At 65.9% G+C, this 53,172-nt stretch carries 61 protein-coding genes and 3 pseudogenes (1 of these 64 cut by a window edge); 33 read left to right on the top strand and 31 right to left on the bottom strand.

Annotation, left to right across the window (positions count from 1 at the left end; all coding sequences use genetic code 11):
• Positions 1–58 carry the beginning of a chorismate mutase gene (locus N2K98_RS10130; RefSeq protein ID WP_255797537.1) on the bottom strand. 281 nt of this gene lie to the left of the window's left edge, so only the first 58 of its 339 coding nucleotides appear in the window; the start codon lies at positions 56–58; its stop codon lies off the left edge, out of view.
• 96 nt (positions 59–154) lie between these two features.
• Here N2K98_RS10130 and N2K98_RS10135 point away from each other — a divergent pair, with 96 nt between their 5' ends.
• Positions 155–592 (top strand): VOC family protein, encoded by a 438-nt coding sequence (locus tag N2K98_RS10135; protein ID WP_255797536.1) that lies wholly within the window; start codon positions 155–157, stop codon positions 590–592.
• Positions 593–599: 7 nt separating this feature from the next.
• Here the strand turns inward: N2K98_RS10135 and N2K98_RS10140 are convergent, their stop codons facing one another.
• The gene (locus tag N2K98_RS10140) at positions 600–1,388 is read right to left on the bottom strand and encodes an SOS response-associated peptidase (protein WP_255865728.1); all 789 of its coding nucleotides are present in this window, start codon (positions 1,386–1,388) and stop codon (positions 600–602) included.
• 134 nt (positions 1,389–1,522) lie between these two features.
• Here N2K98_RS10140 and N2K98_RS10145 point away from each other — a divergent pair, with 134 nt between their 5' ends.
• Positions 1,523–1,747: a mycoredoxin gene (locus N2K98_RS10145; RefSeq protein ID WP_227933722.1), complete on the top strand. Its 225-nt coding sequence runs from the start codon at positions 1,523–1,525 to the stop codon at positions 1,745–1,747.
• Positions 1,748–1,867: 120 nt separating this feature from the next.
• Entirely contained in the window at positions 1,868–2,377 is a 510-nt protein-coding gene (locus N2K98_RS10150; protein ID WP_255865729.1) for a hypothetical protein, read from the top strand.
• 31 nt (positions 2,378–2,408) lie between these two features.
• On the opposite strand, the gene N2K98_RS10155 is transcribed toward N2K98_RS10150, so the two are convergent.
• Positions 2,409–3,425, bottom strand: coding sequence for a zinc-dependent alcohol dehydrogenase family protein (locus N2K98_RS10155; RefSeq protein ID WP_255865730.1), 1,017 nt, complete (start codon positions 3,423–3,425; stop codon positions 2,409–2,411).
• Positions 3,426–3,636: 211 nt separating this feature from the next.
• On the opposite strand from N2K98_RS10155, the gene N2K98_RS10160 reads away from it, so the two are divergent.
• From N2K98_RS10160 to N2K98_RS10200, 9 genes are all read left to right on the top strand, one after another.
• Positions 3,637–4,722: an S-(hydroxymethyl)mycothiol dehydrogenase gene (locus N2K98_RS10160; RefSeq protein WP_227921218.1), complete on the top strand. Its 1,086-nt coding sequence runs from the start codon at positions 3,637–3,639 to the stop codon at positions 4,720–4,722.
• On the top strand, positions 4,722–5,363 hold the full coding sequence (locus N2K98_RS10165) for an MBL fold metallo-hydrolase (protein ID WP_229951738.1): 642 nt from the start codon (positions 4,722–4,724) through the stop codon (positions 5,361–5,363). The genes N2K98_RS10160 and N2K98_RS10165 overlap by 1 nt, the downstream gene beginning before the upstream one ends.
• Before the next feature lie 55 nt (positions 5,364–5,418).
• Positions 5,419–5,961: a hypothetical protein gene (locus tag N2K98_RS10170; RefSeq protein ID WP_255865731.1), complete on the top strand. Its 543-nt coding sequence runs from the start codon at positions 5,419–5,421 to the stop codon at positions 5,959–5,961.
• A 44-nt stretch (positions 5,962–6,005) separates the two neighbouring features.
• A complete protein-coding gene (locus tag N2K98_RS10175; RefSeq protein WP_255865732.1) occupies positions 6,006–6,452 on the top strand; it encodes a hypothetical protein in 447 nt (148 codons plus the stop codon).
• Between the two features lie 79 nt (positions 6,453–6,531).
• Entirely contained in the window at positions 6,532–7,110 is a 579-nt protein-coding gene (locus N2K98_RS10180) for a hypothetical protein (RefSeq protein WP_255797530.1), read from the top strand.
• 66 nt (positions 7,111–7,176) lie between these two features.
• Positions 7,177–7,995, top strand: a complete 819-nt coding sequence (locus N2K98_RS10185; protein ID WP_255797529.1) for a DUF427 domain-containing protein — start codon at positions 7,177–7,179, stop codon at positions 7,993–7,995.
• A gap of 350 nt (positions 7,996–8,345) precedes the next feature.
• Positions 8,346–8,621, top strand: a complete 276-nt coding sequence (locus N2K98_RS10190; protein WP_227921207.1) for a hypothetical protein — start codon at positions 8,346–8,348, stop codon at positions 8,619–8,621.
• Between the two features lie 21 nt (positions 8,622–8,642).
• Complete coding sequence (locus tag N2K98_RS10195) at positions 8,643–9,062, top strand: hypothetical protein (protein ID WP_255865733.1); 420 nt, start codon at positions 8,643–8,645, stop codon at positions 9,060–9,062.
• Between the two features lie 2 nt (positions 9,063–9,064).
• The gene (locus N2K98_RS10200) at positions 9,065–9,787 is read left to right on the top strand and encodes an SDR family oxidoreductase (protein WP_255865734.1); all 723 of its coding nucleotides are present in this window, start codon (positions 9,065–9,067) and stop codon (positions 9,785–9,787) included.
• Here the strand turns inward: N2K98_RS10200 and N2K98_RS10205 are convergent.
• The gene (locus N2K98_RS10205; RefSeq protein WP_255865735.1) at positions 9,760–10,494 is read right to left on the bottom strand and encodes an NADPH-dependent F420 reductase; all 735 of its coding nucleotides are present in this window, start codon (positions 10,492–10,494) and stop codon (positions 9,760–9,762) included. The genes N2K98_RS10200 and N2K98_RS10205 overlap by 28 nt on opposite strands.
• Before the next feature lie 4 nt (positions 10,495–10,498).
• Positions 10,499–11,371, bottom strand: coding sequence for a helix-turn-helix domain-containing protein (locus tag N2K98_RS10210; RefSeq protein ID WP_255865736.1), 873 nt, complete (start codon positions 11,369–11,371; stop codon positions 10,499–10,501).
• A 150-nt stretch (positions 11,372–11,521) separates the two neighbouring features.
• Here N2K98_RS10210 and N2K98_RS10215 point away from each other — a divergent pair, with 150 nt between their 5' ends.
• On the top strand, positions 11,522–12,205 hold the full coding sequence (locus N2K98_RS10215; protein WP_255797521.1) for an SDR family NAD(P)-dependent oxidoreductase: 684 nt from the start codon (positions 11,522–11,524) through the stop codon (positions 12,203–12,205).
• Between the two features lie 16 nt (positions 12,206–12,221).
• Positions 12,222–13,445, top strand: coding sequence for an MFS transporter (locus N2K98_RS10220; protein ID WP_255865737.1), 1,224 nt, complete (start codon positions 12,222–12,224; stop codon positions 13,443–13,445).
• Positions 13,446–13,516: 71 nt separating this feature from the next.
• Here N2K98_RS10220 and N2K98_RS10225 read toward each other — a convergent pair whose 3' ends face one another.
• The gene (locus N2K98_RS10225; protein WP_255865738.1) at positions 13,517–14,017 is read right to left on the bottom strand and encodes an NADPH-dependent F420 reductase; all 501 of its coding nucleotides are present in this window, start codon (positions 14,015–14,017) and stop codon (positions 13,517–13,519) included.
• Between the two features lie 408 nt (positions 14,018–14,425).
• Here N2K98_RS10225 and N2K98_RS10230 point away from each other — a divergent pair, with 408 nt between their 5' ends.
• Positions 14,426–16,057, top strand: coding sequence for a DHA2 family efflux MFS transporter permease subunit (locus N2K98_RS10230; protein ID WP_255865739.1), 1,632 nt, complete (start codon positions 14,426–14,428; stop codon positions 16,055–16,057).
• A gap of 23 nt (positions 16,058–16,080) precedes the next feature.
• On the opposite strand, the pseudogene N2K98_RS10235 reads toward N2K98_RS10230, so the two are convergent.
• Positions 16,081–16,266, bottom strand: a pseudogene (locus N2K98_RS10235) (MerR family DNA-binding transcriptional regulator); the annotation flags it as partial.
• A gap of 194 nt (positions 16,267–16,460) precedes the next feature.
• Here N2K98_RS10235 and N2K98_RS10240 point away from each other — a divergent pair.
• Positions 16,461–17,795: an NtaA/DmoA family FMN-dependent monooxygenase gene (locus N2K98_RS10240; protein ID WP_255865740.1), complete on the top strand. Its 1,335-nt coding sequence runs from the start codon at positions 16,461–16,463 to the stop codon at positions 17,793–17,795.
• Positions 17,796–18,177: 382 nt separating this feature from the next.
• On the opposite strand, the gene N2K98_RS10245 is transcribed toward N2K98_RS10240, so the two are convergent.
• Positions 18,178–18,984, bottom strand: a complete 807-nt coding sequence (locus N2K98_RS10245) for a PIG-L deacetylase family protein (RefSeq protein ID WP_255865741.1) — start codon at positions 18,982–18,984, stop codon at positions 18,178–18,180.
• A gap of 117 nt (positions 18,985–19,101) precedes the next feature.
• On the opposite strand from N2K98_RS10245, the gene N2K98_RS10250 reads away from it, so the two are divergent.
• On the top strand, positions 19,102–19,644 hold the full coding sequence (locus N2K98_RS10250) for a hypothetical protein (RefSeq protein WP_255865742.1): 543 nt from the start codon (positions 19,102–19,104) through the stop codon (positions 19,642–19,644).
• 56 nt (positions 19,645–19,700) lie between these two features.
• Entirely contained in the window at positions 19,701–21,143 is a 1,443-nt protein-coding gene (locus N2K98_RS10255) for a lipase maturation factor family protein (RefSeq protein WP_255865743.1), read from the top strand.
• On the opposite strand, the gene N2K98_RS10260 is transcribed toward N2K98_RS10255, so the two are convergent.
• From N2K98_RS10260 to N2K98_RS10270, 3 genes are all read right to left on the bottom strand, one after another.
• Positions 21,140–21,913: a pullulanase X25 domain-containing protein gene (locus N2K98_RS10260; RefSeq protein ID WP_255865744.1), complete on the bottom strand. Its 774-nt coding sequence runs from the start codon at positions 21,911–21,913 to the stop codon at positions 21,140–21,142. The genes N2K98_RS10255 and N2K98_RS10260 overlap by 4 nt on opposite strands.
• Positions 21,914–22,013: 100 nt before the next feature.
• Positions 22,014–22,754, bottom strand: a complete 741-nt coding sequence (locus N2K98_RS10265; RefSeq protein ID WP_255865745.1) for a lipoate--protein ligase family protein — start codon at positions 22,752–22,754, stop codon at positions 22,014–22,016.
• A gap of 3 nt (positions 22,755–22,757) precedes the next feature.
• On the bottom strand, positions 22,758–23,543 hold the full coding sequence (locus N2K98_RS10270) for a thioesterase family protein (protein ID WP_227921182.1): 786 nt from the start codon (positions 23,541–23,543) through the stop codon (positions 22,758–22,760).
• Positions 23,544–23,641: 98 nt separating this feature from the next.
• On the opposite strand from N2K98_RS10270, the gene N2K98_RS10275 reads away from it, so the two are divergent.
• Positions 23,642–24,616 carry an aldo/keto reductase gene (locus N2K98_RS10275; RefSeq protein ID WP_255865746.1) on the top strand — a complete coding sequence of 325 codons (975 nt, stop codon included), beginning with the start codon at positions 23,642–23,644 and terminating at the stop codon, positions 24,614–24,616.
• 21 nt (positions 24,617–24,637) lie between these two features.
• Here N2K98_RS10275 and N2K98_RS10280 read toward each other — a convergent pair whose 3' ends face one another.
• Entirely contained in the window at positions 24,638–25,342 is a 705-nt protein-coding gene (locus N2K98_RS10280) for an SOS response-associated peptidase (RefSeq protein ID WP_255865747.1), read from the bottom strand.
• Positions 25,343–25,439: 97 nt separating this feature from the next.
• Here N2K98_RS10280 and N2K98_RS10285 point away from each other — a divergent pair, with 97 nt between their 5' ends.
• A complete protein-coding gene (locus N2K98_RS10285) occupies positions 25,440–25,769 on the top strand; it encodes a hypothetical protein (RefSeq protein ID WP_255865748.1) in 330 nt (109 codons plus the stop codon).
• 2 nt (positions 25,770–25,771) lie between these two features.
• On the opposite strand, the gene N2K98_RS10290 is transcribed toward N2K98_RS10285, so the two are convergent.
• Genes N2K98_RS10290 through N2K98_RS10300 form a run of 3 tightly spaced genes read right to left on the bottom strand, consistent with a single transcriptional unit; the run spans position 25,772 to position 27,901 of the window.
• Entirely contained in the window at positions 25,772–26,641 is an 870-nt protein-coding gene (locus N2K98_RS10290) for an NmrA/HSCARG family protein (RefSeq protein ID WP_255865749.1), read from the bottom strand.
• Between the two features lie 46 nt (positions 26,642–26,687).
• Positions 26,688–27,029 carry a hypothetical protein gene (locus N2K98_RS10295; protein ID WP_255865750.1) on the bottom strand — a complete coding sequence of 114 codons (342 nt, stop codon included), beginning with the start codon at positions 27,027–27,029 and terminating at the stop codon, positions 26,688–26,690.
• A 26-nt stretch (positions 27,030–27,055) separates the two neighbouring features.
• On the bottom strand, positions 27,056–27,901 hold the full coding sequence (locus tag N2K98_RS10300) for an aldo/keto reductase (RefSeq protein ID WP_255865751.1): 846 nt from the start codon (positions 27,899–27,901) through the stop codon (positions 27,056–27,058).
• Between the two features lie 114 nt (positions 27,902–28,015).
• On the opposite strand from N2K98_RS10300, the gene N2K98_RS10305 reads away from it, so the two are divergent.
• The 4 genes from N2K98_RS10305 to N2K98_RS10320 all read left to right on the top strand — a co-directional run bounded on the left by N2K98_RS10305 (position 28,016) and on the right by N2K98_RS10320 (position 31,555).
• Positions 28,016–29,023 carry an NAD-dependent epimerase/dehydratase family protein gene (locus tag N2K98_RS10305; protein WP_255865752.1) on the top strand — a complete coding sequence of 336 codons (1,008 nt, stop codon included), beginning with the start codon at positions 28,016–28,018 and terminating at the stop codon, positions 29,021–29,023.
• A gap of 163 nt (positions 29,024–29,186) precedes the next feature.
• Positions 29,187–29,747 carry a TM2 domain-containing protein gene (locus tag N2K98_RS17225; RefSeq protein ID WP_304661593.1) on the top strand — a complete coding sequence of 187 codons (561 nt, stop codon included), beginning with the start codon at positions 29,187–29,189 and terminating at the stop codon, positions 29,745–29,747.
• An 88-nt stretch (positions 29,748–29,835) separates the two neighbouring features.
• A complete protein-coding gene (locus tag N2K98_RS10315) occupies positions 29,836–30,255 on the top strand; it encodes a LexA family protein (protein ID WP_227933663.1) in 420 nt (139 codons plus the stop codon).
• Positions 30,248–31,555, top strand: a complete 1,308-nt coding sequence (locus N2K98_RS10320; RefSeq protein ID WP_255865753.1) for a Y-family DNA polymerase — start codon at positions 30,248–30,250, stop codon at positions 31,553–31,555. Before N2K98_RS10315 ends, N2K98_RS10320 begins: the two co-directional genes overlap by 8 nt.
• 3 nt (positions 31,556–31,558) lie before the next feature.
• Here N2K98_RS10320 and N2K98_RS10325 read toward each other — a convergent pair whose 3' ends face one another.
• Entirely contained in the window at positions 31,559–32,143 is a 585-nt protein-coding gene (locus N2K98_RS10325) for a M15 family metallopeptidase (protein ID WP_255797503.1), read from the bottom strand.
• A gap of 269 nt (positions 32,144–32,412) precedes the next feature.
• On the opposite strand from N2K98_RS10325, the gene N2K98_RS10330 reads away from it, so the two are divergent.
• Positions 32,413–32,979, top strand: a complete 567-nt coding sequence (locus tag N2K98_RS10330; protein ID WP_255865754.1) for an MOSC domain-containing protein — start codon at positions 32,413–32,415, stop codon at positions 32,977–32,979.
• 20 nt (positions 32,980–32,999) lie between these two features.
• Here N2K98_RS10330 and N2K98_RS10335 read toward each other — a convergent pair whose 3' ends face one another.
• Both N2K98_RS10335 and N2K98_RS10340 read right to left on the bottom strand, forming a co-directional pair.
• Positions 33,000–34,376, bottom strand: a complete 1,377-nt coding sequence (locus tag N2K98_RS10335) for a CoA transferase (protein WP_255865755.1) — start codon at positions 34,374–34,376, stop codon at positions 33,000–33,002.
• 64 nt (positions 34,377–34,440) lie between these two features.
• Positions 34,441–35,433: a helix-turn-helix transcriptional regulator gene (locus N2K98_RS10340; protein ID WP_255865756.1), complete on the bottom strand. Its 993-nt coding sequence runs from the start codon at positions 35,431–35,433 to the stop codon at positions 34,441–34,443.
• 99 nt (positions 35,434–35,532) lie between these two features.
• On the opposite strand from N2K98_RS10340, the gene N2K98_RS10345 reads away from it, so the two are divergent.
• From N2K98_RS10345 to arfB, 5 genes are all read left to right on the top strand, one after another.
• Entirely contained in the window at positions 35,533–35,961 is a 429-nt protein-coding gene (locus N2K98_RS10345) for a VOC family protein (RefSeq protein ID WP_255865757.1), read from the top strand.
• Between the two features lie 128 nt (positions 35,962–36,089).
• Complete coding sequence (locus N2K98_RS10350) at positions 36,090–36,923, top strand: SDR family oxidoreductase (RefSeq protein WP_255797498.1); 834 nt, start codon at positions 36,090–36,092, stop codon at positions 36,921–36,923.
• 119 nt (positions 36,924–37,042) lie between these two features.
• Complete coding sequence (locus N2K98_RS10355; RefSeq protein ID WP_255797497.1) at positions 37,043–37,825, top strand: alpha/beta fold hydrolase; 783 nt, start codon at positions 37,043–37,045, stop codon at positions 37,823–37,825.
• Positions 37,822–38,391, top strand: a complete 570-nt coding sequence (locus N2K98_RS10360; protein WP_255865758.1) for a DUF1697 domain-containing protein — start codon at positions 37,822–37,824, stop codon at positions 38,389–38,391. The genes N2K98_RS10355 and N2K98_RS10360 overlap by 4 nt, the downstream gene beginning before the upstream one ends.
• An 88-nt stretch (positions 38,392–38,479) precedes the next feature.
• On the top strand, positions 38,480–38,902 hold the full coding sequence (gene arfB / locus N2K98_RS10365; protein ID WP_255865759.1) for an alternative ribosome rescue aminoacyl-tRNA hydrolase ArfB: 423 nt from the start codon (positions 38,480–38,482) through the stop codon (positions 38,900–38,902).
• A gap of 95 nt (positions 38,903–38,997) precedes the next feature.
• Here arfB and N2K98_RS10370 read toward each other — a convergent pair.
• From N2K98_RS10370 to N2K98_RS10410, 9 genes and pseudogenes are all read right to left on the bottom strand, one after another.
• Positions 38,998–39,153: pseudogene (locus tag N2K98_RS10370) on the bottom strand (DivIVA domain-containing protein); the annotation flags it as partial.
• A 39-nt stretch (positions 39,154–39,192) separates the two neighbouring features.
• A pseudogene (locus N2K98_RS17300) lies at positions 39,193–39,396 on the bottom strand (DivIVA domain-containing protein); the annotation flags it as partial.
• A 237-nt stretch (positions 39,397–39,633) separates the two neighbouring features.
• Positions 39,634–40,278 (bottom strand): NUDIX domain-containing protein, encoded by a 645-nt coding sequence (locus N2K98_RS10380; RefSeq protein ID WP_255865760.1) that lies wholly within the window; start codon positions 40,276–40,278, stop codon positions 39,634–39,636.
• Positions 40,275–41,822 (bottom strand): nicotinate phosphoribosyltransferase, encoded by a 1,548-nt coding sequence (locus tag N2K98_RS10385; protein WP_255865761.1) that lies wholly within the window; start codon positions 41,820–41,822, stop codon positions 40,275–40,277. The genes N2K98_RS10380 and N2K98_RS10385 overlap by 4 nt, the downstream gene beginning before the upstream one ends.
• Positions 41,823–41,833: 11 nt before the next feature.
• Entirely contained in the window at positions 41,834–42,649 is an 816-nt protein-coding gene (locus N2K98_RS10390) for a ribose-phosphate diphosphokinase (protein ID WP_255865762.1), read from the bottom strand.
• 87 nt (positions 42,650–42,736) lie between these two features.
• Complete coding sequence (locus N2K98_RS10395; RefSeq protein WP_255865763.1) at positions 42,737–43,213, bottom strand: hypothetical protein; 477 nt, start codon at positions 43,211–43,213, stop codon at positions 42,737–42,739.
• 52 nt (positions 43,214–43,265) lie between these two features.
• Positions 43,266–44,060, bottom strand: a complete 795-nt coding sequence (locus tag N2K98_RS10400) for an ABC transporter permease subunit (protein ID WP_255865764.1) — start codon at positions 44,058–44,060, stop codon at positions 43,266–43,268.
• Positions 44,057–45,025 (bottom strand): ABC transporter ATP-binding protein, encoded by a 969-nt coding sequence (locus tag N2K98_RS10405; protein WP_255865765.1) that lies wholly within the window; start codon positions 45,023–45,025, stop codon positions 44,057–44,059. The genes N2K98_RS10400 and N2K98_RS10405 overlap by 4 nt, the downstream gene beginning before the upstream one ends.
• A 9-nt stretch (positions 45,026–45,034) precedes the next feature.
• Positions 45,035–45,640 (bottom strand): DinB family protein, encoded by a 606-nt coding sequence (locus tag N2K98_RS10410; protein WP_255865766.1) that lies wholly within the window; start codon positions 45,638–45,640, stop codon positions 45,035–45,037.
• 134 nt (positions 45,641–45,774) lie between these two features.
• Between N2K98_RS10410 and N2K98_RS10415 the strand changes: the two genes are divergently transcribed.
• The gene (locus tag N2K98_RS10415) at positions 45,775–46,233 is read left to right on the top strand and encodes a hypothetical protein (RefSeq protein ID WP_255865767.1); all 459 of its coding nucleotides are present in this window, start codon (positions 45,775–45,777) and stop codon (positions 46,231–46,233) included.
• A 68-nt stretch (positions 46,234–46,301) separates the two neighbouring features.
• On the opposite strand, the gene nrdF is transcribed toward N2K98_RS10415, so the two are convergent.
• The 4 genes from nrdF to nrdH all read right to left on the bottom strand — a co-directional run bounded on the left by nrdF (position 46,302) and on the right by nrdH (position 50,308).
• Positions 46,302–47,276 carry a class 1b ribonucleoside-diphosphate reductase subunit beta gene (gene nrdF / locus N2K98_RS10420; RefSeq protein WP_255797487.1) on the bottom strand — a complete coding sequence of 325 codons (975 nt, stop codon included), beginning with the start codon at positions 47,274–47,276 and terminating at the stop codon, positions 46,302–46,304.
• 54 nt (positions 47,277–47,330) lie between these two features.
• Entirely contained in the window at positions 47,331–49,469 is a 2,139-nt protein-coding gene (gene nrdE, locus N2K98_RS10425) for a class 1b ribonucleoside-diphosphate reductase subunit alpha (RefSeq protein WP_229951876.1), read from the bottom strand.
• A complete protein-coding gene (nrdI, locus tag N2K98_RS10430) occupies positions 49,466–49,963 on the bottom strand; it encodes a class Ib ribonucleoside-diphosphate reductase assembly flavoprotein NrdI (RefSeq protein WP_255865768.1) in 498 nt (165 codons plus the stop codon). Before nrdI ends, nrdE begins: the two co-directional genes overlap by 4 nt.
• A 99-nt stretch (positions 49,964–50,062) precedes the next feature.
• Positions 50,063–50,308, bottom strand: coding sequence for a glutaredoxin-like protein NrdH (gene nrdH / locus N2K98_RS10435; RefSeq protein WP_146361766.1), 246 nt, complete (start codon positions 50,306–50,308; stop codon positions 50,063–50,065).
• A gap of 452 nt (positions 50,309–50,760) precedes the next feature.
• Here nrdH and N2K98_RS10440 point away from each other — a divergent pair, with 452 nt between their 5' ends.
• Together N2K98_RS10440 and N2K98_RS10445 are read left to right on the top strand one after the other, a co-directional pair.
• Positions 50,761–51,699 (top strand): LysR family transcriptional regulator, encoded by a 939-nt coding sequence (locus N2K98_RS10440; RefSeq protein ID WP_255797485.1) that lies wholly within the window; start codon positions 50,761–50,763, stop codon positions 51,697–51,699.
• 40 nt (positions 51,700–51,739) lie between these two features.
• Positions 51,740–52,840, top strand: a complete 1,101-nt coding sequence (locus tag N2K98_RS10445) for an FUSC family protein (RefSeq protein ID WP_255865769.1) — start codon at positions 51,740–51,742, stop codon at positions 52,838–52,840.
• The last annotated feature ends 332 nt before the right edge of the window (positions 52,841–53,172 follow it).

Genomic DNA, 53,172 nt, shown 5'->3' on the forward strand with positions numbered 1-53,172 from the left:
TTGCTGTCCGGACATTATCTAGCTGTCCCGAAACGGATTTCTGCTCAGCTGATTCCATCCCTTAAGAGTAACCATTCCCGGGCCGCAGGCGCCGCACCGGGCCCCCGCTACCCGGGTAATGGCCGTCCGGCGCTTTCATGGCAGGATCATAGGCGTGAATCCCCACGTTTCCGTGGTCACCGTAGGCGTACGGGACCTCGAAGTAACTCACGCGTTCTACGTTTCGCGGCTCGGCTGGGAAACAGTGCAATACGTCCCCGACGAGGTGATCTTCTTCCAGATCAACCATGGGCTGCTTCTGGCCTTTTTCCGGGCCGACCATCTGGCTGCGGAAGCCGGTGCGGTCGGCGAACTCCACAACGCCCCGGTTACCCTCGGGCACAACGTGGACTCGGCCGCCGAGGTGGACGCCGTGCTGGCCAACGCCGCCGGCGCCGGCGGGATCATCACCGCCCCCGGAACCCAGATGAGCTGGGGCGGCTATTCCGGCTACTTCACGGACCCCGATGGACTGCGCTGGGAAGTCTGCTTCAACCCCGGCCTCAGGGTGGACGACGCCGGCCGGGTCACCCTGGCAGTGATTTCCGAATGAGTTCCCGCTAGAACAGCACGTCCTCCGTCGGCACCGTCTCCGCCGGGTCGGGATGCAGCAGGTACTCGCCGTCGTTGCGCACGTTGCCCACGGCAGGATGGGCTTCGGACAGCACCCAGTCCGCCGCCGTCGGGTAGGCCTGCGCCGTAGCCAGGGCTACCAGCGTGCCCGCATCGCGCCGCGTCGGATCCAACCAGGCAGCCATGGCGTCCCGGGACAGCGGCAGCGGCAGCCGGTCATGCAGCCCGGCCAGTTCGCGCAGTGCCGGTTCGGCGCTCTCCGCCGGGGGCGAGGCGACGGTCAGGATCGACGTCGAGAGCAGCCACATCTCCGGGTCCCCTTCGGCCTTCGCCGGATCCCGCCACCACTCATACAGGCCGGCGAAGTAGATCGGGGCGCCGTCGGCCCGGGAAACGTGGAACGGGCGGCGCGCCTTGTCGGGGCCCGCCTTCCATTCGTAGTAGCCGTCCACCGGCACCGCACAGCGGCGCGAGAGAACTGCCTCACGGAACGTGGGCTTTTCCAGAACAGTCTCGCTGCGGGCGTTGAACGCACGTACGCCTACGGATGCATCACCTGCCCACCCCGGCACCAGGCCCCACCGGGCAACGTGGATCTGGCGCACCTGCGTCCGTCCCCGGCCCGGCACGTCCACGAATCGTTCGAGGACAACGGGGACGTCCGACGTCGGGGCTACGTTCCAGGACGCGCGCAGTTCCAGGTTCGCGTCAGCCTCCGCTTCTGCCTCGGCCACGAGGTCCCCCGCGGAGCGGGCCATGACGTATCTTCCGCACATGCCTCCAGTCTGCCACCGGGAATGCCGCCGGCCGGAATACTGTTGGATCAGGCAACAATCCATTTCGACGAAGAGGAGCAACCATCGTGGCTGCCACTGCTGAAGCTTTCACCCCCGCAACGGGAACCATCACCATGTTCTCCACCTCCTGGTGCGGATACTGCCGACGCCTGAAGTCACAGCTGGATGCCCAGGGCATCGGCTACACCGAGGTCAACATCGAAGACGTGGAAGGTACTGCGGAGCTGGTGGCCTCGCTCAACGGCGGCAACCAGACCGTACCGACCGTGATTTTCCCGGACGGTTCCGCGGCCACCAACCCTTCGGCATCCGAGGTAAAGTCCCGCCTCGGCCTCTAGCGGATAGGGCCCCTCGGGCCCGGCGGACGGCGGAACCACGTGCTTGACTCTCGGTTACTGAGTAGTAGTGTGGGGGCTCTTCCAGAGGGAACGGGTACTACCGGGACACGAAGGAGCGAGATGAAGACCACTATGACACGGACCGCCGTCCTCCTATCGACAGCCGGACTGATCGCCGGTTCCGCGGTTTTCGCGGCACCGGCCTCAGCGTCCGTCACCGAATGCGAACCCGGATCCACGGCAACCACGTTCACCGGGTCCACCACAAGCCGGGAAACAGCCGGCACGGCAACGCTCACGAACAGTTCCACGGTCACTGCACCTGTCGCGCTCACCAGTGAACGTTCCGTGACCAGCCAGGCGTCTACCAAGGGGCCGGTACCGCTCAGTGCGATCCTCCCCGCAGCGCGGACAGAGATCAGCCCGCTGGCGTTCGAAACCGCCAGCTGGCGTGCCGGACAGTCGGTATTCCAACTGACCTTGCCGGCAGGCCAGTCACACGATGTGACATACGGGTTCAACCTGATGTCGTTTTCCGGTTCGCAGCAGGAATGCGGACTCGACGGACGCTTCGGTCCCGCAACGGACTTCAGCGGCACCGTTCCGACCGGAACCTACGTAGACTTCTAGCGCTGCGGGTGGGAACCTGCCGGGCGGTGAGTCAGGGACGCAGCAGTGCCTTTATGGTCCGCCGTTCGTCCATGGCCCGGTAGGCGTCCACGGCCTCGCCCAGCGGCAGCTCCAGGGTAAACACCTTCCCCGGGTCGATCTTGCGCTGCAGGATCAACCCCATGAGCTCGGGCAGGAACCGGCGCACCGGCGCCGGGCCGCCCAGCAGGTGAATCTCAGCGAAAAAGAGCTGTTCGCCGGGTAGCTGCACGCCGTGCGGCACCCCCACGTAGCCCATATGGCCGCCTGGACGGGTGCAGCCGATGCCCTGCAGCATCGAAGCCTGGGTCCCCACTGCCTCCACCACGCTGTGGGCACCCAGCCCGCCGGTCAGCTCACGCACCGCTGCGACGCCGTCGTCCCCGCGCTCCCGGACGATGTCCGTGGCTCCGAATTCCCGGGCCAGTTCCTGCCGGTCCGGGTGGCCGCTCATGGCGATGATCCGTTCGGCGCCCATCTGCCCGGCGGCCAGCACGGCCAGGAGGCCCACCGCGCCGTCGCCCACCACGGCGACCGTTTTGCCGGGCCCGGCCTCGGCAGCAGCCGCACCGAACCAGCCGGTACCGAGCACGTCCGAAGCGGCGAGCAGCGACGGGATCACGTCTGCATCCGGTGGCTCCGCGGTCGCCACGAGCGTGCCGTCCGCGAGGGGAACCCGCAGATACTCGGCCTGGGCTCCGCCGACGCCGACGGCATGGACACACCGGCTCTGATAACCCGCGGCGCAGATTTCGCAGGTGTTGTCGGAGGCGAAAAAGGAGCCCACCACAAACTGGCCCGGCCGGATCAGCGAAACCGCCGCCCCGGTTTCTTCGACTACGCCCACGTATTCATGCCCCATCGGACGGGGGCGGCGCACCGGGTCGATGCCCCGGTACGGCCACAGGTCCGATCCGCAGACGCAGGCCGCCACCACTCTCAGGATCGCGTCAGTGGGTTCCTGGAGTACCGGCCGGGGAACATCCTCCACCCGAACATCCCGCTCTCCGTACAACAGGGTTCCTAGCATGGGGCACTTCCTGGTCTTGGCGGCTGTCACTCCGGACCCGTTCCTGCCTTCCATGCTAGGACGGTGCCCGGGCCGGCGGCAGGCCCTGACGGTTGAGCCGGGAGCGGAAGGGCAATTCCGGCTTCGCCCCCGGCGCCCCGGGTCCATAGGATGGGAAGCGGGATGCTGGACTCAGGCTTCCCGCCCGGACATCGAAAGAGGCAGCACACTCATGGTTCATAAGGTTCAGGCCGTAGTCGTCAAGGAAAAGAACGCCCCCGTCTCCCTGGAGACCATCCTGGTTCCGGACCCCGGACCCGGCGAAGCGCTGGTGGACATCCTCACCTGCGGCGTCTGCCATACCGACCTGCACTACAAGCAGGGCGCCATCAATGACGACTATCCGTTCCTGCTCGGGCACGAAGCCACCGGCGTCGTCTCCGCCGTCGGCCCCGACGTCACCGAGGTAGCCCCCGGAGACCGTGTGGTGCTGAACTGGCGCGCCGTGTGCGGCGAATGCCGCGCCTGCCGCAAGGGCGAGCCGCAGTACTGCTTCAACACCGCCAACGCCACGCAGAAGATGACTCTGGAGGACGGCACCGAGCTGACGCCCGCCCTGGGCATCGGCGCGTTCGCCGAGAAGACCCTTGTCGCCGCCGGCCAGTGCACCAAGGTGGACGACGACGTCGACGCCGCCGCGGTGGGCCTGCTCGGCTGCGGCGTTATGGCCGGCATCGGTGCCGCCATCAACACCGGCGCCGTGCAGCGCGGGGAATCCGTGGCCGTGATCGGCTGCGGCGGCGTGGGCATTGCCGCCGTCGCCGGCGCAAAGCTGGCCGGAGCCACCACCATCATCGCCGTGGACATCGACTCGGCCAAGGTTGAACTGGCCATGGCCCAGGGCGCCACGCACGGCATCAACTCCAAGGACGAAGATCCGGTGGAAGCCATCCGCGCCCTCACCGGCGGCTTCGGCGCCGACGTCGTGATTGACGCGGTGGGACGCCCGGAAACCTATAAGCAGGCCTTCTACGCCCGTGACCTCGCCGGCCGCGTGGTGCTGGTGGGTGTGCCGAACCCGGAGATGAAGATCGAACTGCCGCTGGCGGACGTGTTCGGCCGCGGCGGCTCCCTGAAGTCCTCCTGGTACGGCGACTGCCTGCCCTCCCGGGACTTCCCCATGCTGGTGGAACAGTACAAACTCGGCCGGCTGGACCTGGATGCCTTCGTCACCGAGCGCATCGGCCTGGGCGACATCGAGGAAGCCTTCACCAAGATGCATGACGGCAAGGTCCTGCGTTCGGTGGTGGAACTGTAATGTTCCGCATCGACAACGTGGTCACCTCGGGAACCTTCTCCCTGGACGGCGGCACCTGGGACGTGGACAACAACGTCTGGATTGTCGGCGACGACCTCCAGGTGATCGTCATCGACCCGGCGCACAACATCAACGCGATCGCCGAAGCCGTGGGTGACCGGGAGGTCATGGCCATCCTGCTCACCCACGGGCATGACGACCACATCCGCGCCGTCGGCAAGGCCCGGGACCGCTTCAGCGCCCCGGTGTTCCTGCACGCCGCGGACCGGATGCTGTGGGACGCCGTATTCCCCGACGAGGGACCGGACGATGTGATCGAGGACGGCGACACGTTCGAGATTGCCGGCCACACGCTGCGCGCCCTGCACACGCCGGGGCACTCCCCCGGATCGGTCTGCTTCTCGCTGGCCGCCGGCGAGGACGTTCCGGAGCCCGTGGTCTTCAGCGGCGACACGCTGTTTCAGGGCGGCCCCGGTGCCACGGGCCGTTCCTACAGCGACTTCCCGACCATCATCGAATCCATCCGGGAACGCCTGCTGACGCTGCCGGCGGAGACGAAGGTGCTCACCGGGCACGGGGATTCGACGTCGATCGCCGCCGAAGGTCCGCACCTGCAGGAATGGATCGACCGGGGGCACTAGGACCCGCCGGGATCTTCCATGCGCATGCCTTGACCGCAGGGGTTAGGGTGTGCGCATGGGGGATTCTCGCGCACAGCTGCTGGATTTGTCCGTCGACGAAGCCGACGCCGAAGGGCATTTAGTCCGGGTGCGGGACTGGTTCCGCCGCACCGGGTGGAGCGAAGCCGATCCTGCCGCCTATGACGAGTACTACGAGATGTACCCCGCCGATTCCTTTGGAGAGCGCAGTTCCAGGCTGTTTGCGGGAAACGGCGTGTACTCGTTTGTGCCCCTTCACGGCATCTACATTGGCGGCGGTGATTCCTACGGTCCGCGTTGCCGGAAATGCGGCACGGAATACGACCTCGACGAAGCTGTCCAGCTGGCCATTGCCTGGTCGGACAGCCACGTGGAGCCGGTCCTGTCGTGTACGAGCTGTTCCAGGCAGGAGAGGATGGGCGACTGGGAGATCCTGGGTTCCCTGACGGTGGCCTCCTTCGCCATCATCGTCGATGTCCACGACCATTCGTTGAATTCCGATCCACTCATCGCCGCCCTGCTGGAAGAACTCCGCAGCCAGCTTGGCGGACGCTGGGTCCATATGGTCGAGAACATCTGATCTGCGGGGAGCCCTGCTCTCCAGAGCTGGGTTAGGGTCAGCGCATGGGAGATCACTGGGAACAGCTGCTGGATCTGTCCGTGGATGAGGCCGGCGCGGAAGAGCGCCTTCAGGAAGTCCGAAACTGGCTCAGGACCAACGGCTGGACCAAGGCTGATCCGGACGCCTGCAAGGTCTACTTCGAGACGCGCCCGGCAGACGCCTTCGGCCCCCGAACGGGTGACTGCTATGCCTTTGTTGCCAAGCGGGACCTCTACCATGCCGGTGACGGTGCAGGCGGACCAGTGTGCCGAAGATGCGGGACGGAACTTCCGCTGATGTCAGTCATCTCCCGGATAAGTGACTGGGACCAGGGCGGGGCCGAACCCCTCCTCACCTGCACGGAATGCTCCTGGACTGCACTGCTTGGAGATTGGAAGATTTCCTCATGCATGGCCGTGGCACACCTCGCATCATTGACCACACCTGGTCGAACCTCGCCGACCCGCTGATGGAGGCACTGCGGACGGATCTCGGCGGTCGCTGGGCCTATGTCCACCGCCACCTTTAGCCCTGCGTTAGGGTATGCGCATGGGGGATACTCGTGCACAGCTGCTGGATTTGTCCGTGGACGACGCAAACGCCGAAGCGCGCATGCACGAGGTACGGAAATGGTTCCGGGACAACGGTTGGAGCGCACCCGACCCACAGGTCTACGACTACCGGCACAGCCAGGAAGTGTCCGACGGACCCGGACCCCTTCTCATGGGGCAACTGGATCCCCGCCGGCCATACTTTGTCTTCACCTTTATTCCCGGCCTCGACGTCTATTACCTGGGCGACAGCACGGGCGGACCGAAGTGCCGGAAATGCGGTGAGGAACTGGACATCGACAAGGTTGCCAGGATGATCCAGGGGTGGCTGGACTCGGGTCAGGAACCGGACTTGACCTGTCCCCGCTGCTCATGGCACGCCCCCTGGGGGCGCTGGGAGCTCAGCACCTCCCTGGTTGTCGCCTCGTTTGCCGTCATCATCGACCGGGACTGGCATGTCCCGATCGGCCAGGATTGGCGTACCGCGGTGGATCCGTACGAACTTCCGCGGCATTTTGTGGAGCAGTTACAGGCCGATCTCGGCGGGCATTGGGTGTTTATGTATTTTCACGACTAAGACCTTGCGAAGCGGCCGAATCCGCAGGCCCTTGTATCGGGTGGCAGCCCGCCAGAAACTTGTTCCATGGCCCTGCACATCAGTCCCGCTTTCTGGAAACTCCTGCCGGAGCTGCGCTACGAACCCACGCCGCGGCGTATCCGGGCACAGCTCGGCGGCAACACCGTGGTGGATTCCACCAGTGCGGTGCTGGCCTATGAGCCGAGGCGGGTCACCCCCATCTACGCCGTACCCGCCGGAGATATCTCAGCGGAGGTGACGGCTGCTTCCGAGCCCGACGGCGACCCGCTGGCCGAGGTGCCGCCGGGCGCCCTGATGGACCCGCGCTATCCGTTCTCCGCGCACACTGCCCCCGGCCAGCCACTGGACCTGCGCGCAGGTGCGCATGAGCTGCCCGGTGCGGGGTTCCGTCCGGATGATGCAGATCTTGGCGGGTATGTGTTGCTGGACTTCAATGCGTTCGACCGGTGGCTGGAGGAAGACCAGGTGGTCGAGGGGCACCCCCGGGATCCCTTCCACCGGGTCGACGCCGTGGACTCCTCGCGTGCCGTGCGGGTGCACCTGGACGGACAGCTGCTGGCCGAGACCCGCCAGCCGCTGCTCGTGTACGAAACCATGCTTCCGCCGCGGACCTACTTTCCACGCTCGGACGTGGACTGGGACGTCCTCAACGCATCGACCTTCCGGTCCGTCTGCCCGTACAAGGGGACGGCGAACTACTGGTCGGTGACCGGGCATCCGGCGGGAACTGACCTGGCCTGGTCGTATGAACGGGTGCTGCCCGACTCGGCGCAGCTCAAGGACCGGGTCTCGTTCTTCGACGAGCGCACCGACGTGTACGTGGACGACGCCAAACAGGAAATCAACTCCCTGTTCCGCTTCTAAGGCTGCTTCAGTCCGCAGTATCGGCGATCTGGATGAGGTTGCCGACGGTGTCGGAGGGATCCCGTCCGATACCAGCGCCTCCGTGAATGGCGCGACGGCGGGATGCCCGGCCGGTTCGAGCAGCAGTTCCACCCCGGCGTCCTCCCCCGGCACCCCCACGGTCAGCCAGCGCGCCCCGCCCGCCGGCACATCCTGCCGCTGTTCGAATCCCAGCACCCGGCTATCCGGTGCACCAGGCAAATGCGGGAGGGGGTCCTGTCAAACCCCCGGCTGTGCGGGGCACTGGCCGCTGATAACCAGAATTCGTAGCGTTGATGGCCCAACACCGCATCAGAAAGGAAGACCACGCCATGTCAACGCCTAATGAATCGTACGAACTTGCCCGCCGCCGCGTCATCGCGAAGACCATTTACAAAGGGGTGGTCGGTCTCTGGCTGCTGCTCGCGGTCCTTCAGGTCGCTATCTGGTACTTCACGACGCCGGACGGGTACTTCTGGCCGGTCTGGCCGATCCTGGGGACTCTTGTCGCCGCGGTCATTGCGGGGATCCCTGTCTACGCAGGCCGTCCCGCCATATCGGATCGCCGAATTGAAGCCGAAGTGGCTCGGATGCGGCGAGACGGCTGACCCGTACCGGGAGGGAACATCATGCTCGACAGCACTCACCAGGTCATCGCCGGCGTCGTTCTCCTCACCGTCATCGGCATCGCATACGGCGGCCGGTTCGTCTTTACAGCGGTAACCGGACGATTCCCGGCGAATGACCTCCAAAAGAGCTTTTTCCGTGCCGGCCACGCTCACGCGGGAGTGCTTGTTATCCTTGGCCTCCTGATCATGGTGATCGTGCAGGCGAACGGCGTGCCCGAGCCGTTCGCCACGATTTCCCTCGGCGTCCTCGTGGCTGCAATCCTGATGCCCACCGGTTTTTTCGTCTCCGTGATCGGTCAGGATCCCGCACGGCCCAACCGGGCCATTATGCTTCTGTGGATTGGAGCGGCCGTGCTGGGCGTCGGCCTGCTGGCCGCCGGCGTCGGACTCATCATTCAGGGAATCACGTCAGCGCCATGAACATGACTGAGACAGTTGCACTGGTAACCGGAGCGAACAGGGGGCTGGGACGGGAGTTCGTGATCCAGCTGGTTGAGCGGGGTGCACGGAAGATCTACGCGACAACCCGTCAGCCCGGAAAGGTCAGCCTCCTTGAGCAGCTCGGAGCACCCGGCCAGGTTGAGGCGCTCGTAGTGGACATCACCGATCCGGCCACCGTTGAGGCGGCGGCCGCCGCGGCGACGGATGTGAATCTGCTGATCAACAATGCGGGCATTGCCACGGCCACGAATCTGCTGACTGGGGACCTCGGCCGTATCCGGGCAGAAATGGACACCCATTTCTGGGGCACCCTGGCAATGACACGGGCCTTCGCGCCGATCCTCGGTTCCAACGGCGGCGGCGCGATCATGAATGTCATGTCCCTGCTGTCCTTCCGCTCGTATCCCGGAAACGGTGCCTACGCTGCCGCGAAGGGCGCCGAGTGGCAGCTCACCAACAGCACGCGCCTGGAGCTTGCCGGCCAGGGCACGCATGTGATGGGCGTGCACCTCTCTTCCACCGATACCGACATGATGAAGGGCTGGGACATTCCCAAGAACGACCCCAGCGTGATCATCTCCGATGTGCTGGATGCCCTGCTGAAGGGGTCGCACGAGTTTCTGGATGCAGACACGCAAGCCGTCAAGGACCAGCTGAGCCTGCCTCCCGAAGCTCTTTACGCAGGCATGGGCCCCTTCGCCTGAGCCGCTGCCGGGGTTGAGATGACGGACCGTTGAGCGCGCTGCAGATTGCGGATGAGTTCCTCGCGGCTTTGTCCATCGACGTGGTGGCGCCACATCGGCGTACCGGGGCTGCTGCGCCAGGATTCGCTTAGGGGGCTGTTATCAACTGCGTCGAAACCTAGATCGTCATAGAACCGGGTCACCAGTTCGACGGCCTCCGGATAGTCGCTGGAGACGACCAGCGCTTTACGGTCTGGGGCTCCGGCCGGTCGCGCCAGCCGCATGATGGCCGGCAGCGCGTCGCTGGGGACACGGAGGTGGAAGCGCTCATGGAACTGGACGTGGTTGAACGCCTTGACGACCTTCGAGGCGGGCAGCTGTTCCTGACGTAACTCATGGACTGTCTTGAGGCCGGAGTCGACGTCGGGGAAGTTCCCGTCGCGCCAGACCATGTAATTGTTGTTGTCGATCACGACCTTTCCTGCGAGTTCCTGCACCGGCAGCCGGTCACCGGGCGCGTACGGGAACGCGGTGACGGCGAAGTCGGCTGCAGCCGCGGCCTCTGCCGCGTAGGCGGCGCGCGCCCGCCGTCCCAGGTCATTGACCAGCCGCCGCAAGGTTTCGGGTCCCCGCGAATTCGCGATAACGACGTCGTAGCCCGCCGCCGTTGCCACCCGGGCAAGCGTTGCTCCGGCCTGGCCTGCGCCGAGGATGCCGATAGTAGTCACGGTATTACTCCCTGGTCAGTCTGGCGCCGGTTTGCGGATGATCCTGACTCGTGTTCGTCGAGAAGGCCGCGGAGGCAAGGAGTGCAAGTTTCTCGGCATTGTCCGAGCCGGCGTCGGGGTGGTAAATGACGAGCATCAGTCCGTCCGCTCCGTTGATGCCCAGCCGCTCCCGGTTGAGAGTTATTTCCCCGACCTGCGGATGGTTGAGCCGCATCGGTGTGCCTCTCTGGGCCCGCACTTCATGCCGCGCCCACATCCGGCGGAAGTAGGGGCTCGCCAGCGAAAGCTCTCCGACGAGTTCAATGAAACGGGGATTATCGACATCCTTGCCCACGGACTGCCGAAGGTTCGCAATGAAGCACTCCGTCACCACTTCCCACTCCGGATAAAGGGCCTGCTCTGCCGGGTCGAGGAACATGTCCCTCAGCTGGTTCCCCCCGAGATCAAGACGCGGCGAGAGCGCTTTCGCCAGGCTGTTCGCGGCCAGGATATCGAAGTACCGCCCCTCGATGAAGGCGGGCTGGGCGAGCGAATCCAGCAGCTTGAGTGCACCAGCGGGAGCGGTTTCCTTGGACGGTCGGCGAACGCGCTGCCGGGGAACGTCCGCGACCAGCGTGAGCAGGTACGCGAGGTGGTCGTCGTCAAGTTGGAGCACGCGGGCGATGGACTCGAGGACCTGCACGGACGGGTGCCGGTCCCGTCCACGCTCCAACCGCAGGTAGTAATCGGCGCTGATGCCGGCGAGCATGGCCACTTCCTCGCGCCGCAGTCCGGGCACGCGCCGCACACCTATGTCCGGGATGCCGGCCTGCTTCGGTGTTACCAGCTCGCGCCTGGCCCGCAGGTAGTCGCCAAGGGCGTTCGATGTCTTACTCATGGGAGCCAGCCTAGGACCTGGCAGGGCAGGAGGGACAGCGGCAGAGGGGGTCCTGCCACTCCCCCGGCTGGACAGGGCTCTGGCCGGTGGAAGCAGGCATTCGTAGCGTTGCAGTGGTTCAGCTGGAGCTGGCCTACCGAGAGGACAAAAATGACCGTCACACTAATCACCGGGGCGAACAAGGGCATCGGATTCGAGACTGCCAGGCAACTGCTGGAGTTGGGGCATGTCGTTTACATAGGTGCCCGTGATGCCGAGCGGGGTGAGAAAGCCGCAGCAGGGCTGGGCGCTCGATTCGTGCAGCTCGATGTAACGAATGACGCCTCAGTCACCAGCGCACTGGCGAGCATTGATGCCGCCGAGGGGCGGCTCGATGTCCTGGTGCACAACGCAGGCGTCCTGGAGACGGAGATGGACGGCCCTTCCGCCCTCCGGGCCTTCGATACCAATGCCGTAGGTATTGTCCGCGTCACGCAGGCGGCGCTCCCCCTGCTGCGCAAATCCGCCAACGCCCATGTAGTCACCATCTCGAGCAGCGCCGGGTCCTTCTGGGCGGTAACCAACCCCGATCGACCCGAGTTCGACCTGCCGCTTGCCCTCTACTCGGCGTCGAAGACGGCGGCGACCATGCTCACCGTGCAGTACGCCAAATCCCACCCCGGCATCAAGTTCAACGCGCTCGAACCCGGCACCACTGCCACGGATATGACGGCCCGCTTCGGTATCGGGAGGTCACCGGAAGAAAGCGCACGAGTCGTTGTACACCTCGCCACCCACGGCTCGGAGGGCCCAACCGGAACCCTCCGGGACGAAAACGGCGTGCTGCACTTCTAGTAGAAGGGTCACCACAATGACCGCCACCCCTGCACACATCGCCAAAGCAGACAAGACAGCCTCCTGGGGCGGTGTCGTCTCGCTCGGCCTTGGAATCTTCGCGATTGTTATGTCTGAGTTCCTGCCCGCGAGTCTCCTTCCGCGTATCGCCGGATCCCTGGACGTATCAGTCGGTGCTGCAGGACAAAGCGTGACAATGACGGCCGTCGCTGCTGTTTTCTCGGCCCTCTTTATCGCAGTGGTCCTCCCCCGCACCGATCGCCGGCGGGTCATGATCAGCCTTACCGCCTTGGCCATCCTCTCCAACGTCCTCGTTGCCCTGGCACCCGGCCTTTTCGTTCTTCTGTCCGCGCGGCTCCTGCTCGGTGTTGCCCTTGGCGGCTTCTGGGCAATGGCCACCGCCATGGCCGCTCACTTGGTGCCCGCCGACCATCTCGGCCGTGCGCTGACCGTCATCAACGCCGGTGTAGCGGTTGCAACCATCGTTGCCGTACCTCTCGGCGCCTGGCTCGGTGAGATCTGGGGATGGCGGGCCGTCTTCTTCATCGCCGCTATCGTTGCCGCTCTGGCCCTGCTCGTGCAGGCGGCCACGCTGCCGGCCGTCAGGCCTACAGGAGTGAGCGGGCTTCGCGCCCTCGGATCGACCCTTCGCTCCGGAGTGGTCGTAGTGGGATTGGTTGCGGTCCTGCTGGTCTTCGGCGGCCACTTCGGCGGATTCACGTATATCCGCCCGGCGGCAGAAACCGTGTCCGGAATCGATGCCGGTGGTCTGGCCGTGCTGCTGCTCGTGTTCGGAGCCGCCAGCGTCCTGGGCACTCTTCTCAGCGGCCCCCTGGCCGACCGTGCGCTTCGGGCCGCCGTGTTCCTCTTCCCTGCGGTATTGGGACTCGGAATGCTCGTTATGCTCCTCGCCGGCGAATCAATCACAGGCCTTTTCACCGGCGCCGCACTCTGGGGTTTTGGTTTCGGCGGAATCCCGACCGCAGTGCTCAGCTGGGGTGCCAGGACTGTACCGACACGCCTTGAGCAGATCGGCGGGCTTATCGTGACGGTCTGCAACATCGCGATCGCCGTCGGAGCGAGCGTCGGCGGAGTCCTCGTCGACGGCGCCGGGGCGACCTACGCTCTGACCGTAGGTGGAATTGCGGCGATTGTCGGCGCGTTGATACTGACGAGTCTTCCCCGTACAAAACGACAGTGGTCTCAACCGGTCAACGCACCGCGGTCAAACCAATTCTAGTGACGGGGCTGCCGCATGGCCGCGATCGCTCGTCGCTGCACTTCGCGGTAGATCGTCGTTCGAGAGACTGTTTACTCCACCAGTGCCATCGCGATTTCCCTGCCCGCGTCATCGTCGGCCGCGACGGCGATCGCCAAGCGATTCGTGTCTCCTGCCGGCGCGCCTTTGGCGTCGAGCGTCCCTGACGGGATGGCGTTCCATGCTTTCACCACTGATCGACCAAGCTGTTCGGCGACCCACAAGCTCTCGATCTGTCCGTCGTCGAGTGCCTGCATGTGCCCATCCCTGGCCGGGTAGTAGTTCGACGTGTCGATGATGATCGCGTCCCTGGGGAGGCCGGCGACGAGGGATTTGATCGCAGGCGTCCCACGGAGAGGGATCGACGTGATGAGGACTTCCACGCCCTGCACCACATCTGCGGCCTTAGCCGCCTCCGCACCTGTGGTGAGGACAACGGCTGCAATCGTTTCCGGTCCGCGTGAGGTGGCGACCTTGACCTCATATCCTGCAGCAGCGGGCTTGCGCGCCAGCGTGGAACCGATTGACCCTGCGCCGAGAATGCCGGTTTTCATATGACAGTCCTTTCGTGGACTAAGTCCAGCACATCAAGGATCCAACCTTCCAACTGTGTCAAGGCCAAGCAGAGGCGCCGGTAGAGGTGCCCACCAGCCGGTGCGCTTCGTCACATCGATGCGGGCGAACTTGACCTTCTCACTAATGGGAAGGTTGCACGATGGTTTGGTGAGTTCCCGATATCAGCCCGCTCGATGTCGCATGGCCGATATCTGCCCGCATATAGCGCGTTCTGTGCGGACACGCAGTCCTACGGCCGACTCCCGTTTACGAGACCCTTCCACAATCAGGAGAGCCCTATGTCGGCGCCTAGCCCAAACGAATCCGCCTTAGAAACCACTCCTCCAGAGACTGCTGATGGCACCCGCGCCGTCCGGTCCGATGTCCGGATGGCGCCGGGGAGCGCCATGATCATCGGGCTGCTGATGGTCTCAACCTTCGTTGTCCTGCTGAACGAAATGATGCTGGGCGTAGCCCTGCCGACTCTGATTGCCGACCTGGACATCACTCCGACAACCGGTCAGTGGCTGACGACGGGTTACTTGCTGACGCTGGCCGTGCTTATTCCTGCCACCGGGTTCGTGATGCGAAGGTTCACGACCCGTGCGATCTTCCTTGGTTCCATGAGCCTGTTCCTGATCGGTACGGTCATCGCCGTTATCGCTCCGGGGTTCGGTGTCCTCTTGGCCGGACGCATTATCCAGGCGGTGGGCACCGCGGTGTTCGTTCCCCTGCTCATCACGACTACCATGCGCCTGGTCCCCGTCTCACGCCGGGGCAGGATGATGGCCCTCGTGACGGCGGTTCCCGCCATCGCGCCGGCGGTCGGCCCCGCGGTCTCCGGGCTGATCCTGTCCCAGCTGAGCTGGCGGTGGTTGTTCATCCTCATGCTGCCGATCATCGTCGCGACATTGATCCTCGGTGCCGTGAAGCTGCGGAACGTCACCGTACCTGAGCGAGCAACCCTGGATGTGGTCTCCCTGCTGCTGTCCATCATCGGTTTCGGTGGGTTGGTCTTCGGGCTGGCGTCCATCGGCGAGTCAGTCTCCGGCCATGCACCCGTCGCCCCGTACATTCCGCTCCTCATCGGATTGATCGGCGTCGGCGCGTTCGTCTATCGTCAGATCAGGCTGCAGAGGCAACGGGAAGCATTTCTCGACACGCGAATCTTCAAGACACGCGCCTACGTCCTGCCGACGATCGTGATGACATTCGTCGCAATGAACGGCTTCGGAGTCGTCCTCGTTCTACCTCTGATCCTGACCGCCGTCCTCGGACTGAACACCCTGCAGATGGGCCTGTTCCTCTTCCCCGGCGGGGCCATGATCGCGATCGTCTCTGCACTGGGCGGCCGTGTCTACGACAAGGTGGGACCGAAGCCCCTGGCGATTCCCGGCTCGATCATCTGGGCGGCCTCCATCTGGTTCCTGACCACCATTGACGAGAACACCAGCGTATGGCTGGCTCTGGGTACGTATCTGGTGATCACCGGAACGCAGGCACTGATGTGGGCTCCGATGACCACATCAGCCCTCGGATCACTGCCAACCGAGCTGTACTCCCACGGCACCGCTGCTTCTCCACTGTCCAGCAACTGGCCGGCGCCGCCGGCGGCGCGATCCTCATCTCCGCCTTCACCATCGGAGCGAACGCAGCCCACCCCGGAGCGCTCGACCTCGCCCAGAGCATCGCCGCCGGACGGGCCGCATTCACTGTCGCCGCGATCCTCGCCCTCGGTGCCGTCATCGGCACATTGTTCGTCAGCAAGGCCGGCCCCGCAGCCGACGAAGCCTGAACAAGGCCGGAAGCGTCAGTGTGCCGCTTCCGGCTCACCTACCTCGGGGATATCGGTGCCCTATCCGGATTATGCTGACTGCTTCGGAGAGACGGCAGCACGGTCGATCGCTTCGATGTATCGGGTAATCGAGTCACGGTTGTGGATGAGGAAGTCGATCTTCTCTGTCATGCGGTCCCGCTCCGTGGACAGGAGCTCCCGCAGCCCGGGTTCGGCGTTTCTCACGACAATCGTTTGTGGCTGATCCAGACACGGCAGGATGTCGGAAATGATCCGCGTCGGAATTCCGGTATCCACCAGCCCCCGGATTTTCCTCACTCGATCAACCAGATATTCGTCGTACGTTCGGTAGCCGTTAGCCAAGCGACGCGGTGAAATGAGGCCCTGTTCCTCGTAGTACCGCAGCATCCGGGCAGGAACACCGGTCTTCTTCGCGAGCTCACCAATTCGCATAAACCCTTCCCGATTCTCCAAGCCCAGCACGATTTGACCTTAACACTAGTGTCAGTGTTGATACTGGACAAACCGAACGTCTCTGCCGCAACCCCGTGGGGCCTCATTCAAGGCAATGCCCTGGACCCGACGCCAAGCACCACGTCGACCACCATCACAAGCAGCACATGAGAACAGCTGTACGAGGAGAACCAATGACCAAGTCACACATGATTCTGGGTATGCATCTGGGTAACGGATACGGATCGCAGGGCTCCGCCTGGCGTGCACCAGGTGTGGACCCCGCGAACTACACCAGCTTCGACGCTCAGATCCGCTACGCCCAGGCCGCCGAACGCGGGAAGTTCGCCTTCCTGTTCCTTCCGGATTTCCCCGGCCTGCAGTCCGGTCTGAATCACGAAGCCCCCCAGATCACCCTCGAACCCATGATGACCCTTGCGGCGATCGCCCGGGCCACGGAGCGCATCGGTCTTGTCGCCACTGGCTCTACAACCTTCAACGAGCCCTTCAATCTAGCCCGTCAGTTCAAGGCCCTCGACGTGATGAGCCACGGCCGTGCCGGGTGGAACGCCGTGACGACCAGCGATCCTGCCGCTGCAGCGAACTTCGGACAGGCCATCGCGCCCCGGCCCCAGCGATACCAGCGCGCCCATGAAACCATCCAGATCGCTCAGGCCCTCTGGGGAAGCTGGCAGCAGAACGCGTGGATCAAGGACCAGGAAACCGGTCGCTTCGCCGACCCCGATAAGATCCAGCCCATTAACCTGCAGGGAGAGTACGTCGCCTCACGCGGACCGCTTCCCATCCCGCCTTCGGAGCAGGGCCAGCCCGTCATCTTCTCCGCCGGCGGAGGCGAGAACGGGCTTGAGCTGGCCGGACGCTACGCCAGCGGCGTCATCGCAGCAGTGTTCACCATCGAGGAGGCCCGCAACCAGCGTCAGGCCTACCGTGATGCCGCCCGAAGGGCAGGTCGGAACCCGGACGAGATCAAGTTCTTCGCCGGAGTCATGCCTGCCATCGGCAAGAACAAACGAGCCGCACTCGATCGACGCGTCCAATTGGGTGAGCTCACGGCAGCATCACGCGTGCCCTACCTCGGCTCGATGCTGAACCTGCACCTCGACGCCGGTCAACTCGATGAACCTCTGACACCCGCCCAACTGCAGGCCGCCTCACCAAGTCCTTTCGATCCCCGCTCCGCACGAGCACTACAGGTAGCGCGGGAAGGATGGACCATCCGCGACATACTGGCCCACGGCGTCATCGATTACCACCCCACCCCTGTCGGCGACGCGTCGGCCACCGCGGATCACATGCAGGAATGGTTTGACGCCGGTGCCTGCGACGGTTTCTGGGTCTCTATCGACGTCAATGAAGACGGCATCGACACCTTCGTCGACGAGGTTGTCCCCCTTCTGCAGGACCGCGGAATCTACCACCGGGACTACGAAGGCAGCACGCTTCGCGACCACCTCGGTGCACCCGCCCAGTACGGGCTCGATATACGTCTCACGGATCCCGTCGCATGACATCATCCACTTCGAGCCCTGGGCGGAGGAATTCTGTTCGGCGAGACGGCGGAGATGGTTGTGCGGCGCGAGTTCGCAGAGGAGTAGCGGGTGCGGTGAACCTGTTCCCTGCCCTCCGGGCTGAGGTTTAAACACGCCGCTGCCGCGTTGGACCTGCCCGCAAAAGCGCCCGCTGGACGACCGGCTTACGGGACGTGCTGATCGCCGCTGCATCCGTATCCGTAACGGCTCGACTTCCTGTTTGCTCTGAGCCGAATTCTGGGTGAATTGCGATTAGCAGGGGTAGCGGCAGAGAAGGGAACGGTGCCAAGCGCGAGCCCGTCGTCAGGGCAGAACGTTCCACTGCCGCCGCGCAACTCGGCATCCGGAACGTCGACGCCGTCTAATCCAGCCCCTCGAAAACATCGCCCAGTACCGCTGCCCCGGGCTGCCGCGGCGGCCAGGCAATGACCAGGGGCTCCACTGAGACGGAACGGGCCCAGCCGGCATCCTCTTCCGAATCCGGGGGTACGCCCGGGGAAACCACGTGCCGCTGGGTCCGGTGCTCCATCAGCCCGGCTACGATCCGGTGCGCCACGCTGCCGACGTCCACCTCCATGCCGATCAGGTCGTCCGGAACCGGACGTACGTCATACACCCTGCCCTCGTCCCAGGGTTCCAGTCCGTGCCGGACCCGGCTGCCGTTCCACCGTTCCCAGGTGGAGCGGCGGACACCGCCGTGCAGCAGGCGCTGCAGCCCCGGACCGCCGTCGGCCCGAAGACCCGTGAACGCTGCATCGGTGGCCGCACCGACTGCGATGTGGTCCGGGTGCCCGGTGATCCCGTCGGGGCCGAAGGTGGCGACGACGTCGGGCCGCTCCTGCGCCAGGATGCCGCCGATCCGCTCCACCAGTTCCCCGAAGGGAACCTGCGCCACTGCACCGTCGTCGTAGTCCAGCCACTCGTGGCGGTCCGGCGGCCTGCCGTGCGCCGTCCATGCGGCTTCCATTTCCCGCCGCCGGATCCGCCCGAGCGGTTCGTTGACCGGCGGATAGGACGGATCAATCTGCCCGGCGCCGCCGTCGGTCGCGTGGACCAGGACGAAGCGGAATCCCGGATCGTCTTCGTGCAGCGCCACTGTTCCCGCCAGCCCGTACGCGTCGTCGTCGGGATGGGCGACGACGAGGGCAAGGACACGCGATCCGGTCATTTCCGGCACCTCCCGCGGCAGAGGGTTCTGCCACCGTTCCAGCGTAGGACGAGGGGCAGGCAAGAGGAACCTGCTGCTCTTTCGGGTATTTTCCGGCGGCATTCGTTACGGTGTGGCATGAGCGATAACCGGGAACAACTGCTGGACCTTTCCGTAGACCCGGAAGGAAGCGAGGAACGATTCAGCCAGGTACGGAGGTGGTTCCGCAGCACCGGCTGGAGCATGGCCGATCCTACGGTCTACGACCCCTACTACGACAAGCACCCCGCCGACGCCTTCGGACCGCGCACCTTGGCGGCATCCGCAGACGCCAACGGAAGCTACAGCTTCGTCGCCGGACGGGACTACTACTATGCCGGTGAGGGTACCGGGGGTCCAGTTTGCACGCGCTGCACTTTCCAGTTTCCGCTCGAGCTGATTGTTCCGCTGGTCAGTGAATGGTACGACGGCGGCCCCGAGCCCCGGCTTGCCTGTCCCGACTGCTCATGGACGGGACTATTCGGTGACTGGGACCTGGGGAGTTGCATGGCCATGGCGTCCTTCGCGGTCATCATTGATACCGGCACCGGCGGGTATTCACCCGAACTCGTTACGACCCTGCTCGAAGCCCTCCGTACAGACCTCGGGGGACGCTGGGTGTACATCAATAAGTACATTTAAGCCGGGCCCCCGGAACGGGCGGCGTCCGCCCGCCGCCGGAGCTAGGCTGACATGCCATGGAATGGTTCAGCGCCGAAGGATACGAATTCGCCCGCCAGGTGCTGCAGCGCGGCATCGCCGCCGTGTACCTGATCGCGTTCCTCTCCGCCGCCGCCCAGTTCCCGGCGCTGCTCGGCGAAAACGGCCTGCTCCCGGCCCCGCAGTTCCTGGCCCGGATCAAGGGCAGGAGAATTCCCACCCTCTTCCACTGGCACTATTCGGACCGGTTCCTGCTCACCGTGGCGTGGGCAGGCGCCGCCGTCTCCGCGCTGCTGGTGGCGGGAGTGCCGCAGTCCGGGCCGTGGTGGCTGCCGATGGCAGCTTTCCTGTTTATCTGGGGGCTGTACCTGTCCGTGGTGAACATCGGGCAGACGTTCTACGGGTTCGGCTGGGAATCGCTGCTGCTGGAGGCGGGCTTCCTGGCCGCGTTCCTGGGCTCCGACGACGTCGCGGTTCCGGTCGCGGTGCTGTGGGCCTTCCGCTGGCTGGTGTTCCGGCTCGAATTCGGTGCGGGCCTGATCAAGATGCGCGGCGACAAGGTGTGGCGGGATCTCACCGCCCTGTACTACCACCACGAAACCCAGCCGATGCCGAACCCGGCCAGCTGGTTCTTCCACCATCTGCCAAAGCCGCTGCACCGGATGGAGGTGCTGGGCAACCACTTCGCCCAGCTGGTGGTGCCGTACTTCCTGTTCTTCCCGCAGCCGGTGGCTTCGATTGCCGCGGCGGTGGTGATCGTTACCCAGTTCTGGCTCGTCCTTTCGGGGAACTTCGCCTGGCTGAACGTGCTGACCATCCTGCTCGCGTGCACGGCCCTGAGCGATTCGGCCGTGCAGGCGGTGCTTCCGGGAGTGCAGTTCGCCGCACCGGATCCGGAGGCAACCCCGGCGGCGTTCGCCGTCGTCGTCGGCGCCGTAACCCTGGCGGTGCTGTACTGGGCGTGGGCACCGCTGAAGAACCTGGTCCGCCGCGGCCAGCTGATGAATGCCAGCTTCAACCGCTGGCACCTTTCCAATGCCTACGGTGCGTTCGGCAGCATTACGCGGCGCCGGGACGAGGTGGTCATCGAGGGCACCAACGATCCGCCGGGGCCGGACGCCCGCTGGCTGGAGTACGAGTTCAAGGGCAAGCCCGGGGACCCGCGCCGGATGCCGCGCCAGTTTGCGCCCTACCACCTGCGCCTGGACTGGCTGATGTGGTTCCTGGGCCTGGGCGCCGCCGGTGCCTGGTTCCCGGTGCTGCTGCGGAAGCTGCTCGCCGCCGACCGGCGGACCCTGCGCCTGCTGCGCAGGGACCCGTTCGACGGCGAGCCGCCCCGCTGGATCCGTGCCCGGGTCTACCGCTACCGCTATTCCACGCCGGCGGAACTGCGCCGCGAACGGGTCTGGTGGGTGCGGGAGCCCCGCGGGTTCCTGGTGGACCCCGTTGAGGGTCCGGGCATAACGCCGGGCCGGTCCTAGGCGGTTGCCTTGGTGACTACGTTGTGCGTGGCGTGGTCATACAGGAAAGTCAGCGGACCGCCGGTATGCCACAGCTCGATATTGCCGCCGTCGCGGTGTGCGTCGAACCCGTAGTTTTCGTCCCACGAACCGTTCAGTGCCACCTTGTAGGTGTACGTGCCTTCGGGCAGGTCCACCGTGAGCTTCCACAGTTCGTCGTGGCGGTCGAACGCGAACTGCGCGCCGGCCGGATTCCAGTCCTCGGTGCCGAGCGCCGCGCCGAAATCGCCCGCGAGGGCCACGGACTCCGGCTGCGGGAAGGACGGTTCCGGGATGCCGGTCTCCGGGTGCGAGCCGTGCTGCTCGGCCGGAGCGGAAGGGACGGCGACGGCGTCGCGCAGGACCTCTTCCACTACTTCCTCTGCCGGCGAAGCGGTTTCTGCCGCTGCCACCGGCTTCCCGCTGAGGGCGGCCGACAGGTGCGCCGGCTCCGGGAAGTCATTCAGGGCCCGGCGGCCCTCGTTGGTGATGCTCCAGCCGGAGCGGGCTTCCTTGAGGATCCAGCCCGCCTTGACGAGTTTGGTGGTGGCGTTCACCAAGGCACGCTCGCCGCGCGTGGTGCCGCTGGCCAGGGCCTCCGCTTCGCGTCCTTCGAGCGGCACACGGTCCAGGGCGGCACCGAGTACCTTTGCCCTGCTGACCTTGCCGGTAGCTGACGGGTCCTCTGCTGCGAGGATCTCCAGGACCGCCTGCAGCCGCAGCGCAGTGTTTTCAACGGTGTCTGAGCCCAATGGAATTCCTTTGTTACGAATGTTGATAGCCGCTCCGGTTAAGCCGGCTCACCGCCATCAACACTATCCCCGGCAGCCGCCGGGACGAAGCGACGCGGCCCTAGTGTTGCGCAACTCTCCCCCGCAGTGCGGTGAAGTCCCCGTCAACGAGGGGTGCGTAGCCGGCGTAGGCGGCCAGGACGGCGTCCTGCACCTGGACCATATCCAGTCCCGGTGCGAGGTCCCGGGCGGCTCCGGCGGTGCGCGGGTCCCAGCTCAGCCCGAGCTCGGCATAGCAGTCGGTCAAGACCCGGCGGAGCGGGAGGGCGTTGTCCACCACCAGCACTGAGGAAAACAGCCAGCCGCCGGCAATCACCCGTTGGGCGGTGCCCACCAGTTTGATCCGCTCCCCGCCGGGAGCCTCGCCGGAGACGGTGAATTCCCCGGGGCAGTACTCCCCCGGGATTTCGCCTACATTGGCGGTCAGTCCGACCTTGCGGAACGCGCCGGCCAGCAGCTCGCCGAAGTCCGCGAACCGGCGCCTCGAGCCGGCGAGCGCATCGGCGTCCGGCGCCACGTGATCCAGGACCAGGCAGCCGTCGTGGTAGGCGGCGGCCCGGCCGCCGGCCTTGCGGACCAGCGGCTCGAATCCTTGCCGGCGGCAGGCAGCCTGTGCCGCGGCGAAGCCGGGCAGCTTGGCGTCGCGCTGCCCCAGGGCGACCGTGGGGCGGGGACGGTAAATCCGCAGGGCCGGGCCGAGCCCGCCGCTGCGGACGGCGTCGAGCATGGCGAGCGCGAAGTCGAGGTCGGCGGCGGCGCCCAGGGATTCCTCCTGCCGGAACACTTCCAAGGCGGCGGGCACCGCCTACGCTCCGCCGAGCGGCCGGACGGTCAGGATCTGCTCGCTGCGCCCAAACGGTCCCTGCAGGTCATGCAGGACCGTCGAAGTCAGGCCGATGCCGTCGGCACCGAAGGTCACCTGGGTGTCCAGGCCCAGCCATTCCCCCCGGGGTTCGCGGTGCAGGTGCAGCTGCAGGTCCACGTTCGGGAACATGTAGCTGTCACCGCCCGGGGGCACGCGGGTGGAAATACCGTTGGCGGTGTCTGCCATGCCCACGAGGCGGACCAGGTCCGACGTCGGCGTGCCTTCCACCATTTCGTGCGGGGTGCGCAGCCACGCCCGGCCGCGGCCCGGACGCAGCCCCGGCAGCGCCCGTTTCTCCAGGGATTCAATAAAAGCCCCGGGCCACTCGGTCATGCCTTCATGGGTGCCCGCCTCTGCCGGGCCGGGCATGGCCTCGTCTTCCACGGCGGCCACCTCGGCCGTCGAGCCGCGGGCAAGGCGCCAGGCGGTGGCGCGAACGGCGGTGCGGCCCTCAACCACCATCTCGGCCTGCACCAGTTCAATGGTCCGTCCGGGGCGCAGGACGGAGGTTTTCACCTCGAAGGCGGTGCGCGGGATCAACCCGAAAATGTCGTAGCTGATCCGGGCCATGCGCAGCTCGGGGCGTGGACGGAACTGCTCCAGGCAGTGGGCCAGCAGGCCGGAAATGGGAGCCATGTGCTGCTCCTGCGGGTTCCAGGCCCCCTGGGTGTGGATGGTTGCCTCATAGGCGTCGTTGCCCAGCGAGCGGTAATACGATTCAGCCACGTGCTTGCTTCTCCCTGCCGTTCCGGAATTGGCTTTCAGGCTACCCCAGCACCGCCCGACGGCTGGCCCCGCAACGTAACGTGGAGCACACTGGCCGGATGGAATATACGCATCTTGGCCGCTCCGGCCTGTCCGTGTCCCGCCTGTGCCTGGGCACCATGAACTTCGGACCCAAAACCGACGAGGCGGACGCCCACGCCATCATGGACTCCGCCCGGGATACCGGCATCAACTTCTTCGATACCGCCAACGTCTACGGCTGGGGGGAGCGTAAGGGCTGGACCGAGCAGATCATCGGACGCTGGTTCGCCAAAGGCGGCGGGCGGCGCGAGGACACCGTCCTCGCCACCAAGCTCTACGGCTCCATGAGCGAACGCCCCAATGACACCTACCTCTCGGCCTTGAACATCCGGCGCGCCCTGGACGCCAGCCTGAAGCGGCTGCAGACCGATTACATCGACCTCTACCAGTTCCACCACGTTGACCGGAACACGCCGTGGGAGGAGATCTGGCAGGCCATGGAGGTGGCGGTGGCGCAGGGCAAGATCATTTACAACGGCAGCAGCAACTTCGCCGGCTGGCACATTGCCCGGGCACAGGAAAACGCCAGCCGGCGGAACTTTGCAGGGCTGGTGAGCGAGCAGAGTATTTACAACCTGATCAACCGGTCCGTGGAACTGGAAGTCCTTCCCGCGGCGCAGCAGTACGGGCTCGGAATCCTGCCGTGGTCCCCTCTGCAGGGCGGCCTGCTCGGCGGGATCCTGGCGAAGGAGGCCGACGGCGGCGGGCGGCGTGCCGAGGGCAGGGTGCGGAACCTGCTGGAGAAACACGAGGAGCAGATCCGGCAGTACGAGGCACTGGCCGCGGAACTGGACATCCTGCCCGGCGTCCTGGCACTGGCCTGGCTGCTGCACCAGCCCGCGGTGACGGCCCCGCTGGTGGGCCCGCGCACCCAAGAGCAGCTGGACGAGGCACTGCTGGCCCTGGACGTCACCCTGGATGCACGGACGCTGGCCCGGCTGGACGGGATCTTCCCCGGGCACTCACCGGCGCCGGAGGACTACGCCTGGTAATCCACCGGGGTTCACCAGGTGTCAGGCGCTCGCAGGCTCGATCAGTTCCGGCCCGTTGTTGCGCACCGAGTTGACCTCGCGGGACACCACCCGCGGGGTCAGCGTGGGTTCGGGCACGGCGTCCAGCAGCTGGGCGACATCTGCCCCGTCCGTCAGCTTCGGGTCCAGCCAGTCCGCGTAGAGGTCCGGCGGAATGATCAGCGGGGTGCGGTCGTGGATGTGGCCGAGCGCGTCCGTGGCTTTCGTGGTGATGATGGTGACGCTCAGCAGCCACTTGTGTTCGTGGTCCTCCGGCAGCGCCGGGTCCGGCCAGAACTCATACAGCCCGGCGAACGCCAGCGGGTCCTGTTTGCCGGAGTACAGGTAGGTGGGGATCTTGCCGTCCGCGGACTTTTCCCACTCGTAGTAACCGTCTGCCGGCACCAGGGCACGGCGCTTCACGGCCGCCTTGCGGAACGCCGGTTTCTCCAGGATGGTTTCCCGCCGGGCGTTGATCATCCGGGATCCGATCTTGGGGTCCTTGGCCCAGACGGGAACCAGCCCCCATTTAGCCGTCGCCAGCCGCCGCACCGGTGCTTCATTGGAGAACCGCTCGGTGACGATCCGCACATCATCCGTGGGGGCAACGTTCCAGGACGGGAGCACGTCCGGTCCCACCGTTTGCTCGACGGCGAACGCCGAGACCAGATCCGACGTTGCCCTTGCCATTACGTACCGTCCGCACATGGCACCTATTGTGCACCATGGACAGGCCGCCGGCATGAGCATGGCAAGGACCCGGCCCGGTTACCCGCTTTCGAACATATGTTCTATTTTTAAGAGTATGAACCAGGACGCCGCCGAGCGGCTGGCGGCCCGCTATGCACGGCGGGCCGAGCCGATCAGCCTTACCCCGGAAGAGCTGGACTTCGAGCACAATCCGGTCACCACGTCGGTGCCCGGGGTGCCCGTCTGGGCCTGGATCCGGTTCCCCAGCACTGCCGAGCGTGTGAAGGGCGAAGCCTGCAGCTGGTCGTCCCGGGCGGTACAGGTGCTCTGGGAGGACGCCGGACTGCGCCGGGCCACCTGGGTCTGGGCCTCGGCCGTCACCCGCCGGACCAACAACTCACGCAAGGAAACCCTGGGTGACCGCACGGCCCGGGAAGCCGGGTGAGGTCAGCCCGCCGTCCATCCCGAGGCCCTGATCCAACCGGGCAGATCCAGCGGGGCATCCCCCAGCAGGGCGCGGGTTGCCTCGAAGTCGCCCCGGTAGGCGGAAGTTTGCCCGAACCAGCGGAACATCGCCGCCAGATCCCCCTGGGACTCGACCACCTCCAGCGGCAGCGCCTCATAACGGGCCGGCAGCCCGGCGGCCTCACCGAAAGCTGCTGCGATCTGCGAGCCGGTGAGCTCATCCCCCGCGATTTCGACGGCACCGCCCTCCACGTCGGTGCCGCCGGCCAGGATCGCGGCCGCAGCCCGGCCGACGTCGTGCACGGCGACCATCTGCAGCGGGATGTTGTCCGGCAGCGGCATCCGCACCACCACTTCACCGTCCTCCGTGCTGACGCCGAAGCCTTGAAAGTTATCAGTGAAGAACACGGGGCGCAGGAACGTGGCGTGCAGGCCCAGGGCCTCGATGTGCTCCTCGACGCGGCGCTTGCTTTCAAAGTGGGGCACCCCCGACTGCCGTTCGGCTCCGCCGACGGAGCTGTAGAGAAGATGCGGCAAACCCGTCCGCCGGGCCGCGTCCGCGAGCGCCACGCCGTTGGCGGTTTCCTGTTCCGTTCCGCCCGGCCCGGCCATGGTGGCCATCGCGTAGGCGGCGTCCGCTCCCTTGAGGAACGCATCGAGGCTGTCCGGGTCCGTCAGGTCTCCCGGAACCAGTTCGACGCCGCGGTCCGCGAGCGACGCAGCGCGGCTGCCGGAGGGGTCCCGGACCAGTGCGCGGACCTTCGCGCCGCGCTCAAGCAGCGCGGTCACGACGGCGCTGCCCTGATGCCCGGTGGCACCGACAACGGCTATCAAGGGGGATGGATCATTCACGGCATTCTCCTGTCACAGGTGGAGCGAGTGAAAGCTGATTGCCGTGCTAACCCGGAAGGCTGCGGACATATTCCAGCGCCTCGCGGGTGAGTGCCGTCCATTGGAGTGCCGTGGCCCCCGGGTCCGCGGCGGCCGGCACCTCGACCCATTCCCGCATGGTGCGCTTACCCATGGTGACCGGCCCTGCGGCGCCTGCAGCAATGAGCTCCTGGGCGCGGGCTTTCGGCAGCTTCACGATCAGGTAGTCGCCGGAACCGAGGAAGGCCACGATCTTAGATCCGGTACGCAGCCCCGGGCTGCGGAACATGGTGCCCACGGTCAATGGACCGTCCTGCAGTTCGTCGCCGATGGCGTACAGGAGATCCAGTGCTTCCTGAGACGGCCGCATCTACCCTCCCTGGACTGTCCGGCAGGTCAGAACTGGCTGAAGTCCGCCGTCGCCGGATCGGCACCGATCCGGCGTCCGCCCTCCAGCCCGTCCAGGAGGTCCAGTTCCTCCTGCGTCAGTTCCAGACCGACGGCGGCCAGGTTCTCCCGCATCCGCCCCGAGTCGGACGATTTGGGAATGACGATCCTTCCCGAACCCAGGTGCCAGGCCAGCACCACCTGCGCCGCCGTGGCTGCGTACTTCTCTGCGAGCGCCGCCACTTCCGGCCCGCCCAGTTCCCTGCCCTGCCCCAACGGACTGTAGGCCTCGACGGCGATGCCGCGGGAAATGGTGTCGGCCGCGAGCGCCGCCTGCTGGAACCCGGGATGCAGTTCGATCTGGTTCACGGCCGGCAGGACCTGGCTCTGCTCGTACAGGGCATCCAAATGGTCGGCGAGGAAGTTGGAGACCCCGATGGCGCGCATATAGCCGTCCCGGTACAGGGCCTCGAGTTCCTTCCAGGCCTGCACGAACATCCCCTGCGAGGGCACCGGCCAATGGATCAGGTAGAGGTCGACGACGTCGAGGTTCAGCGCTCGCCGGCTGTCCAGGAACGCAGCCCGCGCCCGGTCCTGGTCTCCGTTGCGCAGCTTGGTGGTCACGAAGATCTCGGACCGGGGAATGCCGGACGCGGCGATGGCCGCTCCCACTCCGGCCTCGTTGCCATACGCGGCAGCGGTGTCGATATGACGGTATCCGGCAGCCAGGGCGTCCTCCACCACTTCCTGCGCCCGGTCAGCCGGGACCTGGAAGACGCCGAACCCCAATTGCGGAATCCGTACGGAGTTGCCGAGCGTCAGTTCCGGAACAACGGTGCGGGGACTCTCTGTCATGGCGGTGCCTTTCCTGCCGTGCGGTCATCTAGGCTGGGTGCAGTTCGGAGCCGGGCACCTCCACCTAAGCCCGGCTCCTTCCCCCAGTCAAGGACACCCGTAAGGAAACCCGCAATGACGCATCCCGCGGCTCTTGATCTGCTTTTCATCGGCGGCACCGGCGTGATCAGTGCCGCCGCCGTCGCGCACGCTTCCAGCCTCGGGCATCGGGTGACAGTGCTGAACCGGGGCGTGTCTGCGCTGCGTCCGGCGCCGGCCGGCGTCGAGGTCCTGTCCGCCGATGTCCGGGATACGGGTGCCGTTCGGGGCGCCCTGGGCAGCCGGACGTTCGACGCCGTGGCGGACTTCCTGTCCTTCACCGCCGAGCATGTGGCAGCGGCGGTGGAACTGTACCGCGGCCGAACCGGGCAGTATGTGTTCATCAGCTCGGCCTCGGCGTACCAGAAGCCGCCCGCACGGCTGCCGGTGCGGGAGTCGACGCCGCTGCGCAACCCGTTCTGGCAGTACTCCCGGGACAAGATCGCCGGGGAGGACATCCTGGTGCAGGCCTACCGGAGCGAGGGCTTTCCGGGGACGGTCGTGCGCCCGTCGCATACCTATGACGCCACAATGGTCCCCCTGTCCGGGCACTGGACGGACATCCACCGGATGCGCGCCGGGCTGCCGGTAGTGGTGCACGGTGACGGCACGTCCTTGTGGACGCTGACGCACAGCCGGGATTTCGCGAAGGCCTTCGTAGGCCTCCTGGGCCGGCCCGCCGCCGTCGGCGAAAGCTACACCATCACATCCGACGAGTTCCTGCCCTGGGACGCCGTTTACCGTTCCCTGGCGGCTGCCGCCGGTGTGCCCGACCCACTCCTGGTCCACGTGCCATCGGAGACCATCGCAGCGCTCGATCCGGGGCGGGGCCCCGGCCTGCTGGGCGACAAGAGCCATTCGGTCATCTTCGACAACAGCAAGATCAAGTCCCTGGTGCCGGATTACCAGGCGGTGATTCCGTTTTCCGAAGGTGCCCGCGAAATCATCCAGTGGCACGATGCCCATCCTCAGGAACAGGTCCTGGACACAGCCTGGATGGAAGCCAGCGACCGGCTCGCGCGCTGGGCACGGGCAGGCGCCTAAGCAAGTCCGTCCGGGCGCGGGCGGGTCTGGGGCTTCTGTTACTGGCGGCTGTTAGAGTGCAGGCAGCAGGTATATCCGGATGATTGCGGCGATCGCTGCCGGAGTTGAAGCCGAATCTCGACGCCCCGTCCGGATGGCTTCGAAAAAAACGTTGGAGGAAACCATGTCAGGTAACGGTCCCGGCCAGGGAAACAACCACGGAAACCGGTGGTCCGACGAGTGGGACGAGCAATACGCCTCCCCCAAGAAACCCGAACCTACCGCCCCCGCCGGCCAGCAGCCTCAGCACCCCCAGCCCCAGAATCCCCAGGGATACGGGCAGCAGGCACCTCACTATCCTTCACCCGGCTACCCGAACCAGCCCGGCCAGGGGTATCCCGGCCAGGGCTACCCGAACCAGGCCCAGGGGTATCCCGTCCAGGGTTACCCGTCCGCCGGCCACCAGCAGGCCCAGGGCTACGGCCATGCCCAGTTCGGCCACGCACCGCAGGGCCCGGGTTACCGGCCCCAGAAATCCCGCGTCACCGCCGGACTGCTCGGAATTTTCCTCGGCGGCTTCGGCGTCCACCGCTTCTACCTGGGCAACAACAGCGTGGGCATCGCGCAGCTTGTCCTGACCTGTTTCACGGGCATGGGAGCCGTCTGGGGCTTCGTCGAAGGCCTGATGATTCTCTGCAACGCCCGGTCCTTCCGCACCGACGCGCACGGGATCCCGCTCAAGTAACGAATAGCAGTCCGGTGCTAGGCTTGGGGTTCGAAAGTATGTTCTAGAAATGTTCCCGTTCTAGAAATATCCCCCAGGAGGCCTCGGCATGGCGGTGTTCTCAGCAGACCGTTCCCGCCGCCCCGCTCCGCCGTCGGAGTCCGACGCCGCGACTGCCGCAGGGTTTCCCAGTCCGGCCCGGGACTATTTTGACGGCCGGATTGACCTCAACCGGCACCTGATCCGGGACCCCACCTCCACCTACGTGGTGCGAGTGGAAGGCGATTCCATGGCGGGCACCGGTATCTGCAACGGGGATGAACTGATTGTGGACCGTTCGCTCACGCCGCGCGACGGCGCCGTCGTCGTTGCCGTGGTGGACGGAGAACTCACGGTCCGGCGGCTGCTGCTGGGCGGGCAGCGGATCGTGCTGCGGGCCGAAAGCCCCGGGTATCCGGACATCCTCGTGGCTGAGCCGTCGGAACTGTCCGTGTGGGGCGTTGTGACCCGCTGCCTGCACCATGTCTGAGCCGTCCCCGCCGCCGGCAGCCGCCCAGCGGATCGCGCTGGTGGACGTCAACAGCTTCTACGTCTCCTGCGAGCGCGCGTTCGACCCCAAACTGGCAGGGGTGCCGGTGGTGGTGCTGTCCAACAACGACGGCTGCGTGGTGGCACGCTCGGACGAGGCGAAGGCACTGGGCATCAAGACCGGCACGCCGTGGTTCAAGCTCGCCGAATCCGCGCCGCGCGTGGGCCTGATCCAGCGCTCGAGCAACTACGAGCTCTACGGAGATCTCAGTTCCCGTGTGATGGAACTGCTGGGGCGTTACGCGCTGTGGCAGGAGGTGTACTCGATCGATGAGTCCTTCCTCGGACTCGCCGGCACGCCGCGCGATCTGGAGGCACAGGGGGCAACTATCCGCACCGCCGTCGCCCGCCACACCGGCCTGCCTGTCTGCGTGGGCATCGGCACCACCAAGACCCTGGCGAAGTTCGCCAACCGGATCGCCAAACAGAACCGGCACCTGCAGGGCGTCTGCAACCTCGAGACCATGGACCCGGCCGCCGTGGAAGCCATCATGTCCCGGGTGCCGGTCACCGGCCTCTGGGGCGTGGGGTCCCGGCTGGGCACGAAGCTGGACGCGATGGGGATCTCCACCGTCGCGGACCTGCGCGCAGCCGATCCGGCGCTGATCCGCCGGAAATTCTCGGTCACCCTGCAGCGCACCGTGCTGGAGCTCAACGGCACCGCCTGCATCCCGCACGAGGACGAGCGGGCGGACCGCAAACAGCTGATCTTCTCCCGGAGCTTCTCGACGCCGGTCACTACCGGCGCCGAGATGCGCCAGGTCATGAGCATCTACGCGCAGCAGGCGGCCGCACGGCTGGAGCGTGAGGGACAGCAGGCCAGCATCCTCACCGCTTATGCCGGCACGTCGCACTTCAGCGAGCGGGCGGCGTCGTTCCCCTCCGCCACGGTGCGTCTACCCAGCCCGACGTCGGATCCCGTGGTCCTCAGCCGGGCCGCCGTCGGCGCGCTCGAGTCCCAGGTGGTCGAGGGTGTGCCCTACACCAAGGCCGGGGTGATGCTCAGCGGATTGGAGTCCGCCGGCGCGCAGCCGCTGTTCGAGGAGTTCGTCTCCGCACAGGAACGGCGGAACCTGGGCGAACTGCTGGGGAAAGTCACGGACAAATACGGTGCGGCGAGTATCGGGCTCGGGCTGGCGGGGATGTCCACGGCGACGCCGGAATGGACCATGTCGCGCAGGTATTCCTCGCCGCGGTACACCACCGAGTGGAGCGAACTGCCGGTGGTGAAGGCGGTTTAGCGGTCAGTAGTTCGGCGCGGCCGGAAAGCCGAGAAACTCCTCCAGCGTCACCCCGGAGTCATGGACTCCGCCGGCCACCTCCGGCCCCACGTAACGCAGGTGCCAGGGCTCGTAGGCATACCCGGTGATGTGTTCCGCCCCGGCCGGATAACGGATCAGGAAGCCGTACCGGTGGGCGTTCGCAGCGGTCCAGGAACCGGCTGCCGTTCCTTCGAAACAGGTTTCCAGCGCGCATAGACCGTCCGGATTGCCGATGTCCACGGCCAGCCCGGTTTCATGCTCGCTGTGGCCGGGCCGGGCGGAGAGCGAATCGGCTCCCTCCTGCCCGTACTTCTCGGTGTAGGAGGCGTGCAGCCGGGACTGTTCTTCCCGTGACCGGTAGCCGCTGACGGGAGAAACGGCGACGCCCTCCGCCGCGGCATCACCAACCATCCGGGCATAGGCTTCAGCCGCTTCGGCGCGCAGCAGCAGCCCGCCCGCGTCTGTCAGATCGGCCGGCACGTAGTCCGCCGCGAGGGGTCGGTTCTTGTTGATCACGAGCGTGAAACTGTCCGGCGGCTCTGCTTCGGGGGCAGCCGCCGCGTCCATGGCCGGCTCCTTGAAAAGGTGAGCAAACACGGCAAGCGACACGACCAGGCTCAAACACAGCAGGCCGGCCATGGACGCACATGTCCTCAGGTACAGGTACCGCATTGTTCCCCTACCCATCCTTCGTCCGGCACGGCGCCCTCGCCGTTTCGCGCCATCCTCGCACGCGCGGCGCAACGCGGGCGGCACCGGCACGCCCGTGCCAACCTCCCCCACTGATGGAATGAGCGGCGGCGGCCCGTCCACACAGGAACGGTTAGCGTGGAGGCATGAGTTATGCGTACGACGTCGAGATCCTGCACCTGCTTGTCTCGCCCGCACACGCCTACTTCGGGCGTGCCAAGGACGGGCCGGCCGACGTCGTCACCACCGATGCGGACCAGGCTGAGGTAGTTGCCGGCAAGGGGATTGTCGGTGACCGGTTCTTCGGCAAGGCCGCCCACATGGATGCGGCCGTTACCTTGTTAGCTGTGGAGTCGTTGGAGGCCATCGCCGCGGAGCTTGGTGCCGATCCCTTTGACCCGCTGCTGGCGCGCCGGAACGTGGTGCTCCGCGGTGCCGAACTGTCCCCGCTGCTGGGACAGGACTTTGTCCTCGAATCTGCCGACAGCCGGGTGGAATTCCACGGCGGCAGGCAGGCCCACCCCTGCGCCTGGATGGACCGGGTCCTGGCTCCCGGTGCGCACAAGGCGATGCGGGGCCGGGGCGGGCTGCGCTGCCGGCCGCTGAGCAGCGGGACGCTTCACCGCGGACCGGCCCTGCTCATCAGCCCGGTGCCGCTGGACCCGGGCCGGGCTGCCGTTCCCTCACTGCTGAGGCCGGGCAGGCTTCCCTGACGGACGGACCGGAGACGGGGTCATTCCCACACCAGCGCAGAACTGCCGTAAGGCTGCGGCGGCCGGCTGTGCTCAAGCTGCCTCCCGTCCACCTGCAGGGGCGGCGGCGCAAACGTCAGCTCGCCGTAGACACTCGGCCAGGTCCGGAGCTCCGGTTCCAGTTCGCTCCGCTCGGTACCCGAGGGCGGAGCCGGCAGCCGCATCAGCTCCAGCGCGGTGCGCGCCAGCGACAAGTGGGCCGATCCGCTGATCCCCCGATTCCGGGCGCCCATGAGCGCCACCGCAGCGGCGGCCGCCCCGAGGCCGGTGGCATAGTCCAGCGCCTGGACCGGCAGCGCCCCGGGCCGCCACGATCCTCCCTCCCCGCTGCCGTAAATGGCGGCAATGCCGCTCGCGGCCTGCACGATGCTGTCGAAACCCCGCCGGGCGGCCCACGGCCCGGCGTTGCCCCAGGCGTCGAAGCTCACCACGCCCAGCCCCGGGTAGTCCGCCCGCAGCGCGTCCGGATCCAATCCGAAGCGGGCGAGGGAGCCGCCCCGGTATCCCAACAGCACGACGTCGGCCGCCTCGAGGAGTCCGCGGAACCGCCGGTAGGCGGCCGGGTCGGTGAGGTCGGCCACCGCACTGCGCTTCGAGAAGCCGGTGTCCAGATACTGTTCCTCCAGCTCCGGCATGCCGGGCGGGTCGATCCGCAGCACGTCGGCACCCAAAGCGCCCAGGATCCGGCTGCCCGACGGACCGGCGATCACCCTCGTCAGGTCCAGGACGCGCAGGCCGTCCAGAATCCCGCCGGACCCGCCGCGCAGGGCAGCCGGCACACTGCGGGGAGGCGCTGGTGCCGGTGCGGTGCCCACACGGATCCACGGTTCCCCCGGGAGCCCCTTGCCCGCCGGGGAGCCCGCCCACTCCTCTGGCGGACGGACTGCGGCTGCCACTCCCCCGTGTGCCGTCACCCGATCCTCCACCTCCATGGCCGTCATCCGAAGCAGTGCTGCGTCTACGGCGTCGACTGTGGCAACCCGCAGTGCAGTGAGCAGGGCACGTTCGTGGTGCGGATAGTTGGCGTGCAGCCGAACCCATCCGTCAATGGTGCGGCGGAAGCCCGACAGCGGAGCGAACCCGCCAACCGCTCTGCCATCCACCCGCAGATGCGAATAGGAAGCGAACGATGCCGCCGCGCCGCGGGAGGTGAGCGCGATGTCCCGGCCCGTCCCGGCGGCGAGCGCCGTCGCCAGCGCTTGCAGGGATCCCAGGGCCAGTCCCTCCACGTCCAGTGCGCCCGCCCACCACCAGCGCGGTCCCGTCCAGGGTGCGGGCGCAGGATTCTCCGGCAGCAGCGGGGCAAGGTCCCGCCAGAGTGCGGGAAGGGGATTCGTGTTCCGGTGGTCGGCAGCCATAACGGCATTATGCAGCCCGATGCCTCCGCCGGGCCTGCTCGACCGAAGCGCAGATGTCATATGCCTACCGTGCGGCCGCCGCCGCGAAGCGCGCCGCCAGCGTTCCGAAGGCGGACGCCAGCTCAGGCGGACCAACCACCTCAAGTTCGGCGTCGAACCGACCGAACGACGCCGCCAGCGCTACCCAGGACCAGGAGCCTGCTTCCACCCGGCACCTGTCGGGTCCAACGGCTTCGACCGTGCCGTCGCCGGCAAACGGTACGACGGCGACCGCCGGCAGGTGCAGGACCACGGTGCCGCGGCAGGGCCAGCCTTCACCGGAACCCCTGCCCGGTTCCGTTCCCCGGAACCGGGCGGAAAGGAAATCATGCACGCTGCCGCCGGGCAGTTCCCGCTCCCGGAACCGCGCACCCGCAGGGAGCCGCGGAGTGATCCGGTCGGCCCGGAAGATCCGCCAATCATTCCGGTCCAGATCCCAGCCCACCAGGTACCACCGTCCGCGGGAGGCCACCAAATGATGCGGTTCCACCCGCCGAGGCGGCGCACCGACGGCGTCACCCGCTTCCGGCCGGCCCGCCGCATAGTCAAAACGCAGCACCTGCCGGGACCGGACCGCATTGGCCAGGGTCAGCAGCCGTTCCGGCGGTACGGATTCGGCCGCACCCGGACGTCCCGGCAGCACGGTGAACTGCAGTGCGTCGAGGCGATGACGGAGCCGGGAGGGCATCACCTGCCGGACCGTGGCCAGCGCGCGGGCGGCGGCCTCCTCGATGCCGGCTCCGGTCATGGGCGCGGACTGCAGCGCGACGGCGAGCGCCAGCACCTGGTCGTCGTCAAAAAGCAGCGGCGGCAGCTCGGCACCGGCGTCCAGGCGGTAACCCCCGTCCGGCCCCTTCAGCGCGGAGATGCGGTAACCCATTTCCCGCAGCCGGTCGACGTCGCGGCGCACGGTCCGGGGGCTGATCTCCAGGCGGTCCGCGAGCACCTGCCCCGGCCAGTCCCGCGGGGTCTGCAGAAGTGAGAGGAGCAGCAGGAGCCGCGACGTCGTAGTGGGCATACGAGAAAGATAAACGAAATAGAGGCCAGAACCTGACCTCTACTAGGAGAAGAGTGGGTGTTACCGGGAAACGCCCGGTCTACCCCGAAGGAGCAACCCATGTCTGTCACCACCACGCCCCACCTGAACTTCCGCGGCGATGCCCGGGCCGCCCTCGAGTTCTACCACTCGGTTTTCGGCGGGCAGCTTACCGTCGTCACTAACGAGGACGCCTACAGCGTCGAGCGCCCGGAGGAGGCGGGCCAGGTCAAGTTCGGGCAGGTCCTCGGCGGGAACGGATTCTCGGTCATGGCCTACGACGTTCCCGCCAGCGTGTCCTACGACCAGGGGGATAAATCCTCCTTCGTCTCGGTCCGCGGCGACTCGGCCGAGGAAATCACCGGCCTCTGGGACCGGCTTGCCGACGGCTCCACCGTGCTGCAGGACCTGGCACCCTCGGCTTTCTCCCCCGCCTACGGAATGGTGCAGGACCGCTTCGGCGTCGTCTGGGTGCTCGACGTCGCCGTCGCCTATGACCCTGCCGGCTAGCGCGGGCATCCTGCCCTGTAGGGGCGCGGACGGTCTCAGCCCGTCCGCACCCGCCACTCCGGCGGGCACCCGCTATTGTCGAGGGACCGGCAGTTTCTTCCGCCGGTCACCTCTGACATGGGAGCGTTATGGCCTCGGACGTACTGGTAGTTATCGGCATGGGCGGCATGGGGCAGGCGGTTATGCGCCGGTCCGGCGCAGGACGGAAAATCCTGCTGGCCGACTTCAACGAAGACCTGCTCGAAACGGTGCACGCCGCAGCACTCGGCGAAGGCTACGACGTCGTCTCCCAGCAGGTGGACGTTTCCTCGCGGCAGTCGGTGGCCGCGCTGGCCGCAACCGCCCGTGAGCTGGGCGCCGTAACCGGCGTCGTCCACACCGCCGGGCTCTCCCCCGTCCAGGCACCGGTGGAGGCCATCTGGAAGGTCGACCTCTTCGGCGTGGCCGTGGTGCTCGAGGAATTCGAAAAGGTCATCGCCCCGGGCGGTGCCGGCGTCGTTATCTCCAGCATGTCTGCGTACATGGCAGGCGGCCAGGTGCCCGCCGACGTGCTGGCGAGCCTGGCCACCGTCCCTGCGGACGATCTGCTGCTGATTCCGTTTGTTGCCGGCATCGACCACCCGGGACACGCCTACAGCGTGGCCAAGCGCGCCAACCAGGTCCGCGTCCAGACCGCCAGCCTGCGCTGGGGTGCCCGCGGGGCACGCGTGAACAGCATCAGCCCCGGCGTCATCTCCACCCCGATGGGCCAGCAGGAACTCTCCGGCGAATCCGGCTCGCAAATGCGCGCCATGATCGAGGCCTCCGGCACCAAGCGCCTCGGCACCGCCTTCGACATCGCCAACGCCACGGCCTTCCTGCTCAGCCAGGATGCCAGCTTCATGACCGGCGCGGACCTGCTGGTCGACGGCGGCGCGGTGGCCGCCGTCGATACCGGCCAGCGCAGCCAGGTCGCCGGCTAGGTCCACTGACGGGGCGCGGCGGCAGAGGGTGCCGGAGGCGCGGGAAAAAGATGGCCGCCGAGAGCCGCGGATGCGAGCCACTGATTGCTGCGGCTCCGTCGGCGTGATCGAATCTGGGCATGTTGTACGCAGACTCAGCAGACGGCACCCGGATCGCGTTCGACCAGACGGGCCACGGCACGCCGGTGGTCATTGTCGGCGGTGCGTTTTCAACCGCCGACGCCGGCGCCCCGTTGGCCGCCGCGCTCAAAGCCGCCGGTTTCCAGGCGGTGACGGTGGACCGACGGGCCCGCGGGAAAAGCACGGATACTTCCCCTTACTCTCCGCGGCGGGAGGTGGAGGACCTCACGGCGGTTCTCCACGCCGTCGGCGGCGACGCGGCCGTCCTCGGACATTCCTCCGGCGCCATGCTCGCCCTGCTGGCCGCGGCCGAAGGGGCACCGATCAGCCACCTGTTCCTGTCCGAGCCGCCGTTCCTCTTCGGCGAGGGGGAACCGTCGATGGACCTTCCGCAGCGGCTTCAGGCCCTCGTTGATTCAGGCAACCCGGCCGACGCCGTCACCACCTTTCAGCGCGAAGGCATCGGCCTGCCCGAAGCGTTTATTGAGCAGATCCAGGCCAGCCCCATGTTCGATTCCCTCGTTCCACTGGCGCAGTCCGCCGTCTACGACGCGCTGCTGTCGCAGGCCGTGTCCACCCCGACGGCCGCGATGGCCCAGGTTTCGGTGCCCGTCACCATCCTGCGCGGCACCACCACCTACCCGGTGATTATGGACGCCACCGAGAAGCTGGCGAGGCGGATGCCGCAGGCTGTCCTGGTAACAGTGCCCGAATCCCACGACCACTCCCCCGATCCGACCGGCACCGTGCGCGAAATCCGCCGCCGCATCCCGGTGCAATGACCGACAGCCCGGCCGCGGATACTTTCCCCTATCTGGCTCTCCTGCGCGGCATCAACGTCGGCGGGCGGAACAAGGTCCCCATGAAGGAGTTACGGGGGCATCTGGAAGGCCTCGGGTTTCAGCAGGTGTCCACCTACATTGCGAGCGGGAATGTCTTCCTGGCATCGAATGACGACGCCGGCTCCGTCGGCCGGCAGATCGAGGCCGCACTCACGGATAACTTCGACCTCGACGACGAACTCATCAAGGTCCTGGTGCTGGACCGCGCGCAGCTGAAGGCCGTCGTCGAACACCGGCCGCAGCACTTCGGTGAGCGGCCGGACCTCTACCACTCGGACGCGATCTTCCTCATGGACATCGATGCGGACACCGCCATGGACGCTTTCCGGCCGAGGGAAGGCGTTGACGAGATCTGGGCGGGCGAAGGCGTCATCTACTCGCAGCGGCTCAGCTCCGAGCTGACCAAGAGCCGGCTGAGCGCCATTGCAGCCTCGCCGCTGTACAAATCGATGACCATCCGCAGCTGGAACACCACGCAGAAACTGTGGGAGCGGCTGCCCGGGTGATGCTTGGGTGTTAGGGTCCTGCCATGTCCGAACCGCTGCTCGACGAGCACGTTAGCCCTACCGGATTCGTTCGTGCGACGCTGGAGGGATGGATTTGGTGGTGTCGCCCGCGCTCACGATTCCCGCGGCTGAACTCGACTGGCGGTTCTCCCGTTCGTCCGGCCCCGGGGGCCAGCACGTCAACACCTCGGACAGCCGCGTTGCACTCTCCTGGAACGTAGCCGGTTCTGCGGTGCTGTCGGAACAGCAACGCCTGCTGCTGCAGCGGCGGCTGAAACGCAGTCTCGTGGCTGGAGTGCTGACCGTGACGGCCTCCGAGCAACGTTCCCAGCTCCGCAATCGGGAAACAGCCCTGGCCAAGCTCGCCGCGCTCGTGGCCGACGGACTGGCGCCAGGACCTGCCCCGCGCCGCACCACCAAACCTACCCGGGGCTCAAACTACCGCCGCCTCGATGCCAAGAAACAACGGGGTGCCACGAAACGGCAACGGCAACAGCCACCGGCTGATTGAATCCACCAGGGATTGGCATCACTTTAAGGGCTGCGGCCCGCCGAAGGGCCGTATCCGGGTTAGCTCGGCGTCGTCGAAGTTCCGTACTGGGACGGGCCTACCCGGCGTCGGAGCTGCTCATTCTCCGAGACCTGCGCCCTAAGACCCAAGGCAATCCGGTCCAGGAAGTCATCCACCTCATTCTGCGCATACCCCTCGCGGAACTTTGTCGGCTGGAACCTCTGACTGACGACGTCTTCAGGGGTAAGTATCGGAGTGGCAACAGGAACGTCTTGCCTCAGGATATCGACCTTTTGCAACTGAACCCGTTCGTTTTCGAGCCGCCGAAGCTCCTGGACGGTTCGCGCCAGGAAATCATCCACTTCGTCCTGGTCATAGCCCTCCTTGAACTTGGTGGGCTGGAACAGTTGCGCGACCACGGATTCAGCGGTGAGAGCGTTGGTACCTGTTGTTGCGGGTGAACCGGCGGACTTTCCCTTGGATTTAGAGGGTATTAAACATACCAAACAGACCAAAACGATTATCCCTACAAGAATCCAATTACTCCCTGAGCCATCGCTTTCGCTGCCGCCTTGGGCCATTACCGCTGAAACATACTCAAAAGACATGGATATCCGGCTTTCGTTGGGTCGGTTTGCTGTGCATCAGAACGGGTAGTGCTAGCGGCAACAACTGTAACCGTTCCCCTTTTAAACGTGGGCATTTGATTCACGCAAATTTGCCAAGGCGCTTTATGTCCAGGACCACCCCGCCGCCGGCCTCCCCCGGCCCGCGGCGACTGTCTCACTGGATTTGGACAACGCGGGGTTGCGGGCGAGCATCCTCCCCAAATTGGAGGAGTCCGGTTCGGTGCGTCCGGCGGCCGCCGCAAGGCTGCGGCTGATCCGGGCGGCCTGCGCGGTGGTGAAGTGCTTCCCCAGCAGCGCTTTGGTCAGTGCGGAGTCCACCCAAAGCGCATCCAGCACGGCACCGGCGGTGCGGCGGATGATGGTGTCGTGGTCGAACGGCAGTCCGGCTACCCGTTCCACCGGGGTGACCTTCACAGCGGCTTCGATAAGCCGGGCGTTCGGATGCAGGACGGCGGTATGGACAATCGAGATGGTGGGCCCGCGCGGATCCCGGTCCGGGTTGTCGTAGACGCCCGCCGTGTCGAGGTGTTCCACCTGGTCCTCCCCTACACCGGTCTTGACCGTCAGCGCCCTCAAAGCGGCCTCGGCCAGCCGTTCGGAGGGAAGCAGGAGGACGCCGGGGAGCGCCTGCGCGCCGGCGAAGGGTTCATTGGCCCGCTCCGCGGTCACCAGGCACAGCCCTCCGTCCCTCACGATGAAGGGCACGGTATCGATTGAGACGAGGGGCTGCAGCCTTTCAGAACTCATGAGGCAATGTTACCGAGCACTGCACGGACGTCCGCGAAGGATTGGCGGCGGAGGAACTCGCCGTTGGCCCAGACGGGCTGCAGCAGGGATGCCTCTTCCTGCTCGGGGGTGGCCTTCTCGATGAGGACCAGTTCGCCGTCGTCGTTCCGGGTGACGGCCAAGCGGCCGGTGGCAGAACGCTTGGAACCGAAGCCCTTGGCAGTGATCGGATCCTTGAACACGTTGCGGGGCTGGCCGTTGACCTCGATGTAGGTGACCTTGATTGCCGAGGAGAACGTGTCCCGGGTGACGTACTGGTAGGTGAACGAACCGGCGCCGAGCACAACATTCTCCGAGGCGTACCCCGCTTTCTCCAGGCGTGCAGTGATGTCTGCGGCACGCTCGGGGGTAATGGAGTCGCCGTACATAACGCGCACGTTGTTCAGGACCTTGTAGCCGGCGTCGTTACGGGTGGAACCGAACTCGGCTTCCAGGAGGGCGGCGACGCCGAAGTAGGCCGGGTCCTCGGCCATCGACGGTGCCGTGTCGGGGACGACGGCGCCGGGGCGGGTGGAGGTGCCGCAGACGATGTCGGCCGGGTCTCCTGAGTCGGGACGGATGACGACGTTGCCTTCGCGCGAGGTGATGATGTCCTTAAGCCCGGGCAGGATGCCCTGCAGTACGTGCCACAGGTCGTACCCGTCGGAGACCAGCGAGATGTTGCCCGTGGGGTTGACCTCCAGGATGTGGCGGAAGGTTTCCGCTTCTCCGTCCTGGCCGCCGGCACACATCACGGCGTGCTCGCTGGCGGGGATGGAGCCGAGGATCTGGCCGTTGTCCGCGCCGAAGGAGGAGTTGTAGTAGCGGCGGATGAAGTCGGCCGAGCCGAGGGAGTCCGAGCCCTTGAAGGAGAGCAGGTGGCCGGCGCCGGACGCTGCTGCTGCTTCGACGCCGGGCATGCCGCGGAAGGAGAAGTCATGGAGCTGCCAGTCCACGTAGGCAGCGTCCGTGCCCGTCTTCCCGGCGGCGCTGTCGAGGATGCCGCGGTACTTGTCGGCAATGGTCGCTGCGGTGGAGGGCTGCCAGATGGAGGCACTGAGCGCCGTCTCGATGTAGTTGACCAGCCAGAAGAACTCCGGCTCGGTGGACTCGACGGTGACGGAGGGGACCCGCAGGGGCACCCGGGTTCCCTCGGGCACGGCACGGAAGATCAGCGGCAGGTAGCCGCGGCGGTGGAGGGACCGGATGTGGTCGGTGCCGACGGTATTGGGGCCGAGGATGTCGTTGAGCCCGGCCTGGTATTCGGCCACGGCGTCGTCCTCATCAGCGGCGAAGAACGGGGCGAAGGCTTCAATGCAGAACTTCTGCAGGAAGGCCTGCAGACCGAAGTGCACCACGTGGTCCACACCCTCGATCCGGGAGCCGCGGTTGGTGAAGTTGGAGAGAACCTTTGTGGTGCCCCGGGGGTACATGTGGATGTGGCCGAGCTTGTACGCGTCCGTCTGGAACAGGGCTGCGGTGATGCTGGCGGTGGTCAAGGCGGTCGGTGCTGCTGTCGTGGTCATGGCGGGGCTCCTTAGATGAGGTGGGAGATCAGGGGCGTGATGTAAGCGGCGACGTCAGGGTTGGCGGCGCCGGGGTGTGAATCCGTGGTGTAAATGGAGCCGTAGGCCTGCCGCAGCTGGGCTGCTTTGCCGGAGAACACTCCGTGGCTGACCCACAGGTCCAGGCGGTCCGGCCCGAGGCCGGTGGCTGCGGCCAGGCCCATGAAGGTTCCGCCGCCGTCGCAGATGTCGTCGACGACCAGGAAGCGTCCTTCCTCGGGCAGCTCCTCGCAGGTGAATCCGGACAGCTTGCCGGTGGCAAAGTCCCGGTGCTTCTCTGCGGAGTAGAGCGGAAGTCCGAGGGCTGCGGCGGTTCGGGCGGTGCGTTCCTTCGCCCCGGCGTCCGGGCAGATGACGCCGGCATACTCCCCCGCCTTGTTCCGCAGGAGCTGGGCGATGACGGCTGAGGAATCCACGACGCGCAGGTTGCGGACCAGGGCCGGCATGACGGGCGAGTGCGGGTCGAAGCAGACCACTTCGTCGGCGTTCATGGCGTTGATGAGGTTGGCGTAGACCTTGGCGCCGAAGGGGGTGCCGCGGTCCTGGCGGGCTCCGGGCAGGTACGGGATGAGGGCCTGAACCTTGTGGCCGCCCTGATGGGCGTAGTCAATCCACATGGCTGCGGTTATGTACTCGTTGGCATCGGCGCCTGTGAGATAGAAGTACAGCGGGGTTTCCGCCGGGCTGCCTTCGACCTTGAGGTGGGCCTCCCCGGCCGGGAAGGACATCGGCGTCGCTGCCGAGTGGACGGTGTATCCCTGCGGGACTGTGGCGTATGCGGTGAACATGCTGCCAGCCTACAGAGCTTTTTCGTCATTGGAGGTTTATTGGTCAAATAAACGTATTGTTACGAATAATGACGAATGGGGTACAGGCTACCCCGCCGCCGGACCGACGAAACGGCCGCCCAGCTCCTCGGCGAGAGCGGCGACGTGGTCGGAACTGGGTTTCCCGCCCTCACGGCCCGGCAGGACCAGCACGTGCCAGTTGCTGCCTTCGGCGAAGTACGGCAGCGGGTTTTCGGCGGCGTTCAACAGTTCGGACCCCTTGGTCCGGTCCGCCTCGTTCTCGTAGCGGACTATTTCGACCGTGTCCGTGCACATCCGGTACTCGGGAAGATATCCGTCTATCTGCATCGTGACCGGCTCCGCTGTGGTGCCGGGGTCGCAGTCCAGGGCACCGGCGACGGCGTCGTAGGCTTCATCGATCGATCCGAAAGAGGAAAGAGTATCCTCCACGGTGCCGCCGGCCTGAGCAGGCTGCTCGTCCGCGCTCGATGACCCGGCGTCCGTGCAGGCGGAAAGCAGCAGCACCGTCGCTGCTGCGGCTGCAAGTCCCTTTACTTTGCGCATTGGCGCCCACCCCGTCGTGTTTGGTGGGGTCATCATTGCACAGGGCCGGCGATCACGTGCCGATGTCCCTCCGGGTGAGTGCGAGGGCCGCGAGCAGCATCAGCAGCGCACTTGTTCCATACAGCGCACCGAGCCCGGCCCAATCGGCCCCGTTGCTGAGCGGGCTGGCGCCGAAGGCCCAGTGATAGGGCGTCCAGGAGTGGAGGTAGTCCAGGTCCGGATTCTGGTTGGCCACCGCGTTGAGGGCGTACCCGCCCACGGCGACCGCAACGGCAGCCGCGAGCGCCCACATGCGGCGTCCGGTGACGGCCCCCGCAGCCAAGGCGACGGACGCGGTCAGCAGTGCCAAGCCAATAAGTGCGGCACACTCGGCCCAGACATGGGAGGCATTGAGTGCGAGTTGTGCCGGGCGGTTGAAAACCAGTACGGCCAGGCCGGTGAAGAGCCCGAGCAGTACCAGACGGGCAACAATGGCGGCGCTGCGCTCCAGGACGAGTTGGACCCGGCCGACCGCGTGGGCCAGGACGAGTTCCAGGGTTCCGCTCTCCTCGTCGCCGGCAATTGCCCGGGTTCCCCACGAAATGGCGGCGATGGTGAAGAGGACGAACCCGATGAGTCCGAAGAAGGTCGACTGGGTGTATCCGGCGCCGGTGGTCAGCTCGTCATAACCCAGCGCGGAAATGAGCTCGGGAGGCAGGCTTTGCAGAAGATCCTGAAAATCCTGCCCGGCGAGGGACGGATAGAGGGGCAGGTACAGGCTCAGGACAGCGAGAATGCCCGCCGCCCATCCCAGAAGCGGACGCCACGAGCCGGCAAGCGAGCGGGTGAACAAGGGGAAGCGACTCATTCGGCGGCACCGCCGTCGGCCGGCCCGGCAGCGTTCTTGGGCCCGTAAAACCGCAGGACGGCCTCCTCGAGGTCGGGCTCCTGCACCACCAGGTCGAGGAGGTGATGTCCCGCCAGGGCCGTGATCAGGTCCGGCATGTCCCCCTCGAACCGGGCATGGATCGAGGGGGCATCTCCGGTCGCCGGGTCGGCGGACGACTGCAGCAGCACCAAGCCAGGCACCCCTGCGAGGCTTTCCATCAAGGCAGGTTCCTCTGCTGCAGTGATTCCAATCCGCACGCGGCGGCCTGCCGCAGCCCGGATGTCGGCGGTGCTGGCGGCGGACACCACAGTCCCCGAGCGCAGGATGGCCACGGTGTCGGCGGCCTCCTCGATCTCGCTGAGTACATGCGAGCTGAGCAGCACCGTTTGGCCGTTGCTGCTCGCCTCCCTCACCAGCGCCAGGAACTCCTGCTGAACCAACGGGTCCAATCCGCTGGTCGGTTCGTCCAGGATGAGCAGCGGGGGTTGATGCATGAATGCCTGGATGAGCCCCAGTTTCTGCCGGTTTCCCTTGGACAGGGCACGCACCGGGCGGCCGAGGTCCAGATCGAGCCGCTCCGCCAGCGCCGGAACGGTTCCCGGATCTACGGGTCCACTGATGCGCGAGAAAAAGTGAAGCAGTTCCCGTCCGCTGACTCTGTCCGCCAGGGCCAGATCTCCCGGCAGGAAGCCGATTCGACGGCGCAGGGCGGGCCCTCCGCTGCGGGGATTGACGCCGAGGACGGTTACCTCTCCGGAGCTGGGGCGCAGCAGGTCCAGCAGCAGGCGCATCAGCGTGGTCTTGCCGGCGCCGTTGGGACCGATGATCCCGAAGACGCTTCCGGATGGAACCTCCAGATCGATGCCTTTCAGCGCCTCAATGCGTCCGAAGTTCTTATGCAACCCACGGGTGCGGACAGCGGCTGAGGCAGAGCCAGTACTCATGGGGTCAGGCTACGCGCCTGCCGTGGGTGTCGGGTAGGCGGCGGCGCCGGCCGGAGCGGGCCAGGATAAGTCCCCCGGAGGATCCTCCCCCACCAGCCCGTCCACCGATTCACGGATCAGATCGGCGTGTCCGGCATGCCGGGCATATTCCTCGATCAGGTCGATCAGCATGCGGCGCAGACTGCCGGCTTGGCCCTCAATGGCGGGCAGCAGTTGGTCGAGTCCACCGTCGTCCAGCGCGGCGGCAAGGCGGTGCCGGGAGCGCCCGACGGCGTCGCGCCACAGGGCGTAGAGGTCCTCCGGGCTGTCTTCTGCGGCGGTGCGCCAGTCCCAGTCCGGATCGTTTTGCCAGTCCACGGCATTCCACGGGGCTCCGGGATCCTGACCTTTCAGCCGCCAGGCGAAGTACATGTCCTCCACACCCGCCAGGTGCTTGAGCAGACCACCGAGTGTAATGGCTGAGGTGCCGACGGTGGCGGTGAGGGCTTCGGCGTCAAGGCCGCCGGTTTTCCAGGCAAAGGTGGCGCGCTGCCGGTCCAGGGAACCCAGCAGGGTTTCGGTTTCATTGCCGGCCAGCGGCGGCTCTATTTTGTCCGGGATGTCCTTCTCAGTCATCGCCGAAGACTAGGCGGACGCGGCAGCCGCGTCCATACGTGCTCCGCTCCAACGCGTTTTTGTCCGTGCCTACTGGAGACGCCGGCCGCTGATGCATGGTTGACAGCTGCACCGGCCCGGGCGAGGATCGCGTCATGACTCGGCAGGAAGCCCTCCCCCTCCGCTGCGCGGTCGTGGCGTTCGCGCTGGCCGCCCTGCTGGCCCAGCTTGTGGTTGTTCCGCGGATCGCGGCCCGGTCCGCGGCTGCCTACCCGGAGGTTGCGTCCCTGGCGTCCTCGTACGTCACGGTAATCGGGGCTGCGGTGGCCGCCTTCGAGCTGGCGTTGCTGGCAGCCTGGCACCTGGTCTCAGCCGCGGTAGCCGACAGGTCCGTGACACGTTGGTCGACGGGATGGGCCAACGTCATGGCGGTTTCACTGGGTGTCATGGCAGTGCTCTTTGCAGGGGTTTTCGCCCATGCCGGGTTCATCGAGAATATCGGCGGCCCGGCGATGCTGTTCGGGCTGTTACTCTTCCTCGCCCTCATCCCTGTCGCCTTTGCCTTCAGATACGGGGTCCTGGGCTGGCTGAAAGAAGAGCATTCCGTGCATTAACCAGCGCTGCCGCCGCGACGGACCCGAAAGGCCCGCCGCGGCGGCAATGATGCAATTCTGCTAAGGAACTAGAAGTCCCAGTCGTCGTCTTCCGTGTTCACGGCCTTGCCGATCACGTAGGAAGAGCCGGAGCCGGAGAAGAAGTCGTGGTTCTCGTCGGCATTCGGTGACAGGGCCGAGAGGATCGCCGGGTTCACGTCCGTCAGCGTGGACGGGAACATGGCCTCGTAGCCCAGGTTCATCAGCGCCTTGTTGGCGTTGTAGTGCAGGAACTTCTTGACATCCTCGGCCAGGCCGACGCCGTCGTACAGGTCATGCGTGTACTGGACTTCGTTTTCGTACAGCTCGAAGAGCAGCTCGTACGTGTAGTCCTTCAGTTCCTGGCGGCGCTCCTCGGGAACCGTCTCCAGACCGCGCTGGAACTTGTAGCCGATGTAGTAGCCGTGCACTGCCTCGTCACGGATGATGAGGCGGATCAGGTCGGCAGTGTTTGTGAGCTTGGCCCGCGAGGACCAGTACATCGGCAGGTAGAAGCCGGAGTAGAAGAGGAAGGACTCCAGCAGGGTGGAAGCCACCTTGCGCTTCAGGGGATCATCGCCGCGGTAGTAATCGGTGATGATCTGCGCCTTCTTCTGCAGATTCGGGTTCTCCGTGGACCAGCGGAAGGCCTCGTCAATCTCCTTGGTGGAAGCCAGGGTGGAGAAGATCGAGGAGTAGCTCTTGGCGTGCACGGACTCCATGAACGCGATGTTCGTGTAGACCGCTTCCTCGTGCGGGGTGAGCGCATCGGGGATCAGCGAGACGGCACCGATGGTGGCCTGCATGGTGTCCAGCAGGGTCAGTCCCGTGAACACGCGCATGGTCAGCTGCTGCTCATCCGGGGTCAGCGTGGCCCAGGACTGGACGTCGTTGGACAGCGGCACCTTCTCCGGCAGCCAGAAGTTGTTGACCAGACGGTTCCAGACCTCAACGTCCTTCTCATCCTGGATCCGGTTCCAGTTGATTGCCTCGACGCCGTCGATCAGCTTCAGCTTCTCGGTCATGAGTAATTCCTTGTCTTCAAAAGTTCGGGGAAAGGGGTGCGGAAAGCGGCAGCCTTACAGCATGCAGGAAACGCAGCCCTCAACCTCGGTGCCTTCCAGCGCGAGCTGGCGCAGGCGGATGTAGTAGATGGTCTTGATGCCCTTGCGCCAGGCGTAGATCTGCGCCTTGTTGATGTCGCGGGTGGTTGCGGTGTCCTTGAAGAACAGCGTCAGGGACAGGCCCTGGTCCACGTGCTGGGTCGCAGCAGCGTAGGTGTCGATGATCTTCTCGTAGCCGATCTCGTACGCATCCTGGTAGTACTCCAGGTTGTCGTTGGTCAGGTACGGCGCCGGGTAGTAGACGCGTCCCAGCTTGCCTTCCTTGCGGATCTCGATCTTCGACGCCACCGGGTGAATGGAGGAGGTGGAGTTGTTGATGTAGGAGATCGAGCCGGTGGGCGGCACAGCCTGCAGGTTCTGGTTGTAGATGCCGTGTTCCATGACCGAAGCCTTCAGCGCCTCCCAGTCAGCCTGGGTGGGGATGTGCACGCCGTCGAACAGTTCGCGGACCCGCTGGGTCTGCGGGACCCATTCCCGGGTGGTGTACTTGTCGAAGTACTCCCCCGTGGCGTACTTGGAGCGCTCGAAGCCGGCGAACTTGCGGCCGGTCTCGATGGCCAGCAGGTTCGACGCCCGCACGGCGTGGTAGACCACCGTGTAGAAGTAGATGTTCGTGAAGTCGATGCCTTCTTCGGAACCGTAGTAGACCCGCTCGCGTGCCAAATAGCCGTGCAGGTTCATCTGGCCCAGGCCGATGGCGTGCGACATGTCATTGCCCTTGGCAATGGACGGAACCGAACCGATGTGGCTCATGTCCGAAACGGCGGTCAGCGCGCGGATAGCCGTCTCGATGGTCCGGCCGAAGTCCGGCGAGTCCATGGTCTTGGCAATGTTCAGCGAGCCGAGGTTGCAGGAGATGTCCTTGCCGGTCTCGTCGTAGGACAGGTCATCGTTGTACGTGGTGGGCTGGGAAACCTGGAGGATTTCCGAGCACAGGTTGGACATGATGATCTTGCCCTCGATCGGGTTCTCCCGGTTCACCGTGTCCTCGAACATGATGTACGGGTAGCCGGACTCGAACTGGATCTCGGCGAGGGTCTGGAAGAAGTCGCGGGCACGGATCTTGGTCTTCTTGATCCGCGCGTCGTCGACCATCTCGTAGTACTTTTCGGTGACCGAGATGTCGGAGAACGGCATGCCGTAAACCTTCTCGACGTCGTACGGGGAGAACAGGTACATGTCCTCGTCGCGCTTGGCCAGTTCGAAGGTGATGTCGGGAACGACGACGCCGAGCGAGAGGGTCTTGATGCGGATCTTCTCGTCCGCGTTCTCGCGCTTGGTGTCCAGGAACCGGTTGATGTCCGGGTGGTGGGCGTGCAGGTACACGGCACCGGCACCCTGGCGGGCGCCGAGCTGGTTGGCGTAGGAGAAGCTGTCCTCGAGGAGCTTCATCACGGGGATGACGCCGGAGGACTGGTTCTCGATCTGCTTGATCGGCGCGCCGACCTCGCGGATGTTGGTCAGCGCAAAGGCAACGCCGCCGCCGCGCTTGGACAGCTGCAGCGCGGAGTTGATGGAGCGGCCGATGGACTCCATGTTGTCCTCGATACGCAGCAGGAAGCAGGAGACCAGCTCGCCGCGCTGGGCCTTGCCGGCGTTGAGGAACGTGGGGGTGGCGGGCTGGAAGCGGCCCTCGATGATTTCGTCCACCATCTGCGTGGCGAGCTGCTCGTCGCCGCGGGCCAGGTGCAGGGCAACCATGCAGACACGGTCTTCGTAACGCTCCAGGTAACGCTTGCCGTCGAAGGTCTTCAGCGTGTACGAGGTGTAGAACTTGAACGCGCCGAGGAAGGTTTCGAAGCGGAACTTCTTCTTGTAGGCGCGGTTGTACAGCTCCTTGATGAAGGTCATGGAGTACTGGTCGAGCGTTTCCGGCTCGTAGTAGTCGTTCTTGACCAGGTATTCCAGCTTCTCTTCCAGGTCATGGAAGAAGACCGTGTTGTTGTTAACGTGCTGGAGGAAGTACTGGCGCGCAGCAGCGCGGTCGGCGTCGAACTGAATCTCTCCGTTCTTGCCGTACAGGTTCAGCATGGCGTTGAGCTCGTGATAGCCCAGGCCCTTGTAAGCCTCCGGGAGCTCCTTGGAGTCCGTCATGCCGGCTTCTGCGACTGATGTGTCCAAAACTTTTCCAATCCTTCGTTAACCTTGGCAACGTCCTCGGACGTGCCCATGAGTTCAAATCGATACAGCACGGGGACCCGGCACTTCACGGCGATGATGTCCGCCGCGAGGCAATAGGATTCCCCGAAGTTTGTGTTGCCCGCCCCGATCACACCCTGGATCAAGGAGCGGTTGCGCTCGTTGTTCAGGAACTTGATGACCTGTTTGGGAACGGCGCCCCGGGCTGCGGCCCCCGGTGATGCTGCCGTTCCACCGTAGGTGGGAAGCAGCAGTACGTAGGGCCGGGTGGCCAGCAGTGTGGGCTGGGAGGTGTGGAGCGGAAGAGCCGCCGCGGAGATCCCGAGCTTTTCCACAAAGCGGCGGGTATACCCGGAGGCTGAGGAGAAGTAGATCAGGGAGGCGTCCGTTTCCGGTTGTCCATCCCCTGCGGATGCCGATGCCGGCGCAAAGCCGGCTTGGTCTGCCATCCCCAGTGCCATGGTTGCTGCGCTCCTGACGGGTATTGCGCGGGTGGTGCGTGATGCGAGGTGCTGCGGCGGGAAAGCCGGACGGAGCCCGGCGGTTCCCTAGGCTACGGAGGAAACCTGTGCCTGGGCCAGCTCTTCGATCTTGTCGGGCCGGAAGCCGGACCAGGAGTCCTGCTCGGTGACGACAACGGGGGCCTGCATGTAGCCCATGGCACGGACGCGCTCGAGGGCCTCGGGGTCCTGCGACATGTCCACGCTCTGGTAAACAATGCCCTTCTTGTCGAGGGCACGGTAAGTGGCGTTGCACTGTACGCAGGCGGGCTTGGTGTAAACCGTAACGGTCATGGCTTGGTCTCCCCTAGTGAAGCGTGAAGTCTGTTCTGTGATGCTGGATGGTGCCTGATGAAGCCGGCGATACTGGACGCTCGTCGTGTTCAAAAACTTGCTTGTGAAGCTTGGTGAAGCTCTCGAAGTCTGTTCCTAGATACTACATCCAGTTCCATGCCCAGACACTACATCTAGTGCGCCCCCCAAGGTGGAACCCCTACATGATGTATTACAAGTATGTCATTACACAGGGCCGCCGTCCACAGTTTGTGCACAGGGGATGCCGCGTAAATAGGCGGGATTTCAGCGGCCCGGCGGGGGTTCTCCACAGCCTGTGCAGAACGCCATGCACATGTGACGAGGCAGGCAAGATTCAAGCGTGTCGCGTACCGTGGGCGTGTCGGGTCTAGTACCCGGCAACACTAGATATTGTGGTCGGCCCCGCCGGGGCGAGGAAGGAGGGCGCAGGGATGGTGAATCCCGTGCACCTGAAGACGCTGCTGGAGGTTCTCCGCACCGGCTCGTTTGCCGGAGCGGCCCTGCGGCTGGGCTATACGGCCTCGGCAGTGTCCCAGCAGATGTCCGCCCTGGAGAAGGACACGGGCGCGCGCCTGTTCGAGCGTTCCGCCCGCACCGCCTCGCCCACGGAAGCCGCCGTCGTTATGGCCAGGCACGCCGTCAAGGTGCTCACCGACATGGATGCCCTTCTGGCGGCCGCTACCCGTCCCGGACCGGGCAGCGGCGAGGAGCTGCGCCTGGGCATCTTCCCCAGCCTGGCCACCTTCGCCCTGCCGGAGCTGCTGGCCTCGCCCCAGTGGCGGGACCTGGGAATTGACCTGCTGCTTTCCGTTGCCGAACCAGCGCAGACCATCCAGGGGCTCCGCACCGGCGGAAACCTCGACGTCGCACTGGTGTACCAGGTAGGCCAGGGCGGACTGGCCTGGCCGTCCTCCATCAGCCGCCGCTGGCTGGGCGACGATAACTTCCGTGTGGTGCTGCCCGAGGCCTGGGGTATCCGCAGCGGTGCCGAGGTGTCCGCCGAGCAGCTGGCCGGGATGCCCTGGATCATGCACCATCCCGGCACCCCCGACGCCCTGGTGATTGAGCGGCTCTTCGCCAGCTGCAGCCTCCACCCGCAGGTGGCTGCGTACTGCGATGACTTCAATGCCAGCCTGGCGATGGCTTCCGCCGGCCTGGGCGCGGCGCTGGTGCCGGAACTGGCAATGCTGAACCGGCCGGCCGGGACGGTGGTGCTGGATGTTCCCGAGATCCGTCTGGCGCGCAGCATTTTCGCCCTGCTGATCCACGAACAAAACGTGCAGGTCCGGCTCTTCCTGGACCGGCTGGCCGATGTGCTGGGACGCCGGAGCATAGTGCCGCTCCCCACATCCGGCGCCAGTCAGGGCTGAAAAGTCGTTTCCCGAGTTGGGCTCGGGCCATACTCGAAACATGACCACTGGCGAAAAAACCATCTCCAAACGGTCATTGAGTGCCGTTACCAACCGGGTGACCGGAGTCCTGCGCGTCACCCGGTTCCAGCTCGCCTTCAAGGCGACCCTCGCCGTCGGCATCGCCTGGACACTTGCCCCGCATGTGCCGGGGGTGGCTTCGCAGTACCCGTATTACGCTCCGCTGGGCGCCATCGTCAGCATGTACCCCACGGTGTCAGGCTCCTTCCGCACCGGCATGGAGACCCTGGCGGGCCTGGTGACCGGCATGCTTCTGGCGCTGGGGGCACTGCTGATCGGCACCCCGAACGTCTGGACCATTTCCGTGATCGTCGGCATCGGCGTGCTGCTCGGCGGGCTGTCCTTCCTGGGCGCGTCCGGCCGGGAATACGTGCCGATGGCTGCGCTGTTCGTGCTGGTCCTGGGCGGTGATGATCCGGACGGTTACTCGTTCGGCTACGGCGTCCAGATGCTGGTCGGCGTAGGTGTCGGGCTGGCCGTCAACGCCCTCGTCTTCCCTCCCCTGCACCTGAACGGCGCCGTCAACGGGCTGGTGACGCTGCGGAAATCACTGGCACGGCAGCTGCGGGACATGGGGACGGCGCTGGAAGAAACCTGGCCGCCGGAACACGAGGACTGGTCGCAGCGCGAGAGCGAGCTGGATACCCTGACCAAGGAGGTCCGGGAAGCCGTGGAGCTGGCCGACAACAGCCGGCACGGAAACATCCGCAGCCGCAAGTACAGCCGGGATTTCACCGCCGACTACCGGGCGCTGCGGGCCATGGAACGTGCCACCCGGCACGTGAAGGATATGACCGAAGTCCTCACCGACGCCATCTGGCGGAATCCGCAGAACGTCGCTGTCCCGGCCGCCCTGACCGTGCCGCTGGCCGAGGCCGTAAACGCCTGTGCCGAAGCGGTGGAGACCTGGGATCCCGAGAGCGAGGAGCACTCCACGGCAACCCAGGCGCTCGTGGAACTGGTGCGGCTGGTCAACACCTCCGCCTCCGCTGACAGCCCGGTGGATGCGACGGCGGCCCTGGCCATGGACCTGCGCCGCATCCTGCGGATCATCAACACGGAGTCCGACGACGACGCCTAGGTCCGCTGCTCCCTTCCCTGCGGCGCGGGCGGACCGTTAGGACGATCCCCTTCGCCCGGTCCTGAATTCGCCGCGAATACCGGAAATAACCCCGGGAAAGCCTGTTCCTTCGATTAAATTTAAATTCCCAAAAAAGTGCGGAATAGCACGCGTCCGGGGGCTTCCCGGGGCCTCCGGGGACGCACCCCCTGGTTGACACTGCCCGGCGGAAAAGCAAGACTTCGAAACGTAAAGACAGATTGCACTGCGATTCATAAAGCACCATCCGTAGGGGTCAGCCGCCCGGAAATCGGGTTAGACAACATGGAGGGCCTCCCCACTAAAAAGGGGGA

This window comes from Arthrobacter jinronghuae (assembly GCF_025244825.1).
Taxonomy (GTDB): domain Bacteria; phylum Actinomycetota; class Actinomycetes; order Actinomycetales; family Micrococcaceae; genus Arthrobacter_B; species Arthrobacter_B jinronghuae.

Excerpts from the sequence above, each read along its gene's own strand:
- arfB (WP_255865759.1), top strand. The coding sequence starts at position 38,480 with ATGGATTTGGTGGTGTCGCCCGCGCTCACGATTCCCGCGGCTGAACTC.
- nrdI (WP_255865768.1), bottom strand. The coding sequence starts at position 49,963 with ATGGCAGACCAAGCCGGCTTTGCGCCGGCATCGGCATCCGCAGGGGAT.
- N2K98_RS10300 (WP_255865751.1), bottom strand. The coding sequence starts at position 27,901 with ATGACAGAGAGTCCCCGCACCGTTGTTCCGGAACTGACGCTCGGCAAC.
- N2K98_RS10315 (WP_227933663.1), top strand. The coding sequence starts at position 29,836 with ATGGCGGTGTTCTCAGCAGACCGTTCCCGCCGCCCCGCTCCGCCGTCG.
- N2K98_RS10305 (WP_255865752.1), top strand. The coding sequence starts at position 28,016 with ATGACGCATCCCGCGGCTCTTGATCTGCTTTTCATCGGCGGCACCGGC.
- N2K98_RS10180 (WP_255797530.1), top strand. The coding sequence starts at position 6,532 with ATGGGGGATACTCGTGCACAGCTGCTGGATTTGTCCGTGGACGACGCA.
- N2K98_RS10395 (WP_255865763.1), bottom strand. The coding sequence starts at position 43,213 with ATGCGCAAAGTAAAGGGACTTGCAGCCGCAGCAGCGACGGTGCTGCTG.
- N2K98_RS10320 (WP_255865753.1), top strand. The coding sequence starts at position 30,248 with ATGTCTGAGCCGTCCCCGCCGCCGGCAGCCGCCCAGCGGATCGCGCTG.
- N2K98_RS10255 (WP_255865743.1), top strand. The coding sequence starts at position 19,701 with ATGGAATGGTTCAGCGCCGAAGGATACGAATTCGCCCGCCAGGTGCTG.
- N2K98_RS10335 (WP_255865755.1), bottom strand. The coding sequence starts at position 34,376 with ATGGCTGCCGACCACCGGAACACGAATCCCCTTCCCGCACTCTGGCGG.
- N2K98_RS10190 (WP_227921207.1), top strand. The coding sequence starts at position 8,346 with ATGTCAACGCCTAATGAATCGTACGAACTTGCCCGCCGCCGCGTCATC.
- N2K98_RS10145 (WP_227933722.1), top strand. The coding sequence starts at position 1,523 with ATGTTCTCCACCTCCTGGTGCGGATACTGCCGACGCCTGAAGTCACAG.
- N2K98_RS17225 (WP_304661593.1), top strand. The coding sequence starts at position 29,187 with ATGTCAGGTAACGGTCCCGGCCAGGGAAACAACCACGGAAACCGGTGG.
- nrdE (WP_229951876.1), bottom strand. The coding sequence starts at position 49,469 with ATGACGGACTCCAAGGAGCTCCCGGAGGCTTACAAGGGCCTGGGCTAT.
- N2K98_RS10230 (WP_255865739.1), top strand. The coding sequence starts at position 14,426 with ATGATCATCGGGCTGCTGATGGTCTCAACCTTCGTTGTCCTGCTGAAC.
- N2K98_RS10225 (WP_255865738.1), bottom strand. The coding sequence starts at position 14,017 with ATGAAAACCGGCATTCTCGGCGCAGGGTCAATCGGTTCCACGCTGGCG.
- N2K98_RS10360 (WP_255865758.1), top strand. The coding sequence starts at position 37,822 with ATGACCGACAGCCCGGCCGCGGATACTTTCCCCTATCTGGCTCTCCTG.
- N2K98_RS10345 (WP_255865757.1), top strand. The coding sequence starts at position 35,533 with ATGTCTGTCACCACCACGCCCCACCTGAACTTCCGCGGCGATGCCCGG.
- N2K98_RS10200 (WP_255865734.1), top strand. The coding sequence starts at position 9,065 with ATGACTGAGACAGTTGCACTGGTAACCGGAGCGAACAGGGGGCTGGGA.
- N2K98_RS10155 (WP_255865730.1), bottom strand. The coding sequence starts at position 3,425 with ATGCTAGGAACCCTGTTGTACGGAGAGCGGGATGTTCGGGTGGAGGAT.
- N2K98_RS10325 (WP_255797503.1), bottom strand. The coding sequence starts at position 32,143 with ATGGACGCGGCGGCTGCCCCCGAAGCAGAGCCGCCGGACAGTTTCACG.
- N2K98_RS10170 (WP_255865731.1), top strand. The coding sequence starts at position 5,419 with ATGGGGGATTCTCGCGCACAGCTGCTGGATTTGTCCGTCGACGAAGCC.
- N2K98_RS10150 (WP_255865729.1), top strand. The coding sequence starts at position 1,868 with ATGAAGACCACTATGACACGGACCGCCGTCCTCCTATCGACAGCCGGA.
- N2K98_RS10280 (WP_255865747.1), bottom strand. The coding sequence starts at position 25,342 with ATGTGCGGACGGTACGTAATGGCAAGGGCAACGTCGGATCTGGTCTCG.
- N2K98_RS10385 (WP_255865761.1), bottom strand. The coding sequence starts at position 41,822 with ATGACCACGACAGCAGCACCGACCGCCTTGACCACCGCCAGCATCACC.
- N2K98_RS10275 (WP_255865746.1), top strand. The coding sequence starts at position 23,642 with ATGGAATATACGCATCTTGGCCGCTCCGGCCTGTCCGTGTCCCGCCTG.
- N2K98_RS10415 (WP_255865767.1), top strand. The coding sequence starts at position 45,775 with ATGACTCGGCAGGAAGCCCTCCCCCTCCGCTGCGCGGTCGTGGCGTTC.
- N2K98_RS10295 (WP_255865750.1), bottom strand. The coding sequence starts at position 27,029 with ATGCGGCCGTCTCAGGAAGCACTGGATCTCCTGTACGCCATCGGCGAC.
- N2K98_RS10440 (WP_255797485.1), top strand. The coding sequence starts at position 50,761 with ATGGTGAATCCCGTGCACCTGAAGACGCTGCTGGAGGTTCTCCGCACC.
- N2K98_RS10215 (WP_255797521.1), top strand. The coding sequence starts at position 11,522 with ATGACCGTCACACTAATCACCGGGGCGAACAAGGGCATCGGATTCGAG.
- N2K98_RS10330 (WP_255865754.1), top strand. The coding sequence starts at position 32,413 with ATGAGTTATGCGTACGACGTCGAGATCCTGCACCTGCTTGTCTCGCCC.
- N2K98_RS10380 (WP_255865760.1), bottom strand. The coding sequence starts at position 40,278 with ATGAGTTCTGAAAGGCTGCAGCCCCTCGTCTCAATCGATACCGTGCCC.
- N2K98_RS10405 (WP_255865765.1), bottom strand. The coding sequence starts at position 45,025 with ATGAGTACTGGCTCTGCCTCAGCCGCTGTCCGCACCCGTGGGTTGCAT.
- N2K98_RS10175 (WP_255865732.1), top strand. The coding sequence starts at position 6,006 with ATGGGAGATCACTGGGAACAGCTGCTGGATCTGTCCGTGGATGAGGCC.
- N2K98_RS10245 (WP_255865741.1), bottom strand. The coding sequence starts at position 18,984 with ATGACCGGATCGCGTGTCCTTGCCCTCGTCGTCGCCCATCCCGACGAC.
- N2K98_RS10210 (WP_255865736.1), bottom strand. The coding sequence starts at position 11,371 with ATGAGTAAGACATCGAACGCCCTTGGCGACTACCTGCGGGCCAGGCGC.
- N2K98_RS10340 (WP_255865756.1), bottom strand. The coding sequence starts at position 35,433 with ATGCCCACTACGACGTCGCGGCTCCTGCTGCTCCTCTCACTTCTGCAG.
- N2K98_RS10185 (WP_255797529.1), top strand. The coding sequence starts at position 7,177 with ATGGCCCTGCACATCAGTCCCGCTTTCTGGAAACTCCTGCCGGAGCTG.
- N2K98_RS10250 (WP_255865742.1), top strand. The coding sequence starts at position 19,102 with ATGAGCGATAACCGGGAACAACTGCTGGACCTTTCCGTAGACCCGGAA.
- N2K98_RS10350 (WP_255797498.1), top strand. The coding sequence starts at position 36,090 with ATGGCCTCGGACGTACTGGTAGTTATCGGCATGGGCGGCATGGGGCAG.
- N2K98_RS10390 (WP_255865762.1), bottom strand. The coding sequence starts at position 42,649 with ATGTTCACCGCATACGCCACAGTCCCGCAGGGATACACCGTCCACTCG.
- N2K98_RS10400 (WP_255865764.1), bottom strand. The coding sequence starts at position 44,060 with ATGAGTCGCTTCCCCTTGTTCACCCGCTCGCTTGCCGGCTCGTGGCGT.
- N2K98_RS10445 (WP_255865769.1), top strand. The coding sequence starts at position 51,740 with ATGACCACTGGCGAAAAAACCATCTCCAAACGGTCATTGAGTGCCGTT.
- N2K98_RS10140 (WP_255865728.1), bottom strand. The coding sequence starts at position 1,388 with ATGTGCGGAAGATACGTCATGGCCCGCTCCGCGGGGGACCTCGTGGCC.
- N2K98_RS10285 (WP_255865748.1), top strand. The coding sequence starts at position 25,440 with ATGAACCAGGACGCCGCCGAGCGGCTGGCGGCCCGCTATGCACGGCGG.
- N2K98_RS10220 (WP_255865737.1), top strand. The coding sequence starts at position 12,222 with ATGACCGCCACCCCTGCACACATCGCCAAAGCAGACAAGACAGCCTCC.
- N2K98_RS10195 (WP_255865733.1), top strand. The coding sequence starts at position 8,643 with ATGCTCGACAGCACTCACCAGGTCATCGCCGGCGTCGTTCTCCTCACC.
- N2K98_RS10240 (WP_255865740.1), top strand. The coding sequence starts at position 16,461 with ATGACCAAGTCACACATGATTCTGGGTATGCATCTGGGTAACGGATAC.
- N2K98_RS10165 (WP_229951738.1), top strand. The coding sequence starts at position 4,722 with ATGTTCCGCATCGACAACGTGGTCACCTCGGGAACCTTCTCCCTGGAC.
- N2K98_RS10410 (WP_255865766.1), bottom strand. The coding sequence starts at position 45,640 with ATGACTGAGAAGGACATCCCGGACAAAATAGAGCCGCCGCTGGCCGGC.
- N2K98_RS10160 (WP_227921218.1), top strand. The coding sequence starts at position 3,637 with ATGGTTCATAAGGTTCAGGCCGTAGTCGTCAAGGAAAAGAACGCCCCC.
- nrdF (WP_255797487.1), bottom strand. The coding sequence starts at position 47,276 with ATGACCGAGAAGCTGAAGCTGATCGACGGCGTCGAGGCAATCAACTGG.
- nrdH (WP_146361766.1), bottom strand. The coding sequence starts at position 50,308 with ATGACCGTTACGGTTTACACCAAGCCCGCCTGCGTACAGTGCAACGCC.
- N2K98_RS10355 (WP_255797497.1), top strand. The coding sequence starts at position 37,043 with ATGTTGTACGCAGACTCAGCAGACGGCACCCGGATCGCGTTCGACCAG.